The organism is Pseudomonas sp. JUb52 (assembly GCF_004341115.1).
In the GTDB taxonomy this organism is placed as follows: Bacteria; Pseudomonadota; Gammaproteobacteria; order Pseudomonadales; family Pseudomonadaceae; genus Chryseomonas; species Chryseomonas oryzihabitans.
The window spans coordinates 451102-507159 of the sequence record NZ_SLYS01000001.1 but is presented as its reverse complement, the minus strand read 5'-3'; the positions used below and the strand labels follow the sequence as shown (position 1 = coordinate 507159).

55 protein-coding genes, 1 tRNA gene and 1 pseudogene (1 of these 57 only partly in view) are annotated in these 56058 nt (G+C 64.8%); 9 read left to right on the top strand and 48 right to left on the bottom strand.

Going from position 1 to position 56058, the window contains the following annotated elements:
* Positions 1-21 precede the first annotated feature (21 nt).
* The 11 genes from EC839_RS02510 to flhA form a co-directional block, all read right to left on the bottom strand.
* On the bottom strand, positions 22-810 hold the full coding sequence (locus EC839_RS02510) for a ParA family protein (RefSeq protein WP_059315534.1): 789 nt from the start codon (positions 808-810) through the stop codon (positions 22-24).
* A 35-nt stretch (positions 811-845) separates the two neighbouring features.
* Positions 846-1709: a flagellar motor protein MotD gene (gene motD, locus EC839_RS02505; RefSeq protein ID WP_132832074.1), complete on the bottom strand. Its 864-nt coding sequence runs from the start codon at positions 1707-1709 to the stop codon at positions 846-848.
* Between the two features lie 11 nt (positions 1710-1720).
* Positions 1721-2461: a flagellar motor protein gene (locus EC839_RS02500; RefSeq protein ID WP_132832073.1), complete on the bottom strand. Its 741-nt coding sequence runs from the start codon at positions 2459-2461 to the stop codon at positions 1721-1723.
* A gap of 34 nt (positions 2462-2495) precedes the next feature.
* Positions 2496-3614: a chemotaxis response regulator protein-glutamate methylesterase gene (locus EC839_RS02495; protein WP_132832072.1), complete on the bottom strand. Its 1119-nt coding sequence runs from the start codon at positions 3612-3614 to the stop codon at positions 2496-2498.
* Positions 3615-3696: 82 nt separating this feature from the next.
* Positions 3697-5940: a chemotaxis protein CheA gene (locus EC839_RS02490; protein WP_132832071.1), complete on the bottom strand. Its 2244-nt coding sequence runs from the start codon at positions 5938-5940 to the stop codon at positions 3697-3699.
* Positions 5941-5966: 26 nt separating this feature from the next.
* Complete coding sequence (locus tag EC839_RS02485; RefSeq protein WP_007160364.1) at positions 5967-6755, bottom strand: protein phosphatase CheZ; 789 nt, start codon at positions 6753-6755, stop codon at positions 5967-5969.
* A gap of 19 nt (positions 6756-6774) precedes the next feature.
* A complete protein-coding gene (locus EC839_RS02480) occupies positions 6775-7149 on the bottom strand; it encodes a chemotaxis response regulator CheY (protein ID WP_169853335.1) in 375 nt (124 codons plus the stop codon).
* 87 nt (positions 7150-7236) lie between these two features.
* A complete protein-coding gene (gene fliA / locus EC839_RS02475) occupies positions 7237-7977 on the bottom strand; it encodes an RNA polymerase sigma factor FliA (protein WP_132832070.1) in 741 nt (246 codons plus the stop codon).
* Positions 7974-8804, bottom strand: a complete 831-nt coding sequence (fleN, locus tag EC839_RS02470) for a flagellar synthesis regulator FleN (protein WP_132832069.1) — start codon at positions 8802-8804, stop codon at positions 7974-7976. The genes fliA and fleN overlap by 4 nt, the downstream gene beginning before the upstream one ends.
* 92 nt (positions 8805-8896) lie before the next feature.
* Positions 8897-10225 (bottom strand): flagellar biosynthesis protein FlhF, encoded by a 1329-nt coding sequence (flhF, locus tag EC839_RS02465; protein WP_132832068.1) that lies wholly within the window; start codon positions 10223-10225, stop codon positions 8897-8899.
* 10 nt (positions 10226-10235) lie between these two features.
* Positions 10236-12362, bottom strand: a complete 2127-nt coding sequence (gene flhA, locus EC839_RS02460) for a flagellar biosynthesis protein FlhA (protein ID WP_132832067.1) — start codon at positions 12360-12362, stop codon at positions 10236-10238.
* Between the two features lie 225 nt (positions 12363-12587).
* On the opposite strand from flhA, the gene sodC reads away from it, so the two are divergent.
* Positions 12588-13115 (top strand): superoxide dismutase family protein, encoded by a 528-nt coding sequence (gene sodC / locus EC839_RS02455; protein ID WP_132832066.1) that lies wholly within the window; start codon positions 12588-12590, stop codon positions 13113-13115.
* Here sodC and flhB read toward each other — a convergent pair.
* The 24 genes from flhB to EC839_RS02335 form a co-directional block, all read right to left on the bottom strand.
* The gene (flhB, locus tag EC839_RS02450; protein ID WP_132832065.1) at positions 13108-14256 is read right to left on the bottom strand and encodes a flagellar biosynthesis protein FlhB; all 1149 of its coding nucleotides are present in this window, start codon (positions 14254-14256) and stop codon (positions 13108-13110) included. The two genes, sodC and flhB, sit on opposite strands and share 8 nt — an antisense overlap.
* A 168-nt stretch (positions 14257-14424) precedes the next feature.
* The gene (gene fliR, locus EC839_RS02445) at positions 14425-15201 is read right to left on the bottom strand and encodes a flagellar biosynthetic protein FliR (RefSeq protein ID WP_132832064.1); all 777 of its coding nucleotides are present in this window, start codon (positions 15199-15201) and stop codon (positions 14425-14427) included.
* A 3-nt stretch (positions 15202-15204) separates the two neighbouring features.
* Positions 15205-15474 carry a flagellar biosynthesis protein FliQ gene (gene fliQ, locus EC839_RS02440; RefSeq protein ID WP_027597972.1) on the bottom strand — a complete coding sequence of 90 codons (270 nt, stop codon included), beginning with the start codon at positions 15472-15474 and terminating at the stop codon, positions 15205-15207.
* Between the two features lie 28 nt (positions 15475-15502).
* Positions 15503-16300 (bottom strand): flagellar type III secretion system pore protein FliP, encoded by a 798-nt coding sequence (gene fliP / locus EC839_RS02435; RefSeq protein WP_132832063.1) that lies wholly within the window; start codon positions 16298-16300, stop codon positions 15503-15505.
* The gene (fliO, locus tag EC839_RS02430; protein ID WP_027597974.1) at positions 16297-16710 is read right to left on the bottom strand and encodes a flagellar biosynthetic protein FliO; all 414 of its coding nucleotides are present in this window, start codon (positions 16708-16710) and stop codon (positions 16297-16299) included. The genes fliP and fliO overlap by 4 nt, the downstream gene beginning before the upstream one ends.
* A 3-nt stretch (positions 16711-16713) precedes the next feature.
* Entirely contained in the window at positions 16714-17169 is a 456-nt protein-coding gene (fliN, locus tag EC839_RS02425; protein ID WP_132832062.1) for a flagellar motor switch protein FliN, read from the bottom strand.
* A 56-nt stretch (positions 17170-17225) separates the two neighbouring features.
* Positions 17226-18197, bottom strand: a complete 972-nt coding sequence (gene fliM, locus EC839_RS02420) for a flagellar motor switch protein FliM (RefSeq protein WP_007160377.1) — start codon at positions 18195-18197, stop codon at positions 17226-17228.
* Between the two features lie 8 nt (positions 18198-18205).
* The gene (fliL, locus tag EC839_RS02415) at positions 18206-18727 is read right to left on the bottom strand and encodes a flagellar basal body-associated protein FliL (protein WP_132832061.1); all 522 of its coding nucleotides are present in this window, start codon (positions 18725-18727) and stop codon (positions 18206-18208) included.
* 119 nt (positions 18728-18846) lie between these two features.
* Complete coding sequence (locus tag EC839_RS02410) at positions 18847-20247, bottom strand: flagellar hook-length control protein FliK (protein WP_132832060.1); 1401 nt, start codon at positions 20245-20247, stop codon at positions 18847-18849.
* Positions 20248-20323: 76 nt separating this feature from the next.
* A complete protein-coding gene (locus EC839_RS02405) occupies positions 20324-20680 on the bottom strand; it encodes an Hpt domain-containing protein (RefSeq protein ID WP_132832059.1) in 357 nt (118 codons plus the stop codon).
* A gap of 46 nt (positions 20681-20726) precedes the next feature.
* A complete protein-coding gene (fliJ, locus tag EC839_RS02400; RefSeq protein WP_017642073.1) occupies positions 20727-21170 on the bottom strand; it encodes a flagellar export protein FliJ in 444 nt (147 codons plus the stop codon).
* Between the two features lie 6 nt (positions 21171-21176).
* On the bottom strand, positions 21177-22523 hold the full coding sequence (gene fliI, locus EC839_RS02395) for a flagellar protein export ATPase FliI (RefSeq protein WP_132832058.1): 1347 nt from the start codon (positions 22521-22523) through the stop codon (positions 21177-21179).
* Entirely contained in the window at positions 22513-23319 is an 807-nt protein-coding gene (gene fliH, locus EC839_RS02390; protein WP_132832057.1) for a flagellar assembly protein FliH, read from the bottom strand. Before fliH ends, fliI begins: the two co-directional genes overlap by 11 nt.
* Before the next feature lie 67 nt (positions 23320-23386).
* Entirely contained in the window at positions 23387-24397 is a 1011-nt protein-coding gene (gene fliG, locus EC839_RS02385; RefSeq protein WP_132832056.1) for a flagellar motor switch protein FliG, read from the bottom strand.
* Positions 24384-26192 (bottom strand): flagellar basal-body MS-ring/collar protein FliF, encoded by a 1809-nt coding sequence (gene fliF / locus EC839_RS02380; RefSeq protein ID WP_132832055.1) that lies wholly within the window; start codon positions 26190-26192, stop codon positions 24384-24386. Before fliF ends, fliG begins: the two co-directional genes overlap by 14 nt.
* Before the next feature lie 14 nt (positions 26193-26206).
* Complete coding sequence (fliE, locus tag EC839_RS02375; protein WP_132832054.1) at positions 26207-26548, bottom strand: flagellar hook-basal body complex protein FliE; 342 nt, start codon at positions 26546-26548, stop codon at positions 26207-26209.
* 144 nt (positions 26549-26692) lie between these two features.
* A complete protein-coding gene (locus tag EC839_RS02370) occupies positions 26693-26995 on the bottom strand; it encodes a ComEA family DNA-binding protein (RefSeq protein WP_132832053.1) in 303 nt (100 codons plus the stop codon).
* A gap of 59 nt (positions 26996-27054) precedes the next feature.
* On the bottom strand, positions 27055-27969 hold the full coding sequence (rfbD, locus tag EC839_RS02365) for a dTDP-4-dehydrorhamnose reductase (RefSeq protein ID WP_132832052.1): 915 nt from the start codon (positions 27967-27969) through the stop codon (positions 27055-27057).
* Positions 27966-28502: a dTDP-4-dehydrorhamnose 3,5-epimerase gene (gene rfbC / locus EC839_RS02360; protein WP_007160389.1), complete on the bottom strand. Its 537-nt coding sequence runs from the start codon at positions 28500-28502 to the stop codon at positions 27966-27968. The genes rfbD and rfbC overlap by 4 nt, the downstream gene beginning before the upstream one ends.
* Positions 28502-29383, bottom strand: a complete 882-nt coding sequence (gene rfbA / locus EC839_RS02355) for a glucose-1-phosphate thymidylyltransferase RfbA (RefSeq protein WP_007160390.1) — start codon at positions 29381-29383, stop codon at positions 28502-28504. The genes rfbC and rfbA overlap by 1 nt, the downstream gene beginning before the upstream one ends.
* A gap of 72 nt (positions 29384-29455) precedes the next feature.
* On the bottom strand, positions 29456-30520 hold the full coding sequence (gene rfbB, locus EC839_RS02350; protein WP_027597984.1) for a dTDP-glucose 4,6-dehydratase: 1065 nt from the start codon (positions 30518-30520) through the stop codon (positions 29456-29458).
* Positions 30521-30741: 221 nt separating this feature from the next.
* Positions 30742-32724, bottom strand: coding sequence for a nucleoside-diphosphate sugar epimerase/dehydratase (locus EC839_RS02345; RefSeq protein WP_132832051.1), 1983 nt, complete (start codon positions 32722-32724; stop codon positions 30742-30744).
* 10 nt (positions 32725-32734) lie between these two features.
* On the bottom strand, positions 32735-33781 hold the full coding sequence (locus EC839_RS02340; RefSeq protein ID WP_165904648.1) for a glycosyltransferase family 4 protein: 1047 nt from the start codon (positions 33779-33781) through the stop codon (positions 32735-32737).
* Positions 33781-34755: an NAD-dependent epimerase/dehydratase family protein gene (locus EC839_RS02335; RefSeq protein WP_132832049.1), complete on the bottom strand. Its 975-nt coding sequence runs from the start codon at positions 34753-34755 to the stop codon at positions 33781-33783. The genes EC839_RS02340 and EC839_RS02335 overlap by 1 nt, the downstream gene beginning before the upstream one ends.
* On the opposite strand from EC839_RS02335, the gene EC839_RS24310 reads away from it, so the two are divergent.
* The gene (locus EC839_RS24310; protein WP_177416654.1) at positions 34745-35380 is read left to right on the top strand and encodes a hypothetical protein; all 636 of its coding nucleotides are present in this window, start codon (positions 34745-34747) and stop codon (positions 35378-35380) included. The genes EC839_RS02335 and EC839_RS24310 overlap by 11 nt on opposite strands.
* Here the strand turns inward: EC839_RS24310 and ihfB are convergent.
* The 8 genes and pseudogenes from ihfB to uvrB all read right to left on the bottom strand — a co-directional run bounded on the left by ihfB (position 35361) and on the right by uvrB (position 44903).
* A complete protein-coding gene (ihfB, locus tag EC839_RS02325; RefSeq protein WP_007160396.1) occupies positions 35361-35648 on the bottom strand; it encodes an integration host factor subunit beta in 288 nt (95 codons plus the stop codon). The two genes, EC839_RS24310 and ihfB, sit on opposite strands and share 20 nt — an antisense overlap.
* A 188-nt stretch (positions 35649-35836) precedes the next feature.
* The gene (gene rpsA, locus EC839_RS02320; protein WP_132832047.1) at positions 35837-37516 is read right to left on the bottom strand and encodes a 30S ribosomal protein S1; all 1680 of its coding nucleotides are present in this window, start codon (positions 37514-37516) and stop codon (positions 35837-35839) included.
* Between the two features lie 140 nt (positions 37517-37656).
* Positions 37657-38343, bottom strand: a complete 687-nt coding sequence (cmk, locus tag EC839_RS02315; protein ID WP_007160398.1) for a (d)CMP kinase — start codon at positions 38341-38343, stop codon at positions 37657-37659.
* Between the two features lie 20 nt (positions 38344-38363).
* A pseudogene (locus EC839_RS02310) lies at positions 38364-39287 on the bottom strand (prephenate dehydrogenase/arogenate dehydrogenase family protein); the annotation flags it as partial.
* Positions 39280-40392, bottom strand: a complete 1113-nt coding sequence (gene hisC / locus EC839_RS02305; RefSeq protein WP_132832045.1) for a histidinol-phosphate transaminase — start codon at positions 40390-40392, stop codon at positions 39280-39282. The gene hisC and the pseudogene EC839_RS02310, both read right to left, overlap by 8 nt.
* A 113-nt stretch (positions 40393-40505) precedes the next feature.
* Positions 40506-41117 carry a YitT family protein gene (locus EC839_RS02300; RefSeq protein ID WP_132832044.1) on the bottom strand — a complete coding sequence of 204 codons (612 nt, stop codon included), beginning with the start codon at positions 41115-41117 and terminating at the stop codon, positions 40506-40508.
* A 58-nt stretch (positions 41118-41175) separates the two neighbouring features.
* Positions 41176-42657 carry a glutamate--tRNA ligase gene (gene gltX / locus EC839_RS02295; protein WP_132832043.1) on the bottom strand — a complete coding sequence of 494 codons (1482 nt, stop codon included), beginning with the start codon at positions 42655-42657 and terminating at the stop codon, positions 41176-41178.
* Positions 42658-42893: 236 nt separating this feature from the next.
* On the bottom strand, positions 42894-44903 hold the full coding sequence (uvrB, locus tag EC839_RS02290) for an excinuclease ABC subunit UvrB (RefSeq protein WP_132832042.1): 2010 nt from the start codon (positions 44901-44903) through the stop codon (positions 42894-42896).
* Between the two features lie 247 nt (positions 44904-45150).
* Between uvrB and EC839_RS02285 the strand changes: the two genes are divergently transcribed.
* On the top strand, positions 45151-46353 hold the full coding sequence (locus tag EC839_RS02285) for an amino acid aminotransferase (RefSeq protein ID WP_132832041.1): 1203 nt from the start codon (positions 45151-45153) through the stop codon (positions 46351-46353).
* 82 nt (positions 46354-46435) lie between these two features.
* A tRNA-Asn gene (locus EC839_RS02280) sits at positions 46436-46511 on the top strand.
* Between the two features lie 83 nt (positions 46512-46594).
* Here EC839_RS02280 and EC839_RS02275 read toward each other — a convergent pair.
* The gene (locus tag EC839_RS02275) at positions 46595-46969 is read right to left on the bottom strand and encodes a response regulator (RefSeq protein ID WP_132832040.1); all 375 of its coding nucleotides are present in this window, start codon (positions 46967-46969) and stop codon (positions 46595-46597) included.
* Positions 46970-47233: 264 nt separating this feature from the next.
* On the opposite strand from EC839_RS02275, the gene EC839_RS02270 reads away from it, so the two are divergent.
* From EC839_RS02270 to EC839_RS02260, 3 genes are all read left to right on the top strand, one after another.
* Complete coding sequence (locus EC839_RS02270; protein ID WP_165904646.1) at positions 47234-48247, top strand: sensor histidine kinase; 1014 nt, start codon at positions 47234-47236, stop codon at positions 48245-48247.
* Between the two features lie 77 nt (positions 48248-48324).
* Entirely contained in the window at positions 48325-48663 is a 339-nt protein-coding gene (locus EC839_RS02265; RefSeq protein ID WP_132832039.1) for a zinc ribbon domain-containing protein YjdM, read from the top strand.
* Positions 48664-48738: 75 nt separating this feature from the next.
* Complete coding sequence (locus EC839_RS02260) at positions 48739-49281, top strand: invasion associated locus B family protein (protein WP_007160408.1); 543 nt, start codon at positions 48739-48741, stop codon at positions 49279-49281.
* A 15-nt stretch (positions 49282-49296) separates the two neighbouring features.
* Here the strand turns inward: EC839_RS02260 and EC839_RS02255 are convergent, their stop codons facing one another.
* From EC839_RS02255 to EC839_RS02240, 4 genes are all read right to left on the bottom strand, one after another.
* Positions 49297-50346: a Gfo/Idh/MocA family protein gene (locus EC839_RS02255; protein ID WP_132832038.1), complete on the bottom strand. Its 1050-nt coding sequence runs from the start codon at positions 50344-50346 to the stop codon at positions 49297-49299.
* Positions 50347-50408: 62 nt separating this feature from the next.
* On the bottom strand, positions 50409-51146 hold the full coding sequence (locus EC839_RS02250) for a hypothetical protein (RefSeq protein ID WP_132832037.1): 738 nt from the start codon (positions 51144-51146) through the stop codon (positions 50409-50411).
* Between the two features lie 90 nt (positions 51147-51236).
* Positions 51237-52730, bottom strand: a complete 1494-nt coding sequence (locus tag EC839_RS02245) for a CoA-acylating methylmalonate-semialdehyde dehydrogenase (protein ID WP_132832036.1) — start codon at positions 52728-52730, stop codon at positions 51237-51239.
* A 59-nt stretch (positions 52731-52789) separates the two neighbouring features.
* The gene (locus EC839_RS02240) at positions 52790-54136 is read right to left on the bottom strand and encodes an aspartate aminotransferase family protein (RefSeq protein ID WP_132832035.1); all 1347 of its coding nucleotides are present in this window, start codon (positions 54134-54136) and stop codon (positions 52790-52792) included.
* Positions 54137-54615: 479 nt separating this feature from the next.
* Here EC839_RS02240 and EC839_RS02235 point away from each other — a divergent pair, with 479 nt between their 5' ends.
* Together EC839_RS02235 and EC839_RS02230 are read left to right on the top strand one after the other, a co-directional pair.
* Positions 54616-55614, top strand: coding sequence for an acyltransferase (locus tag EC839_RS02235; protein WP_132832034.1), 999 nt, complete (start codon positions 54616-54618; stop codon positions 55612-55614).
* A gap of 62 nt (positions 55615-55676) precedes the next feature.
* On the top strand, positions 55677-56058 hold the 5' end (the start) of the coding sequence (locus tag EC839_RS02230) for a LysR family transcriptional regulator (protein WP_132832033.1). The gene runs 539 nt beyond the window's last position; the window shows 382 of its 921 coding nt (coding positions 1-382); the start codon lies at positions 55677-55679; the stop codon falls past the right edge of the window.

Here is a 56058-nt window from a genome sequence, read left to right as displayed (position 1 = left end):
CGGCGAGGTGGAAAACTTGAATCAGGCGACCTGGCTGCTGGGCGCACCTTCGAGCAGATGCCGCAGCAACGCCCGGTAGGCGATGACGCCGCGGCTGTTCAGCTCGTAGCGCGACGGCACCTGACCGGAGCGGCTGGCATCGCGCAGCCGGGTATCGATGGGGATGAAGGCTTGCCACAGCTGGGCCGGATAGGTGTTGCGCAGGACCTTGAGCGTGCCGATGGAGGCCTGGGTGCGGCGGTCGAACAGGGTCGGCACTATGGTGTAGGGCAGCGCCTGCTTGCGCGAGCGGTTGATCATGGTCAGGGTGTTGACCATGCGTTCGAGCCCCTTGAGCGCGAGGAATTCGGTCTGGGTGGGAATCACCAGATGCTGGCTGGCCGCCAGGGCATTGACCATGAGTACGCCGAGCAGCGGCGGACTGTCGATCAGCACGTGATCGAAGTCGTTCCACAGCTGCGCCAGGCTCTTGGAGATCACCAGCCCCAGGCCGCTCTGGCCCGGCGACTGCCGCTCCAGGGTGGCCAGGGCCGTGCTGGACGGCAGCATGGACAGCTGCGGATGGCTGGTGGGCAGCAGCAGCCGCTTCGGCAGCCCTTCCGGAACCTGACCCCCGTGCTGGAACAGGTCGAACACGCTGTGTTCGAGGCTGTCCGGATCCTGACCGAAATAGCTGGTCAGGGAACCGTGGGGATCGAGATCCACCAGCAGGACGCGCTTGCCCTCATCGCCGAGCAACCCGGCGAGGGCAACGGTGGTGGTGGTCTTGCCCACCCCACCCTTCTGATTGGCGACAGCCCAGACTCTCATGTGCAGACTTCCTCCCGACGACACGACCAGCCGGGTCAAGGTGCCGGCGTAGCGGCCGGCGACGAAGATTTGACAGGCGCCGCGTTGGGCGCCGGTTCTCCAGGCGATGCTGCAGATTGTGTGCCAGTCGACGGATTTTGCAAGGTGCTCTGCGGCCGGAACAGGTCGAGATTGCGTGAGATCAGCAGCACCACCCGCCGATTGCGGGCGCGGTTGACGTCACTGGTGTTGTCGACCACCGGCTGATAGGCGCCATAGCCCACCACGGCCAGGCGCTGGGGCGCGATGCCATTGCCGATCAACAGGCGCACGATACTGGCGGCCCGGGCTGCCGACAGCTCCCAGTTGGTGGGATACAGCGCCGTGCTGATCGGCCGGTCGTCCGTGTAGCCCTGGACCTGAATCGGATTCTTGAAGGGTGCCAGAATCTTGGCCACCTTCTCCATGAGGCCGAAGGCGGGATTGCTCGGCAGGGAATCGCCACTGGCGAACAGCAGGTTGGAGCTGAGCTCGATTTCCAGCCACATCTCGCTGGCCTTGATGTTCAGCTGATCGCCCGCGATGAGATCGCCGAAGGTGGCCCGCACACTGTCGGCGATCTGCTGCAGCGGATCGCTGGGGGTGCCCTTGGCCGGCTGGGCGGCGCTGGCGTCCATCACCGTCGGCGTCACGCCAGCGGGACGCTGATCGCCGAGGGGGATGGGTTTGAGCGAACGCTCCGGCTGACTGAAGATGCCCGACAGGCTGTCCGAGAGCACCTTGTACTTGCTTTCGTTCAGCGAGGAGATGGAATACATGACCACGAAAAAGGCGAACAGCAGGGTGATGAAGTCCGCGTAGGAGACCAGCCAGCGTTCGTGGTTCTCGTGCTCTTCGGGACGGCGGCGGCGACGAGGCATGCGGCGTCCTCCTAATCTAGAAAACCTTGCAGCTTCATTTCGATGGAGCGGGGATTCTCGCCCTCGCCGATGGACATCAGCCCTTCCAGCAGCATTTCCCGGTAGCGGGACTGTTGCTGAGTCAGCGCCTTGAGCTTGTTGCCAACGGGCAGCAACAGCAGGTTGGCGAAGCCGACCCCATAGATGGTGGCGACAAAGGCCACGGCGATGCCGCTGCCCAGTTGCGAGGGATCGGCGAGATTCTGCATGACGTGGATCAGGCCCATCACCGCGCCGATGATACCCACCGTGGGCGCATAGCCGCCCATGGCCTCATAGACCTTGGCGGCGGCGATGTCGCGGTCTTCCTGGCCGTAGAGGTCCACCTCGAGGATGCTGCGCAGGGCTTCGGGCTCGGTGCCGTCCACCAGCAACTGCAGGCCCTTGGCGGCATAGGGATCAGCTTCACGGGCGACCAGGGGTTCGAGCCCCAGCAGGCCTTCCTTGCGTGCCACGTTGCTCCAGTTGACCACCTTGCGGATGCCGCCGGTGAGGTCCAGCCGCGGCGGTATGAACACCCAGGCCAGCATGGTCAGGGCACGACGCAACACCGGCAGACGGGTCTGCAGCAGGACGGCACCCAGGGTGCCGCCCACCACGATCAGCGCTGCAGGGCCATTGGCCAGGGCGGTGAAGGAGCCGCCCTCCAGCAGGTTGCCACCCATGATGGCGGTAAAGGCCAGCAGGATGCCGATGAGACTGAGCACGTCCACGTTCAATGCCCTTCTGGCCGGAGAACGCCTGCCGTCACGAACAGGCCTCGGTCAGGTGCCGGCCGATGTCGTCCAGGCCATAGATGGCGTCGGCCAGATTGGCCTTGGCGATGGCCATGGGCATGCCGTAGATGACGCAACTGGCCTCGTCCTGGGCCCACACCTGGCTACCGGACTGCTTGAGCATCCGGGCGCCTTCGCGGCCGTCGGCCCCCATGCCGGTCAGGACCACCGCCAGCACCTTGTCGGCATAGGCCTTGGCCGCGGAGCCAAAGGTCACGTCGACGCAGGGCTTGTAGTTGAGGCGTTCGTCACCGGGCAGGATCTTCACCATGCCGCGGCCATCCACCATCATCTGCTTGCCACCCGGTGCCAGCAGGGCCAGGCCCGGACGCAACTGGTCACCGTCCTCGGCTTCCTTGACGCTGATGCGGCAGAGCTTGTCCAGGCGCTCGGCGAAGGCCTTGGTAAAGGCGGCAGGCATGTGCTGGATCAGCACCAGAGGCGCCGGGAAATTGGCTGGCAGCTGGGTGAGCACCCGCTGCAGAGCCACCGGCCCGCCAGTGGAGGTGCCGATGGCCACCAGGCGATAGTGCTTGCGCTTGGGCGGCGTCGATGCTGGCGCGGCGGGCGCATGACCGGCTGCGGTACTGCTGGGCGCCGCTGGACGCGCCGCGGGGCGAGCGGTAGCCGGCGCGGCCGAGACACCTGCGGGCGCTGCCGGCGCGACGCTGGGCGCCACGGCGAAGCGCCGGTTGGACCGGGCGATATGATGGATCTTCTCGCACAGCAGCTTTTGCACGCTGGCCGGATTGCGCGAGATGTCCTCGAAATTCTTGGGCAGGTAGTCGACCGCGCCGGCATCCAGGGCGTCCAGGGTGACCCGGGCGCCTTCGTGGGTGAGCGAGGAGAACATCAGCACCGGGGTCGGGCACTTCTGCATGATGTGGCGGACCGCGGTAATGCCGTCCATCATCGGCATCTCGTAGTCCATGGTGATGACATCGGGTCGCAGTGCCAGAGCCTGGTCGACCCCTTCGCGCCCGTTGCTGGCCGTGCCCACCACCGAGATGTTGGGATCGGCCGCCAGGATCTCCTTGAGCCGACGCCGGAAGAAGCCGGAATCGTCCACCACCAGTACTTTTACCGGCATACGTTGAAACTCCTAACCTTGGGCGGCGCAGGCCACCCGATGGCGCCGGGCACGGGCCCGACGCCGCTCGTACCCGACCGACTCAGAGCCCGCGACGGGCGTAGCGCTTGAGCATGCTGGGCACATCGAGGATGAGCGCGATGCGGCCGTCGCCGGTGATGGTCGCCCCGGACATGCCGGGCGTTCCCTGCAGCATCTTGCCCAATGGCTTGATGACCACCTCTTCCTGGCCCACCAGTTGATCGACCACGAAGCCGATGCGCTGGGTGCCGACCGAGAGGATCACCACATGCCCTTCCCCCTGCTCCACATGGGCCGCATCGGGCACCAGCCAGCGCTTGAGGTAGAACAGTGGCAGCGCCTTGTCGCGCACCACCACCACTTCCTGGCCGTCCACCACGTTGGTGCGGGACAGGTCGAGGTGGAAGATCTCGTTGACGTTGACCAGCGGGAAGGCGAAGGCCTGGTTGCCCAGCATCACCATCAGCGTCGGCATGATCGCCAGGGTCAGGGGGACCTTGATGACGATCTTGGAGCCCTGGCCCTTGGTCGAGAAGACGTTCAGCGTGCCGTTGAGCTGGCTGATCTTGGTCTTGACCACGTCCATGCCCACACCGCGACCGGAGATGTCGGAGATCTCGGCCTTGGTGGAGAAACCCGGGGCGAAGATCAGGTTGAAGCACTCGGTCTCGGTCAGGCGATCGGCCGCGTCGCGGTCGAGCAGCCCTTTTTCCACGGCCTTGTTGCGCAGCAGATCCGCGTCCATGCCCTTGCCGTCATCGGAGATCGACAGGAGGATATGATCGCCTTCCTGCTCGGCGGAGAGCACTACGCGCCCCGCGCGGGACTTGCCGTTCTCTTCACGCTCGGCCGGTCCTTCGATGCCGTGGTCGACCGCGTTGCGCACCAGGTGCACCAGCGGATCGGCTAGGGCCTCGACCAGGTTCTTGTCCAGGTCGGTTTCTTCGCCGACCAGTTCCAGGTTGATCTCTTTCTTCAGGCTGCGCGCCAGATCGCGGACCAGGCGCGGGAAGCGACCAAAGACCTTCTTGATCGGCTGCATCCGGGTCTTCATGACCGAGGTCTGCAGATCGGCGGTGACCACGTCGAGGTTGGACACGGCCTTGGCCATGGCTTCGTCGCCGCTGTTCAGACCCAGGCGTACCAGGCGGTTACGCACCAGCACCAGCTCGCCGACCATGTTCATGATCTCGTCCAGCCGCGCGGTGTCGACCCGCACGGTGGTCTCCGCCTCGCTGGTGGGACGCTCGGCAGGCGCGGCGGCTGCCGGCTTGGGCACTGCGGCCTCGGCCACCGGCGCCGGTTTCGGCGCAGGTGCGGGAGCCGCCGGCTGAGGTGCGGCCACTGGTGCCGGCACAGCGGCCACCGGGGCGGCTACCGCTTCCGCGGCTGCCGCGGGACCACTGAACTTGCCCTTGCCATGCAATTCGTCGAGCAGGGATTCGAATTCATCGTCGGTGATCTCGTCACCGCTCGCTGCGGCTGCCGGAGCCGCTGCGGCCGGGGCTGCAGCAACGGGTGCCGCGGCTTCGCTCGCGACAAACTTGCCCTTGCCGTGCAATTCGTCGAGCAGGGCTTCGAATTCATCGTCGGTGATCTCGTCGCCACCCGCCGCCGGCGCAGCAGGCGCTGCCGCAGCTACCGGCGCCGCGGGCGGCGCTTCGCTGAACTTGCCCTTGCCATGCAGCTGATCGAGCAGGGCTTCGAATTCGTCATCGGTGATGTCGTCGCCACCGGCGGCCGCCGGCGTTTCCGCTGCCGCGCTCGGCTCGCTGCCCAGGGCGTCGAGCAGATTCTGGAAATCGGCATCGCTCAATTCCGGCTCGGCCGCCGCAGCGGCGACCGGAGCGGGTTCTGCCGCCACGACCGGGACGGCAGCCACGGGCGCAGCCGGGGCCGGTGCCGGCTCGCTGCCAGCGGGTTCAGCCAGGCGGGCCAGGGCCGCCAGCAATTCGGGCGAGGCCGGCGTCGGCTCTTCGCGCTCACGGACCTGACCGAACATCTCGTTGACGGAATCCAGTGCCTGCAGCACCACATCCATCAGCTCGGCATCCACGCGGCGTTCGCCCTTGCGCAGGATGTCGAAAACGTTTTCCGCGATATGGCAGCACTCGACCAGGGTATGGAGCTGCAGGAAACCGGCGCCGCCCTTTACGGTATGGAAGCCACGGAAAATGGCGTTCAGCAGATCCATGTCATCCGGGCGGCTTTCCAGCTCGACCAATTGTTCGGACAACTGTTCGAGAATCTCGCCGGCCTCTACCAGGAAATCCTGGAGGATCTCTTCATCGGCGTCGAAGCTCATTCCTGCACTCCCCAAGAGGGTCTGGGTCAAAAGCCCAGACTGGATAGAAGATCGTCGACGTCGACCTGAGCGGCCACGACGTCTTCACGCTTATCGGCATGAATCTGCGGACCTTCACCCTTCATCGTCTTTTCTTTTCGATTCTGTTCGATCAGCGCGGTGTGATCGTGACTGAAGCCGGTATAGCGATCGACCTGGCTGGCCATCATCACCAGCTTGACGAGGTCTTTCTCGATCTGCCCGACGAGATTGACCACGCGCTTGATCACCTGACCGGTAAGGTCCTGGTAGTCCTGCGCCAAGAGGATGTCGTTGAGCTTGGCCGACAGTTGCTCGGCGCTGCTCTCGCTGTGACTGAGGAAGGCATCGACGCGCTTGGCCAGCTCGCGGAATTCGTCCGCGCCCATTTCCCGGCGCATGAACTTCTTCCAGTCGGCATGCACGGCCCGGGCTTCGTCACCGAAGTTGCCTACCAGCGGGGCGCTCTCCTCCACCAGATCCATGGTCCGGTTGGCGGCGTTCTCGGTCATCTTCACCACGTAGGAGAGACGATCGGTGGCATCGCTGATCTGGGAGACTTCCTCGCCGGCCATGCCGCGCGGATCGATCTCGAAGTTGACGATGGCGTTGTGCAACTCGCGGGTCAGCTTGCCGACTTCCTGGTAGAGACCCCGGTCGCGCAACTGGTTGAGTTCATTGATGACGTGCACGGCCTGAGTGAAATCGCCGCTTTCCAGGCATTTCACCAGCTCTTGGGCGTGCTGTTTGAGATTCGACTCGAAGTCGCTGAAGCTGTTGGAGCCAAGCTGATCCATAACGTCCCCGCGGCTTTCTTCAGCCGTTCACCCGCTCGAAGATCTTGTCGATCTTTTCTTTCAGCACCTGGGCGGTGAAAGGCTTGACCACATAGCCGTTCACACCGGCCTGAGCGGCTTCGATGATCTGCTCGCGCTTGGCTTCGGCGGTCACCATCAGCACTGGCAGGGTCTTGAGGCGCGCATCGGCGCGCACCTGGCGCAGCAGGTCGATGCCGGTCATGCCGGGCATGTTCCAGTCGGTGACGAGAAAATCGAAGTTGCCGCTCTGCAACATCGGCAGCGCGGTGTTGCCGTCGTCCGCTTCGGCGGTATTGGTGAATCCCAGATCGCGCAGCAAATTCTTGATGATGCGTCTCATCGTGGAAAAATCGTCCACGATGAGGATTTTCATGTTCTTGTCCAAGTCGACCTCCGTCCTAATCCGCACACACGCCATGAGGCGCGTCTAAGCAATCGTAGTAGCCTGAGTATCAGCCGGTTAACGCGAACGCCATTCCGCCAGCCGCGCCCGCAGGCGTGCCGCGCATTGACTGTGAAGTTGGCAGACGCGTGACTCGCTCACGCCCAACACCTCGCCGATTTCCTTGAGGTTGAGTTCCTCGTCGTAATACAGCGAGAGCACCAGACGTTCACGCTCCGGAAGATTGGCGATGGCGTCGGCCAGGGCCTTGCGGAAGCGCTCGTCCTCCAGACCGCGACCGGGTTCGAGTTCATGCGAACCGCTCTCCTCGAGCCCATGCTCACCACCCTCCATGAGGTCGTCGAAACTGAACAGGCGACTCCCCATGGTGTCGCCAAGGATGCCGTAGTACTCATCCAGACTCAATTTAAGTTCGGCCGCGACTTCGGAATCTTTAGCGTCGCGACCGGTGCGCGCTTCCACCGCGCGAATGGCGTCGGTGACCATGCGCGTGTTGCGGTGCACCGAGCGCGGCGCCCAGTCGCCCTTGCGGACCTCGTCGAACATGGCGCCACGGATGCGGATGCCGGCGTAGGTCTCGAAGCTGGCGCCCTTGCCGGCGTCATATTTGCGCGAGGCCTCCAGCAGGCCGATCATGCCGGCCTGCATCAGGTCCTCGACCTGCACGCTGGCCGGCAAGCGCGCCAGGAGGTGGTAGGCGATGCGTTTCACCAACGGCGCATAGCGGTTGATGAGTTGCTCCTGCTGGGTACGTTCCGAGGTTTTGCTGTACATGCGAAGCCCGCTGGATGCTGTCATGCGTGGGTACCGATGGCTGGTTGCACAAGGCGCTCGACAAAGAACTCGAGATGGCCGCGCGGATTGGCGGGCAACGGCCAGCCATCGACTTTCTGGGCCACCGCACGAAAGGCCAGCGAGGCCTTGGCACGCGGAAAGGCTTCAAACACGGGGCGCTGTTTCTGCACGGCTTTGCGCACCGCCTCGTCGAACGGAATGGCGCCCACGTATTGCAGGGCGACATCCAGGAATCTGTCGGTCACCTTGGTCAGCTTAGCAAAGAGATTGCGACCTTCCTGGGGCGTCAGCGCCATGTTCGCCAGCACCCGGAAACGGGTGACGCCATGGTCGCGATTGAGCAGCTTGATCAGGGCGTAGGCATCGGTGATGGAGGTGGGTTCGTCGCACACCACCACCAGGACTTCCTGGGCGGCGCGAACGAAGCTGACCACCTGGTCGCCAATGCCGGCAGCGGTATCGACGATGAGCACGTCGAGGTTATCGCTGATGTCGCTGAAGGCCTGGATCAGACCGGCGTGCTGGGCCGGCGTCAGATTGACCATCGCCTGGGTACCCGAGGCCGCCGGGACGATGCGGATGCCGCCCGGGCCGTGCAGCAGCACGTCGCGCAGCTCGCACTCGCCGGCGATGACATCGGCCAGGGTGCGCTTGGGCGACAGGCCGAGCAGAACGTCGATGTTGGCAAGGCCCAGGTCGGCGTCGAGCAGCATGACGCGCCGCCCGATATCGGCCAGGGCCAAGGCCAGGTTGACCGACACGTTGGTCTTGCCGACACCGCCTTTACCGCCCGTGACCGCTATGACTTGGACGGGATGCATGCTACCCATTGCCTGATACCTTTGATTGAAATCCGTCACACTTTAGACCAAGTGCATTTGGCGTGCCCAGGCATGCGATGCACCACGACCGTTCGTCTGCGCTAACCGGCGCGGCGGGCATTGCTCTGATACAGGCCGGCAAGCATGCCCGCCATGGTTTCTTCGCTCGGCTCCTCGGGTGCCTGCAGGCTCACCGCGCGGCTCACCAGCTGGTGGCTACGGGCCGGATGCAGATCGTCCGGGATGCGCGGGCCGTCGGCGATGTAGGCCACCGGCAGGCGCTGGCTGATGGCCAGGCCCAGGGCTTCGCCGAGACTGGCGGCTTCGTCCAGCTTGGTCAGCACGCAGCCGCTCAGGCCGCAGCGGCGATAGCTGTGGTAGGCCGCCTTGAGCACCTGGCTCTGGCTGGTGACACCCAGTACCAGATAATTGCGGATCTTCAGCTGGCGGTTGGCCAAGGCTTCGAGCTGCACCTTGAGCGCCGGATCATTGGCGGGCATGCCGGCGGTGTCGATCAGCACCAGGCGCTTGCGCGCCAGGGGTGCCAGTGCCTGGGCCAGGGACTGGCCCGGATCCACCAGGGTGACCGGCACGTCGAGGATGCGGCCGAGGGTCTTGATCTGCTCCTGGGCACCGATGCGGAAGCTGTCCATGCTGACCAGCGCCAGACTCTGGGGACCGTACTTGAGCACGTAGCTGGCAGCGAGCTTGGCCAGGGTGGTGGTCTTGCCCATGCCGGCCGGACCGACGAAGGCGACGACACCGCCCTCCTCCAGGATCTTGGCATCGGTGGTCTTGGCCAGCTGGGCGAAATTGGCCAGCAGCATGCGCCAGGCATGGCGCGGGTCCTGGATCTTGGCAACGCTGTCGAGCAGGTGGCGGGCCAGATCGGCCGGCAGGCCCATGCGCTGCAGACGACGCCAGAGGCCGGCCTGCTGCGGACGGGTGGACTGCACCTGGGTCCACGCCATGGAGCCGAGCTGGACTTCCAGCAGTTCACGCAGGCCGCTGAGTTCGCTGCGCATGGCTTCCAGGGCGCGACGGTCTTCCGGCGCGGCGCTGGCGGCAGGGGCCGCGGCGGCCGACTGGGGCGCACGCGGCGGGGCGATCACCGGCTCGCGACGGCTGTCGGCGGCGCTGATGGCGCCGAGCAGCTGCTTGTCCTTGGGTGCGGCCGAGGGCACGCCCGGCGCGCGGATGCTGAGGTCGGCATGAGCCTGGGCGATCTTCGCATGGGTCTTGCGCAACTCCGCCTGCAGCTCCGCGTTGGGCGCGGCCGGTGCCGGAGCCTGGTAGTCCAGCGCCGCGGTCAGCTCGACCCCGCCGGCGACCCGGCGGTTGCTGAGGATGGCGGCATCCGGGCCCAGCTCGTCGCGTACCAGCTTCATGGCTTGACGCATATCGGCGGCGAAGAAACGTTTGACTTGCATGATCTAGACCTCAGCCATTCTGGCCAACGGTAGCGACGATGGTGACCTGCTTGTTGTCCGGAATTTCCTGGTAGGCCAGTACACTCATGTTCGGTGCCGCCATCCGCGCGAAGCGGGACATCATCCCGCGGATCGCACCGGCCACCAGCAACACCACTGGCTTACCCATCATTTCCTGACGCTGCGCTGCCTCGATGAGGGAACGCTGCAGTTTTTCAGCCATGCCAGGCTCGAGGAACATGCCGTCCTCGGCGCCTTGACCGGCCTTCTGCATACTACTTAGCAACATCTGTTCCAACCTTGGCTCAAGGGTGATGACAGGCAGCTCAGGCTCCATTCCAACGATGTTCTGGACGATTGCGCGGGACAGCGCGACCCGTACGGCACCGGCGATGGCGGCGGGATCTTGACTCCGCGGACCGACGTTGGCGATGGCTTCGGCGATGGTACGGATGTCGCGGACCGGGACCTGCTCCTGCAGCAGTTGCTGGAGGATCTTGAGCAGGGTCGACAGGGAGACGATGCCGGGCACCAGCTCCTCGGCCAGCTTGGGCGAACTCTTGGCCAGCACCTGCAGCAATTGCTGGACTTCCTCGTGGCCGATCAGCTCGTGGGCATGCTTGAACAGGACCTGGTTGAGGTGGGTGGCGACCACGGTGCTGGCGTCGACCACGGTGTAGCCGAGGGACTGGGCCTGGTCGCGCTGGGTGACGTCGATCCAGACGGCCTCCAGACCGAATGCCGGATCCTTGGCGGCGACGCCGTTGAGGGAGCCATAGACCTGACCGGGGTTGATGGCCAGTTCGCGATCGGGATAGATCTCGGCCTCGGCCACGCTCACACCCATCAGAGTCAGACGATAGGCGTTGGGCAGCAGGTCCAGGTTGTCGCGGATGTGTACCGACGGCATGAGGAAACCGAGGTCCTGGGACAGCTTCTTGCGCACCCCCTTGATCCGCGCCAGCAGTTGGCCACCCTGATTGCGATCGACCATGGGGATCAGCCGGTAGCCGACTTCCAGACCGACCATGTCCACCGGGGTGACGTCGTCCCAACCCAGCTCTTTGGCCTCGGCCGGACGCTGCACGGGGGCCAGATCCTGCTGCTTCTTGGCTTCGACCTCGGCGGTCTGCTTGGCCTGGCGCTGACGCTTGTAGATCAGCCAGGCACCGGCGGCGGCGCCGCCACCCAGACCAAGGAATGGCAGGTGCGGCATGCCCGGCACCAGGCCCATGGCGATGATGATGAAGGCCGAGACCGCCAGCGCCTTGGGCGAGGCGAACATCTGACGATTGACCTGCTGGCCCATGTCTTCGGCGGAAGACACTCGGGTGACCATGATGGCCGCGGCGACCGACAGCAGCAGCGAGGGAACCTGGGCGACCAGGCCGTCACCGATGGTCAGCAGGGCGTAGATGCGCGCGGCGTCGCCGAACGACAGGCTGTGCTGGGCCATGCCGATGGCCATGCCGCCGATGAGGTTGATGAAGAGGATCAGCAGGCCGGCAACGGCGTCACCGCGGACGAATTTGCTGGCACCGTCCATGGAGCCGTAGAAGTCGGCTTCCTGGCCCACTTCGGTCCGGCGCTTCTTGGCTTCGGCCTGGTCGATGATGCCGGCGTTCAGGTCGGCGTCGATGGCCATCTGCTTGCCGGGCATCGCGTCCAGGGTGAAGCGCGCCGACACCTCGGAGATGCGGCCGGCGCCCTTGGTCACCACCACGAAGTTGATGATCATGAGGATGGCGAACACCACCGCACCGACTACGTAGTTGCCGCCGACCACCACTTCGCCGAAGGCCTGGATGACCTTGCCCGCGGCGTCGTGACCGTCCTGGCCGTGCAGCAGCACGACGCGGCTCGAGGCCACGTTCAGCGCTAGGCGCAGCAGGGTCGACACCAGCAGGATGGTCGGGAAAACCGCGAAATCCAGCGGCCGCAGGGCGTAGACGCTGACTAGCAGGACCACGATCGACAAGGCGATGTTGAAGGTGAACAGCACGTCCAGCAGGAACGGCGGCATCGGCAGGGTCATCATGGCGAGCATCGCCAGGACGGCCAGCGGCACGCCCAGATTGCCGCGAGCCAGACCGCGCATGTTGCCCATCATCATGGATTTGTCGACTTTCACACCCATTCCTCGCTTGCCGGTGCCGTCGTCACGGAAAGTTGACGCAGCGCACTGTTCGCAGGGGCTTGAGCAAGCTCCGGGCCAACTGCTCAAGACCTTGAATCAGCGAGGTTTTCCCAGGGGCGGTACAGGACTGGTTATGGATCGCCGGAGCCGTCGGCTGAACCGTGGGTGGAGGCCGCGAGTCTGTCTAGGGACCCGCGCTAGCGCGCCTATCCGAGGAACATCATCATGAAAATCTGGACCGCGACGCTGTTGGCCACCTGCCTGGTCGGAACCGCCCAGGCAGCCGAATCCCTGACGATCCCGCTGAACAAGGTCACGACGGACGGCGTGGGCGAAAGCGTCGGCAGCGTGCAGGTGACCCGCTCCAAGTACGGTCTGGTCTTCACGCCCGAGCTCAAGGGCCTGGAGCCCGGCATCCATGGCTTCCACGTCCACACCAAGCCCAACTGCGGCGCGGCCGAGGTGAATGGCACCCTGACCGCCGGGGGCGCGGCGGGCGGCCATCTGGATCCGCGCAACACCGGCAAGCACAGCGCGCCCTGGTCGGACGACGGCCACCTGGGCGAATTGCCGGCGCTCTATGTCACCGCCGACGGCCAGGCCACCCAGCCGGTGCTGGCGCCCCGCCTGAAGCGCCTGGAAGAGCTCAAGGGCCATGCGCTGATGGTGCATGCGGGTGGCGACAACTACTCCGACCAGCCCAAGCCGCTGGGCGGTGGCGGCGCACGTGTCGCCTGCGGCGTCATCAAGTAGGCGCCTTCCCCTCCTCATCCCGCCGCAGATCCGGCGGGATGGGCAGATCGGACAGCTTGGGCTTGCGCCCACGTCCGGCCCGAAATTGCCTGAGCTGATAGACATAGGCCAGGACCTGGGCCACGGCCACATAGAGCCCGGCCGGAATTTCCTGATCCACCTCGGTGGAGAAATACACCGCCCGCGCCAGCCCTGGCGACTCCAGCAGCGAGACCTGGTGCTCCTGGGCGATCTCGCGGATCTTCAGCGCGGTGAAATCGCTGCCCTTGGCCACCAGCACCGGCGCCCCGCCCTTGGCAGCGTCGTACTTGAGTGCCACGGCGAAGTGGGTCGGGTTGGTGATGACCACATCGGCATTGGGCACCTCGGCCATCATCCTTCGCTGCGCCATCTGCCGCTGCATCTGGCGGATCTTGCCCTTGACCTCGGGCTTGCCTTCGGCGTCCTTGTATTCGTCCTTGATCTCCTGCTTGGTCATCATCAGCTTCTTGCGGTTGCTGAAGATCTGGAAGGGCACGTCCACCGCGGCGATGATCAAGAGTCCCAGGGCCAGCAGCAGGGTGGCATGACCCACCACCTGCATGCTGTGCAGCAGTGCCTGCTCGGTCGGTAGCTTGGCGATCTGCAGCAGCGCCGTACGCTCGCTCATCAGCACCAGCACCGACACGCCGAGGATGATGAAGAACTTGCCCAGGGCCTTGAGCAATTCCACCAGGGAGTTCTTGGAAAACATCCGGGCGATGCCGGACATGGGATTCATCCGGCTCGGCTTGGGCGCCAGCATCTTGCCGGAGAACAGGAAGCCGCCCAGGGCGATATGGCCAATGATGGCGGCGATCACCACCAGGGCGATCATCGGCAGCATCCCGATCATCGCCGCCTTGCCCGAGGCCAGCAGGAAGGTGCCCATGAAGCGTTCGTCCATGACCTCTTCGCGCCGCAGGGAGAAGTTGCTGCGCATCACCTCCAGCAACTTGCCGCCCAGGAAGGCGCCGTACATCAGCAGGCCGCCGACCCCCGAGAGCATGACCGCCACCGTGCCGAGTTCGCGTGATCGCGGGAGCTGTCCCTCCTCCCGGGAGTCACGCTTGCGTTTCTCTGTGGGGTCTTCTGTGCGGTCTTCGCCATCGGATTCAGCCATGCGATAGCCCTCCTAGGTTCTGTACGAAAAGTCGCCGAGCGAAGGTCAGGCGAGGCCTAGGCGGCCCCGCGAAAAAAGCTGAGGAAGCGGAGTTCACGAACGGTAAATGAGCATTCCGAAGCCTTTTTCAACGAAGCATCACCGAGCGCAGGCATTTTCGTACAGAACCTAGCGGGCTCGGGCGAGTTCGCGCAGCCACTGCAGCGCCTCGCTGGCGAGACTTTCATAATGGGAGAGGATGTCGGCGGTGCCGAGCCAGACGATGACCATGCCCAGCACCACGATCAGCGGCATGCCGACGGAAAAGATGTTCAGCTGCGGCGCGGCGCGGGTCATGATGCCAAAGGCGATGTTGACCACCAGCAGCGCGGTGATGGCTGGCAGTACCAGCAGGATGCCGGCGCCCATGACCCAGCCCAGCCGTCCGGCGACCTGCCGGAAGTGTTCGACGCTCAGGGTATCGCCCACCGGCAGGGTGACGAAGCTTTCCGCAAGGATCTCGAACACCACCAGGTGACCGTTCATGGCCAGGAACAACAGCGTCACCAGCATGGTGAAGAACTGGCCCATGACCGGGGCCGAGGCGCCGTTGACCGGGTCGATCATGGACGCGAAGCTCAGGCCCGCCTGGGTCGAGATGATCTGCCCCGCCACCACGAAGACATGGAAGAACAGCTGCAGGCTGAAACCCATCACCGCGCCGATGAGGATCTGTTCGACGATCAGCGGCAGCGCCTGGGCGCTGATGGCATCCACCTGCGGCATCGGCGGCAGGGTTGGCACCAGCACCAGGCTCAAGGCCAGGGCCAGGTACATCCGCACCCGCACCGGGACGAGGGTGGTGCCGATGATCGGCATGGTCATGAGCAGCGCGGCGATGCGGAACAGCGGAAACAGGAAGCTGCCGACCCAGCCGCCGATCTGGGCGTCGCTGAGGGCGAGCATGGGTTAGCCGATCAGCCGCGGGATGTTGGCGACCGAGGTCTGGATGAATTCCATCAACTGCCGGACCATCCAGGGGCCCAGCACGATCAGCGTCAACAGGGTGACGATCAGCCGCGGCAGGAAGCTCAGGGTCTGTTCGTTTATCTGGGTCGCCGCCTGGAAGACCGCTACGATCAGGCCGACGATCAGACTCGGCACCACCAGCACCGCCACCAGCAGCGCGGTAAGCCAGAGACCCTGGCGGAACAGATCGACGGCGACTTCAGGGGTCATTTCGCTTCTCCACGCGAAGGGGGCACCGCTAGACGGTGCCGAAGCTGCTGGCCAGGGTACCCATGATCAATGCCCAGCCATCCACCAGCACGAACAGCATCAGCTTGAACGGCAGGGAGATGATCATCGGCGACAGCATCATCATGCCCATGGCCATCAGCACGCTGGCGATCACCAGGTCGATGACCAGGAAGGGAATGAAGATCATGAAGCCGATCTGGAAGGCGGTCTTGAGCTCGGAGGTGACGAAGGCCGGCACCAGGATCGACAACGGCGCCTGGTCGGCGCTGGGGATGTCGGTGCGCTTGGACAGCCGCATGAACAGGTCCAGGTCCGATTGCCGGGTCTGCCCCAGCATGAAGTCCTTCATCGGCACCTGCGCCCGGGCGATGGCGTCCTGGGCATTGAGTTGCTCGTTCAGGTAGGGCTGCACGGCAGTGGTGTTGATGCGATCGAACACCGGCGCCATGATGAACAGCGAAAGAAACAGCGCCATGCCCACCAGCACCTGGTTGGACGGCGTGGTCTGCAGGCCCAGCGCCTGGCGCAGGATGGCGAAGACGATGACGATGCGGGTAAAGCTGGTCATCAGCATGACGAACGCCGGAATGAAGCTCAGCGCCGTCATGATCAGCAGGATCTGCAGGCTGACCGAATACTCCTGCTGACCCTGGCCATTGGTGCTCAGGGTGATGGCCGGGATCGACAGGGGATTGGCCTGCCCGGCCTGCTGCGCCAGCGCCAGGGGCGCGAACAGCAGCACGGCCAGGCCCAGCAGCCAGCCCAGGGTACGCCCGAGGTTGGCCGGGAGACGCGAAGAGATCATGGTTTCGCCTTGGGATCGCGGCTGATGAGTTCCAGCAGGCGCTGGGCGAATTCCGGCGCCGGCGCCTCGGTCTCGCCCGGTCGCACCGGCTCGCGCAGGCTGTGCAGCGGCGTGATCCGTCCGCCGGCGACGCCGATCAGCAACTGCTCCTGGCCGACCTGAACCAGCACCAGCCGCTCGCGCGGACCCAGGTGCTGGGTGGAGATGACCTTGATCACCTGCTGGCCCCGCGGACCCTGTTGCTGCACCCGGCGCACCAGCCAGGCCAGACCGAGGATCAGCGCGATCACCAGCAACAGGCCGAGCAGCAACTGGCCGACCTGCGCCCCCACATCCAACCCCGGCGAGGTGGCTTCGGCGGCACGCGCGGTCAGGGGCAGCAGACCCAGCGGCAGGAGCAGACTCTTCATGGATCACCGCAGTTTCTTGATACGTTCCGTGGGGCTGATGACGTCGGTCAGGCGGATCCCGAACTTCTCGTTCACCACCACCACTTCACCATGGGCGATCAGCGTACCATTCACCAGCACGTCCAGCGGCTCGCCAGCCAGACGGTCGAGCTCGATGACCGAGCCCTGATTGAGTTGCAACAGGTTGCGAATGGAGATGTCGGTGTGGCCGACCTCCATCGAGATGGTCACCGGGATGTCCAGGATCACATCCAGGTTGGGCCCTTCCATGCCGCTCACTGCCAACCCCCCATTGCTCTGACCAAATTCTTCCACTGGCGCCTTGGGCGGCTTGGGGGCTTCGACCTGGGTACCCTGGGCCATCAGGGCGTCGATGTCGTCCTGACTGGCGTCACCGGCTTCGGCCAGGGCCGCGGCCCACTCGTCCGCCAGGGCTTGTTCTTCGGGGTTGTCTGCCATCGTCTGGGTCTCGTGCTACGCCGGGCCCGAGCCCGGACGGAAAAAACGGTTGTCGCTCAGCGGCCGCGGCTGACCGGTTCGAGAATCTGCAGGGCGAGGTTGCCCTTGCGCGCGCCCATCTTGACCTTGAAGGTGGGCATGCCATTGGCGCGCATGAGCATCTCTTCGGGCATTTCCACCGGAATCACGTCGCCGGGCTGCATGTTGAGGATATCGCGGAGTTTGAGTTGGCGCCGGACAACCGTCGCCTCCAGGGGCACGCGCACATCGAGCAGGTCCTCGCGCAGCGCCTTGACCCAGCGCTCGTCCTGGTCGTCCACGTCCGACTGGAAACCGGCATCTAGCATCTCGCGGATCGGCTCGATCATCGAATAGGGCATGGTCACGTGCAATTCGCCGCCACCGCCATCCAGTTCGATGTTGAAGGTGCTCACCACCACCACTTCGCTGGGGCTGACGATGTTGGCCAGGGCCGGGTTGACCTCGGAGTTCATGTACTCGAACTGGCAGTCGAGCATGGCGCCCCAGGCCTCCTTGAGATCGATGAAGCACTGGTCGAGCACCATGCGCACCACGCGCAACTCGGTGGGGGTGAATTCGCGGCCTTCGATCTTGGCGTGACGACCGTCGCCGCCAAAGAAGTTGTCCACCAGCTTGAACACCAGGCGGGCGTCGAGGATGAACAGCGCGGTACCGCGCAGGGGTTTCATCTTGACCATGTTGAGGCTGGTGGGTACGTACAGCGAGTGGATGTACTCGCCGAACTTGGTGACCTGTACCCCACCCACGGAGACGTCCGCGGAGCGGCGCAGCAGGTTGAACATGCTGACCCGGGTATAGCGGGCGAAGCGTTCGTTGATCATTTCCAGGGTCGGCATGCGTCCGCGAACGATGCGATCCTGGCTGGTGAGGTCATAGCCCTTGATGGTGCCCGGCTCGGCATCGGTCTCGGTCTCGACGATGCCATCGTCGACCCCGTGCAGCAGGGCATCGATTTCATCCTGAGAGAGCAGATCTTGCACGGCCATGGCGTTACCTATTGCAGGACGAGATTGGTGAACAATACCTGTTCGATGGCAGTCTGGCCGGTCAGTTTCTTCGCCAGCTCCTGAACCTTGCTGGTGGCCTGCTGGCGCAGCATCTCCTTGCCCACCGGCGTCAGCAGGCTATTGAAGTCCTGCCCGGAAAACAGCATCACCAGTTGGTTGCGGACCTGCGGCAGTTGCGCCTTGAGCGCATCCATCTGCGCCTGGTCGCGCCCCATCAGGGTCACCGTGACCTGCATGTAGCGCTGGCGACCGTCGGCGTTGTAGTTGACCACGAAGGCCGGCACCAGCGGCTGGTAGACCGCGGCGAGATGTACCGGTGCCGCCGGAGCGGCCGGCGCGGCGTGCTCGGGCTCGGCGCTCTTCTTGCCGAGCAGGAACCAGGTCGCCCCCACCGAGGCGCCGATGACCAGCAGCAGGGCCACGACGATGATGATGATGAGTTTGAGCTTGCCCTTGCCCTTGCCTTCCGCGGCTGCGCCCTCTGCCGCGGGCGCCTGCTTCTTCGCCATAAGTGCTCGACCGAATCCTGTGCTGCCCGTCACCCCTGTTGGGTGACGCAGCTAACCTATTGATACGAAGGGGATATAGCAGGTGCGGCCGAGGCTGTCACCTGGGAGCCGTTGGCCCGTCACGCGTAGTAGTCGACCAGACTGCGCGCGGCGAGGGTCGCCGAGCCACGGGTTTCGGCGACGTTCGCCACCGCTTCGTCCTCGCCCCCGCCCGCGCCACGGCCACCGCGACGCGAATTATCGCTCTGGCTACCCTGCTGCGACTGTTGCCAGGCCTGACCGGACGACTGATCGGAAACATTGACGTTGGCCAGGTTCATGCCCTGCTGGGCGAAGAGTTCGCGCAAGCGCTGGCTGCCATTGTCCAGCGCCTCGCGCACGTCGGCGTGGGGACTGGCGAAGGTGACCTGGGTCTGGTCCTGGGTCATGTCGATGCGCACCTCCAGCTTGCCCAGTTGCGCCGGCTCCATCTGGATGTCGGCGGTCTTGAGATTCTGGCTGGACATCCACATGACCTTGTCGACCACCGCCTCGCTGAAGTTGCCGGCCTGGGGATTGAGCGGCTGGCCCGGCACGGTAGCGGTGACCGGCCGAGCGGTCTGCGCCGGACTGCTGAGCGCCTGCGACAGGGCGGTGAGCTTGTCGGCGAAGGCATCGGTCTTGCTCGGTGCCGCTGCGTCCTGACCGTCGGCCTTGTCCAGGGTCGCGGCCAGCGCCGCACTGGCTGCCTGATCCGCTGCCTGAGCGGGCGTGCCATCCGCCGGCAACAGCCCTTGCAGCTGGGTGGCCGCCAGGTTGTTGGCATTGGTAGTCGCCTTGGCGGCGTCACCCTGGGCCTGGGGCACCTGGCCCAGCAGCTGAGCCAGACCATCGTCGGTCGCCTGCTGCTCGCCGGCTTTAGCCGGGGTGGCCGTGGCGCCCGCGCCGACACCCGTGGTGGTCGCCTGGGCTACGGTTGCCACGGCAGCGCCCAGCAGCGCTGCCGGATCCAGGGCCTGGGCAGTGGCCGTGGCTGCGGCGTCCGCGGCCGTCCCGGTCGGCAGCTGGGGCGTTGCCACAGGCGTGGCTACCGGCTGCGGGAACTGGCCGGTCATGCCGAACATGAACAGCGGATCCAGGACCGCATCCACCGGCGCCTTGGCGTCTTCGCCTTGGGCCACCGGCAAGGTCTTGCCGCTGCCGTCGGCAGTGGTTGCCGACGGCGCGTCGCTCTTGGCGATGCTGTCGGCCTCGGGCTTGGCGTCCGCCGTGCGGTCGTCATCGCCAGCGCGTTTCACGCGGTCATCCCCATCACGGGCACGCCCGGATTCGCTCTTGCGCGCCTGGCTGGGAGCCTTGCTGTCGCTGGTATCACGCGGCTTTTCGCTGCGCACCGGCTCACGCGGCTGCTCCTGGGCGAAGACATCGGCGAAGCGCTCCTGCGCGGCCGGGCGATCCTGGGAAGGGGTCTTGGCCGCCGTCCGGCCGATGCTGGCTGGCGAGGCGGCGGTATTCAGAAGGAAATCGGGCACGACGGCCATGGAGGACTCCGAAGGACGGGTTTTCGGATCACTAGCAAGTTGCGCGCCAGCCACAAACGCCAGCGCTTTGACGAGGTCAGCCCGCGTAGCGTTGCCGCTCGACCTTGAACAGGATGCGGACGATGGCGAATTCGCGTTCCATGGCGGAAACGCCCATGGCCAGCTCGGCGGTGGTCGCCCGGCGCCGCGCGCCCTCCTCCACGGCCCGACACAGCTCCGCCAGCGGCGCGGCACCCATGTTGCCGGCACTGCCCTTGAAGCTGTGCGCCAGCTGGCGGACCTGTTCGGCATCGCCACCGATCACGCTGCGCTTGAGTTCGGCGATGCGCTCTTCGCAATCCAGCAGAAAGGTTTCGATGAGGTCGACGTACTCCTCCTCCATGCAGTCGCGCAGGGCGGCGAGCGTTTCCGGATCGAGATGGGAGGAAAACATCGGCGTTCTCACTAGCTAAGACGAGGGACGAGGGGCGGGGCCCGGCCTAGATATAGGTCGAGCGCGCCCGCTGGGCGTATTCGTCCATCTGTTTCTGTTCGCGCTTGTCCTCGACCAGACGCTGCTCCTGGCGATAACGCTCGACCAGCTTGCGCAGGCCTTCGAGGCGAGCATAGCGCTCCTGCCACTGGGTGCGTGCCTTGGCCACCACGTCGCGGTGCCACTGGGCGTTGCGCTCCTGCTGGCCGATCGCCTCTTCCAGCTGGCTGAGAAAGCGCTGATAGCCGATCAGCCACTGGCCGGTGACGCCACGGCTGCCATTGACCACCAGGCGCTGCTGGTAATCCTCGCGATAGCGCTGCAATTCGCCCAGCTTGAACTCGGCCTGGGCCAGTTGCTGCTGACATTGCCCCAGGCGTTGGGCCGCGTCACGCTCGTCGCGCTCGCTCATCTCCACCACGGGGCCCAGACGTTCGGCTCTGCCTTTCATGATCTATCAGCCTCCCAACACAGCTTGGAGATTGGTGGCGCTCTGCTCCAGCGATTCGCTCTCGCGCAGCCCCTGGCGCAGGAACTGCTGCATGGGGGCGTAGCGGGCGATCGCCAGATCGGTTTCGGCATTCCCGCCAGGCACATAGGCACCGACGCTGAGCAGGTCCTTGGCCTGCTGATAGAGCGACCAGAGCTGCTTGACGCGCTGGGCGTTGCGCAGGTGCTCCGGGCTGACCACCTGGGGCATGACCCGACTGATGGACGCCTCGATGTCGATCGCCGGATAGTGGCCTTCCTCGGCCAGGCGCCGCGACAACACGAAGTGACCATCCAGCACACCCCGCGCCGAGTCGGCGATGGGGTCCTGCTGATCGTCGCCTTCCGAGAGCACAGTATAAAACGCCGTGATCGAACCCCCACCTTTTTCTGCATTGCCGGCCCGCTCCACCAGCCGCGGCAGCTTGGCGAACACCGACGGCGGATAGCCCTTGGTCGCCGGCGGCTCGCCGATGGCCAGGGCGATCTCCCGCTGCGCCTGGGCATAGCGGGTCAGGGAATCCATCAGCAGGAGCACGTTCTTGCCCTTGTCGCGGAAGTATTCGGCGATGCGGGTGCAGTACATGGCCGCGCGCAGGCGCAGCAGGGGCGCATCGTCCGCCGGCGAGGCCACGACCACCGCCCGCTTGATGCCCTCCTCGCCCAGGATGTGCTCGATGAATTCCTTCACCTCGCGACCCCGTTCGCCGATGAGCCCGACCACGATGATCTCGGCCTTGGTCAGCCGGGTCATCATGCCGAGCAGCACGCTCTTGCCCACGCCGGTACCGGCGAACAGGCCGAGACGCTGCCCGCGGCCCACCGTCAACAAACCGTTGATGCTGCGGATGCCGACGTCCAGCGGCTCGCTGATGGGCTCGCGCTTGAGCGGGTTGATGGTGGGGCCGTCCATCGGCACCCAGTCTTCGGCGCGCATGCGGCCCTTGCCGTCCAGGGCATTGCCCAGGCCATCCAGCACGCGACCGAGCATGGACATGCCCATGGGCAGGCGACCGGTATCCGGCACCGGCACCACCCGAGCGCCGGGCGCGATACCGGCCAGGCTGCCCACTGGCATGAGAAAGGTCTTGTTGCCGTTGAAGCCCATCACCTCGGCCTCGACCTCCACCGGCTGGTAGCCACCGCCATTGATCAGCCGGCAGCGGCTGCCGACGGCGGCACGCAGGCCTTCGGCTTCCAGGGTCAGGCCGACCATGCGCAACAGGCGGCCTTCGATCACCGGCTGCTGTTCGACCCGGATGGCTTCATCGTAACCGCTGAGGCGGCGTTCGAAACTCAGACGCTCAAGACGCATGGGAGGCATCCTCGATGTCGATGTGCAGATCGGCTTCCTGGGGCTGGGTCGCCTGGTGACGCTGCTGTTCGGCCAGCTGCGTCAGCGCCTGGGTCAGACGGGTCTCGATGCTGGCATCGATGACGCTGCTCTCGGTCTCGATCCGGCAGCCGCCAGGCATCAGGGTCTCGTCCTCGAGGATGCGCCATTTCTCCTCGTGGCGGTCACGCAGGGCCTTCATCAGCTCGAAGTCCTGGGGGCTGACCTGAATGCGGATGTTCTCGGCCCCCATGGGCAGCAGTTTCAGCGCCGTGCGCACCACCTGACCCAGTTGACTGGAGTCTAGCGTGAGTTCGCGCTGGATGACCTCGCGGGTGATGTGCCGGACCAGCTGCACCATCCCGGCTTCCAGGGCCTGGTCCTGTTCGCCGATCGGATCGAGCAGATGGCTCATCAGGGTTTCCAGGCTGGCCAACCGGGCGGTCAGCGCCGCCTCGGCTTCCTGGCGCGCCTTGAGCTGACCCGCGTGGTAGCCGTCACGCTCGCCGGTGACGAAGCCTTCGTTGTAGGCCTCCTGGCGGATCGCCTCCAGCTCTTCGAGGGTGATCGGCTGGACCTCTTCGACCGGCACCTCTTCGATCTGGGGTTCCGGCTGGGGCTCGGGCTCGGCGGCGGCGGCGGCGGCGGCGGCGGCGGCGGCGGCGGGCGCAGGGAGGTCCTCGGGCTCGTCGAAACTGTCGAAGGCCGGCAGTCGCCAGACATCGAAGGCTTCCAGATCCCGCGCCCTGATCAGTTCGCTCGCCGCTTCTTTGCTCATTACCTGTCCGTCAGAAAACCGCTACTGACCAGACATTAGCAAAGCGCAGGCCAACCCCGGCAAGCCGTCAGACCATTTCCTCGCCACCCTTGCCGCCCAGCACGATCTCGCCGGCATCGGCCATGCGACGGGCCACGGCGAGGACCTCCTTCTGCGCGCCCTCCACCTCGGACAGCCGCACCGGGCCCTTGGCCTCCAGGTCGTCGCGCAGCAGCTCGGCCGCGCGCTTGGACATGTTGCGGAAGAACTTCTCCTTGATGCCGTCGTCGGCGCCCTTGAGCGCCAGCACCAGCACATCGGAAGACACCTCCCGCAGGAGTGCCTGGATGCCACGGTCGTCGACGTCGGCCAGGTTGTCGAAGACGAACATCAGGTCTTCGATCTGTCCCGACAGATCCTGGTCCGCGTCGCGGATCGCATCCATCAGCGGGCCTTCGACCGAGCTGTCCAGGTAGTTCATGATGTCGGCGGCGCGCTTCACGCCACCCAGGGCGGTACGGGTGGTGCTGGCGCTGCCGGAGAACTGCTTCTCCAGGATCAGGTTCAGCTCCTTGAGCGCCGCGGGTTGCACGGTGTTCAGCGAGGAGACGCGCAGGACGATGTCCAGGCGCACCTTGTGGTCGAAGTGACCAAGTACCTCGGCCGCCTGGTCCGGGTCCAGATAGGCCACCACGATGGCCTGGATCTGCGGGTGCTCGTAGCGGATCACGTCCGCCACCGCCCGCGGCTCCATCCACTTCAGGCTATCCAGGCCACTGGTGTTGCCGCCCAGCAGGATGCGGTCGATCAGGCCGCTGGCCTTGTCCTCGCCGAGGGCCTGGGTGAGCATCTTGCGGATGTAGCCGTCGGCGCCCACGCCCAGGCTGGTCTGGTCGCCCACCACCTCGATGAAGTCGCCCAGCACCCGCTCGACCTGCTCGCGGTTGACGTTGCGCATCTGGGCCATGGCGGTACCGACCTTCTGCACCTCCTTGGGTCCCATGTGGCGCAGGATCTGCGCGGCATCGGCCTCGCCCAGCGACAGGAGGAAGATCGCGGCCTTCTCGACCTTGGAAAGTTGCGCTTCATTCGTCGCCATTGATCCAATCCTTCACTACCTGGGCGACACGGCCCGGATCATCGTTGACCAGCTGCTTGATGGCGGTCAGTTGAGCGTCATAACCCTCGCTCGGGCTGGGCAGCAACAGCGGCGCCGGACCGGCCAGGCTCACCTTGTCGTCGGCCAGATCGTCCGACAGCCCATCCAGACCACCGGCACCCAGGGCACCGGCACCACCGGCAGCGGCCAGGGCCGCGGCGTCCTTGGCATTGCCGCCGGACAGGTTCTTCAGCACCGGACGCAGCACCCCAAAGACTAGCACCAGGATGAAGAGGACGCCGAGGGCCTGCTTGACCACACCCCAGAACCAGGGCTGCTGATAGAAGGGAATGCTCTCGATCTCTTCCTGCTGCACCGGGGCGAAGGGCGCATTGATCACGCTCACGCTGTCGCCGCGGCTGGCGTCGAAGCCCACGGCATCCTGTACCAGACGGGTGAAGCGAGCCAGGTCCTCGGTGGTCCAGGGCTGGTGGCTGACCTTGCCGGCGGCATCGACCTTGACCTGGTCGTCCAGTACCACGGCGACGGAAAGCCGACGCAGACGACCCTGTTGCTGACGGGTGTAGCTGATACTGCGGTCCAGCTCGTAGTTGCGGGTGTTCTGCTCACGCTTGTCGGTCGGGTACGGCAGGGTCGCCGGCAGGCTGGTCTTGCTGTCGTAGATGAACTGGTCATTGGCGTCGCGCAGCGGCTGGCCGGGAGCGATGTAGTTCGCGCCGCCACCCTGGGCACCGGCCTTCTCCGGGGTCGAGGACGGACCGGGTGGCTGGTTGGACAGGGCACCCGGCACGCCTTGGGCACCGCCGCCGGAAGTCTGACGCTGCTCGCTGTTCTGCTGCTCGCTGCGCAGCGCCGGCTGATCCGGGTTGAACTGCTCGGAGGTCGACTCCACGGCATTGAAGTCCACGTCGGCAGCCACTTCGGCCTTGAAGCGGCCATTGCCCACCACCGGCTGCATGATGTTCTGCACGCGCTGGGTCAGGGAGCCTTCCATCTTGCGGGTGTAGTCCAGTTGCTTGCCGGCGATCGACAGCTCGGAAAGATTCTGCTGGTCGGACAGCAGCTGGCCCTTCTGGTCGACGATGGTGACCTGGGACTTGTCCAGTTCCGGCACGCTGGTGGCGACCAGGTTGATGATGGCCATGACCTGGCCGGCGTCCAGGGTACGGCCGGGGTACATCTCGACCAGTACCGAGGCACTCGGCTTGCGCTCGTCACGAACGAACACCGAACTCTTCGGGATCGCCAGGTGTACCCGGGCGCCCTTGATGTTGTTGAGGCTGGAGATGGTCCGGGCCAACTCGCCTTCCAGGCTGCGACGGTAGTTGGCCGCCTCCATGAATTGGCTGGTGCCCAGCGGCTGCTCCTTGTCCAGCAGCTCGAAGCCGACGTTGCCATCGGAGGCGGTGATGCCGGCTGCGGCCATCTTCATGCGCGCCCGGCCAAGGTCATCGGACTTGACCAGCAGGGCGCCGGAATTCGGATCGACCTTGTAGCCGATGTCGGCCGCGCCCAGAGCCTGCAGCACCTGGTTGGCGTCGAGACCGTTCATGCTGGTGTACAGCGGCCGATAATCCGGCTGCTGGGTCCAGAGCACCACGGCGAAACCCAGGGCGACGCTGGCGGCCAGGCCGATCAGCAGCCCCATCTGCCGCAGCAGCGGCATGTCGGACAGGTTGTCGAGAAAGCTCAGGCCCAGCAGCGACTTCTTGGGCTTGTCTTCAGCCGCAGGCTGGGTCGTCGGGACGGGGGCGTTGGTAAGAGCGTCAGCCATTTTCTAGACCGTCCTCAAATCGACATTTGCATGATGTCTTGGTACGCCTGCACGAACTTGTTGCGTACCTGGGTCAAGGCCTGCACGGAGACGCTGGCCTTCTGCGAAGCGATCATGACTTGAGTGAGGTCGACGCCACCCTGACCCAGCTCGAAGGCCTTGGCCATCTCGCCAGCGGTCTGCTGGGTCTCGTTGACGGAGCCCACGGCCTTGCTGAGCATGTCGGCGAAGCTCGGACCCTGGACCTGTTCCGCGCCAGCAGCCGGAGCTACGACGGCTTTCGACCGGGCCATGGCTTCGGTCTGCATGGAACGCATTTCCAGCATCAACCGATTGAACTCGACACCTTGAACCATTTGCTCTGCTCCTCTGGCACGGGAAATTGACGCCGTACCCACTCGTGTCAGAGATAGAGCAATGCCTGTGCCAGATCCTAAAAATCCAGCGAAAACAATGGTTTGGTAAAAAGGTGCCGAGAGCCGACTAAAGTTTGCCGAAAATCAGTCGACGCTGAGGCGGTCGCGGTTGCGCTGCAGGAGGGCCTTGCCAATACCCTTGACCTCGAGCAGTTCGTCCACCGAGGCAAAGGCGCCATGGGCTTGGCGATGGTCGACGATGGCCTGGGCCTTGACGGCCCCGATCCCCCGCAGCCCTTGCAGCGCGGTGACATCGGCGACGTTGATGTTCAAGGGCGCCAGGTTGGCCGTCGAGGCAGGCTTGGTTGCAGTCCCTGTGCCGGACTCACAGGCATTGGCCCAGGGACTGAACAGGGCCAGCAACGTCACTATCCAGATGAATCTCATAGAGGAACCTCCTTGTTCCGCTGTTTGATTCGGAAAGGTTAACGCAACGGGTCAGGCGGTCAACTCACCAGCGATCCCGCCTGGGCACGCTCGGTTCGCAGCGCCAGCAGGGTCTGGCGAACGCCCTGGCGCCAGTCGCTGGGCGGGATGCCGAAGCGCTGCTCCAGCGCGCTGGAATCCAGCATGGAATAGGCCGGACGCTTGGCCAGGGTGGGAAATTCGGAGGTGGCGATGCCGGTAATGAGCGGCGCCCGCTCAAGCATGCCCAGCTCCTGGCCGGCGTCGATGATGTAGCGCGCGAAGTCGCACCAGCTCAAACCGCTGTCACCGCCGAAGTGATAGAGGCCGTAGGCCGTCTGCTCAGGCTGAGCATGAGCCTGGACGGCGATCTGCAGCAGCGCGTCGGCGATATGGCCGGCGTAGGTCGGGCAACCTACCTGATCACTCACCACCCGCAGTTCATCGCGATCGGCGGCGAGCCGCAGCATGGTCTTGAGGAAGTTGTTGCAGTGTTCGCTGAAGACCCAGGCCGTTCTCAGCACCACCGAACGCGAGCAGGCGGAGAGCACGCGGTTCTCCCCTTCCAGCTTAGTCATGCCGTAGACCCCGGACGGGCTGACCGGATCCTCGACCTGATAGGGTTCGGTGGCGGTGCCGTCGAACACGTAGTCGGTGGACAGGTGCAGCAGGGCGATGCCGGCGGCGCCGCAGGCCTGGGCAAGCACCGCGGGGCCTTCAATATTGCCGCGGGCGGCGATCTCCGGCTCCTGCTCGGCCTTGTCGACCGCCGTATAGGCGGCCGCGTTGATCACGACGTCTGGAGCGAATCGCTCGAGATGGCTGGTTACCGAGCCTTCGTCAGCGATATCCAGAGTGGCACGTCCATGGGCCTCCCATGCCAGTTCTGAACGCTGAAGACGATCGGTCAGACAACGTCCGACCTGACCGTTCGCTCCGGTAACCAGTATCTTCATCTATACAGCTCCGCCAATCGAAGGCCTTGTGCATCTTTGGCGGACAGGATGGGATCCGTAACCCGCCAGTCGATATTCAGATCCGGATCATTCCAGATCAAAGACCCTTCATCAGAGGGATCGTAATAATCTGTGCACTTGTATTCAAAATCAGCGGTTTCCGACAACACCACGAAGCCGTGGGCCAGACCCGGCGGTATCCAGAGCTGACGCTTGTTGTCTTCCGAAAGGATCTCGGCGACCACGTTGCCGAAGGTGGGCGAACCGCGACGGATGTCGACGGCCACGTCCAGTACCTCGCCGCGCACCACGCGCACCAGCTTGCCTTGCGGCTTGCTGCGCTGGAAGTGCAGGCCGCGCAGCACGTTGCGGGCGGAACGCGAGTGGTTGTCCTGCACGAACGCCAGGGTGATCCCCGCCTGCTCGGCATAGCGCTCGGCCTGGAAGGATTCCAGGAAGAAGCCGCGGTCGTCACCGAAGACCTTGGGTTCGATCAGCTTGACGTCCGGGATCGCGGTTTCGAAGACCTGCATCAGTCCTGCTCCTTGCACAGACGCGCCAGATACTGGCCATAACCGGTCTTGCTCAGGGCTTCGGCCTGCAGTGCCATCTGCTCGCAGGTGATCCAGCCTTTCTGGAAGGCGATCTCTTCGAGGCAGGCGACCTTCAGCCCCTGGCGCTTCTCGATGGTCTGGACGAAGTGGCCGGCTTCCAGCAGGGCGTCGTGGGTACCGGTATCCAGCCAGGCGAAACCACGGCCCAGCAGGGAGACGTTCAGCGAGCCGCGACGCAGATACTCGTTGTTAACGTCGGTGATTTCCAGCTCGCCGCGGGGCGACGGCTTGATGTTGGCGGCGATATCCAGCACGTCGTTATCGTAGAAATACAGACCGGTGACGGCGTAGTTGGACTTCGGCTTCTTGGGCTTCTCTTCGATGCTCAGGGCCTTGCCCTGCTCGTCGAACTCGACCACACCGAAGCGCTCGGGATCGGCGACGTAGTAGCCGAAGACGGTGGCGCCCTTCTCCACGCTCGCGGCCTTGAGCAGCGTCTCGCTGAAGCGCTGGCCGTAGAAGATGTTGTCGCCGAGGACCAGGCAGACGTTGTCATCGCCGACGAATTCGCGACCGATGATGAAGGCCTGGGCCAGGCCATCGGGGCTGGGCTGCTCGGCATAGCTCAGCTGCATGCCGAAGTGACTGCCGTCACCGAGCATGCGCTGGAAGCCGGGCAGGTCGGCGGGCGTCGAGATGATCAGCACTTCCTGGATACCGGCCAGCATCAGCACGGATAGCGGATAGTAGATCATGGGTTTGTCGTAGATCGGCAGCGACTGCTTGGACACGCCCAGGGTAATGGGGTGCAAACGGGTACCGGAGCCACCGGCCAGCAGAATTCCCTTGTATTTGCTCATGGCAATCGTCCTCTGAAAATTGACTGTTGCTGTCGGTCGGACACGCCCGCGGGCGTGTCCGCGATAGGATCGTTAAACGGCTTCGCCGAGACGCTCGAGGCGGTAGGCGCCGGACAGCACCCGCTGCCACCACTCACGATTGTTCAGGTACCAGGTGACGGTCTTGCGCATGCCGGTCTCGAAGGTCTCTGCCGGCGTCCAGCCCAGCTCGCGGCCGATCTTGCTGGCATCGATGGCGTATCTCATGTCGTGACCGGGACGATCCTTGACGAAGGTGATCAGGTCGCGATAGCGCTCGACGCCCTCGGGCTTCTGCGGCGCCAGCTCTTCGAGCAGGTCGCAGATGGTCTCGACGACCTGCAGGTTGCGCTTCTCGTTGTGGCCACCGATGTTGTAGGTCTCACCGACCTCGCCCTGGGTCACCACGGTGTAGAGCGCGCGGGCATGGTCCTCGACGAACAGCCAGTCACGCACCTGGGAGCCGTCGCCATAGATCGGCAGCGGCTTGCCATGGATGGCATTGAGAATGACGTGGGGGATCAGCTTCTCGGGGAAGTGATAGGGGCCGTAGTTGTTCGAGCAGTTGGTCACCAGAACCGGCAGGCCGTAGGTCCGGCCCCAGGCACGCACCAGATGGTCGCTGCCGGCCTTGCTGGCCGAATAGGGCGAGCTCGGGGAATAGGGCGTGGTCTCGGTGAAGAGGTCGTCGGTGCCGTGCAGGTCGCCGTATACCTCGTCGGTGGAGATGTGGTGGAAACGGAAGGCCGCCTTGGCTTCCGGCGCCAGCTCGTTCCAGTAGGCACGGGTCACCTCCAGGATGACGCCGGTGCCGACCACGTTGGTCTGGATGAAGGCGGCAGGGCCCTCGATGGAGCGGTCCACGTGGGACTCGGCAGCCAGGTGCATGACCACGTCGGGCTGGAAGGACGTGAAGACCTGCTGCAGCGCGGCGAAATCGCAGATGTCCACCTGGTGGAATTCGTAGCGGTCGGAGTCGGCGACTTCGGCCAGGGAGTCCACGTTACCGGCGTACGTCAGCTTGTCGACGTTGGCAACCTTGCATTGGGTTTCGTTGATAAGAAAACGTACTACGGCGGAACCAATGAAACCCGCGCCACCTGTTACCAGTACCTTCATCCTGAATCCTGCCTATATCGATTTGTACATCATTGCGCCCGGCGCTGCGGGCGAGACATCGGAGGACGGCGCAGCCATCCCTGGCTCGGGTCACAGCCACAGCCATGCACCCAAAGACCTGAGTTAAACAGTGGCAGGAAAAGAAAGTTCAGCCTAGCGGGGGGAGGCTGCCGCTTCTGTGCTCGGCTTCAAATCCAGGCAGGAAGAAAGCGTGGACGGGATCACTCGATGGATCGCTTGACGTGCAGCCAGTCGACGATATCGCCTTCGGGAGAATAGCCAGCGACAGTGTCCCGCAGCAGTTGCCGGACGCGGAGGTAATCCCCCGCATCGATCGCGCGACTGAGCTCGACGAGGGCGGCGCGAAAGGCATCCCAGGCCAGGAAGTCTTCACTCGCGCGCATGATCTTGGGATGGGACGTCGGACTCACGTCGTCACCGATGAGCAACTCTTCATAGAGCTTTTCGCCGGGGCGCAGCCCGGTGAACTCGATGGCGACATCGCCATGGGGATTGGCCGGCGAGCGCACGCTCAGACCCGACAGCTTGATCATCTGCTCGGCCAGTTCGACGATGCGCACCGGCTCGCCCATGTCCAGCACGAAGACGTCTCCGCCCTCGCCCATGGCGCCCGCCTGAATGACCAGCTGGGCGGCTTCGGTGATGGTCATGAAGAAGCGGGTGATCTTGGGATGCGTGACCGTGACCGGCCCACCCTTGCGGATCTGCGTCCGGAACAGCGGGATGACCGAACCGGACGAACCCAGCACGTTGCCGAATCTCACCATGGTGAAGCGGGTGCGATTGACCTGGTGGATACCGTCGGCCTGACCGTGCAGCACGGGCGCCGCCTCGCGGCTGAGCGCCTGCAGGATCATTTCGGCCAGGCGCTTGGTGCTGCCCATGATATTGGTGGGCCGTACCGCCTTGTCGGTGGAGATCAGCACGAAACTGGTCACGCCAGCCTGGATGGCCGCCTGGGCGGCATTCAGGGTACCCAGGACGTTGTTGCCGAAACCCTCGGCGATGTTGTGCTCGACCATGGGCACGTGCTTGTAGGCCGCCGCATGATAGAGGGTGGCCACCTTCCAGTGCCGCATCACCTGCAGGAGCAGCGGCGCATTGCGAATGGAGCCCAGCACCGGCACCAGGGTGACCGGCAGGGCTTCGCGCTGGATATAGGTATCCAGCTCACGGTGGATGCTGTAGAGGTTGAATTCGGCGTGGTCGAGCAGGATCAGGGTGCGCGGCTTCTGGCCGATGATCTGCCGACACAGCTCGGAGCCGATGGACCCCCCTGCCCCGGTCACCATCACCACCTGACCGGTGATGCAGCGCGCGAACAGCTCGGGCCGGGGCGTGACTGGATCTCGTCCCAGCAGGTCGGCGATGTCGACCTCCTGGAGATCGTCCACCTGTACCTTGCCGCAGGCCAGGTCGCTGATCCGCGGCACGGTCCTGACATGCAGCGGATAGGGCTCCAGCAAGCCGAGCACCTCACGCCGCCGTGCGCGAGTGGCGGACGGGATCGCCAGGAGGATCTCCTCGGCGCCCGTTTCGTCGATCATCTGCTGGATGTGCTTGGGGGTGTAGACCTTGAGCCCGGCGATGATGCGATTGGCGATGCTCTTGTCGTCGTCGATGAAGGCCACCGGGCGCATGGCGCGGCCCATGCGCAGCGCCGCGACCAGCTGGTTGCCCGCCGAGCCGGCGCCATAGATGGCGACCCGCGGCAGCTCGTCCGGCTGCTTGATGAAAGGCACCGTGATGGCGCGATACCAGTCGCCCAGGAAGTATTGGCGCAGCGCGAGGCGCAGGCCGCCGATCAGGATCAGGCTGACGATCCAGTAGTTGAAGATCATCGAGCGCGGGACGATCTCCGGCAGATCGCGATACCAGTAGATGACCACCGACAGCAGCAGCGTCGACAGCGTCACCGCCTTGGCGATGGCGATCAGAGCATCGTTGCCCAGGTAGCGCATGACCGCACGGTACATGCCGAAGCGGATGAACAGGGGAATGGCGATGGCCGGCGCGGTGATGAACAACCAGGCATGCCCGCTGAAGGGCTCGATCATCTGCACGGAGCCCAGGCGCAGATAGAAGGCCAACCAGAGCGAGAGCCAGATCAGCAGCAGGTCAACCGCGACCTGGATGACTCTCTTGGTACGCCGGTTCAGCTTGACCAGATGGTCACGCAACATGTCAGTGTCCCTAATCCCTGAGTCCGGTGGACTGCGTAGCTGTGGCTACCTCATCGGTCCCAGCATGGTATCGGAGGGCCAGGCAAAGCAAGGGCCCATAGGCAAGCAAGAGCCCCAGTATGGCACTTAAAAGCCCCAGCCCCACCAGCAAAGCGATAGGCAGCAACCAGAACAGGTTGATGGCCAGCACCGCCAGGGTCACCGGGCGATGGGCGCCATGCCGCCGCGACGCCCACTGGTAGGCGTGGGTGCGATGGGCCTCGTAGGGCTTCTTGCCCCGGCTCAGCCGCCGCAACAGGGTCCAGGTCGCATCGACCACGAAGACGCCGAGCAGGATCAACCAGGCCCAGAACAGCGACAGCTCGACCAGTGCCGCCTGCAAGGACAGCATGCCGAGGATCAGGCCGAGAAAGCCACTGCCCACATCGCCCATGAAGATACGTGCCGGCGGGAAGTTCCAGCACAGGAACCCACCCACGGCCGCGGCCAGCAGCAAAGGCGCGCCGAGCAAGGCGCCATGGCCGGTCACGGCATAGATCAGCGCCATGCCCAGACAGACGACGAGCGCTTCGCCGCCAGCGATGCCGTCGATGCCATCCATGAAGTTGTAGAGATTCAGCAGCCAGACCAGATAGAGGACGCCCAGGGTCATCACCAGCCACTCGGGTAGTCCCAGAACCGCGGACAGCTGCGCCGGCAAGGCGCCATAGCCGCCCAGCCACAGCAGCGCAGCGATCGCGGCCAGGAAATGGCCGAGCAGGCGCCAGCCGGCGCCCACGTGCCGATGATCGTCGACGAAGCCGAGCACGGCCACCAGCAGCCCCGCCCCTATCAGGACGCTGCTGGAAGCCGGATCAAGCTGCCCCAGCAGACGCAGTACCATGCAACCGAGCACGAACACCACGACGATCGCCAGACCACCGCCACGGGGCGTCGCCACCTGGTGCGAGCTGCGGGCGTTGGGTTCGTCGAGCAGGCCGCCGGACAGGGCGTAGCGGCGGAGCGCCGCGGTGCCCAGCCAGCTGCAGCCACCGGCCAGGATCAAGAGGAGCAGCATCATCTGCGCCCCTCCGCACCGGCTCGCTGCGCCCCTAGCGCACGCAAGGCGGCTCGCGCCGACACGGGGGGCTGCCAGCCCAGCAGGGTCTTGGTCGCCCGGATGTCGACCTGCAGCGAACCACAGAGGCGTTGCGCTACCTCGCCTCGACCCAGCAGTCGGGCACCCCATTCGAGCCAGGCGGGCGGAACGGCGATCAGCCGGGGCTTGCGACCCAGGCCTTCAGCCAGCAATTCGAGCAATTCGGCGGTGGAAATATCCTCATCGTCGCTGACCAGCAGGATGACGCCAGCGGCCTCCGGCGCCGTGATGCACAGGAGCAACAGATCGAGCAGATTCTCCAGTGCGAGCAGGCTGCGCCTGTTGTGCCGAACGCCACCCAGGGGCAGCGGCACGCCCCGCGCCAGGGTGTCCAGCAGACGCGCCACATTGGCCTTTACCCCAGGCCCGTAGATCAGCGGGGGGCGAACGATGACCACCTCCAGCCCGGTCTCGGCCATCAGCGCCAGCAACTGCTGTTCGGCCGCCGCCTTGGAGCGGGCGTAGGCATCGGTGGGCGCCGGCTGATCGTCAGCGCGAAAGGGCCTGCCGGGAAGGGTCCAGTCACCATTGACTTTGATGCTGCTGACAAAGATGAAGCGACGGACGCCGGCAGTCTGGGCATCCCGGGCCAGCTTGAGGGTCGCGGCCCGATTCACCTCGTCGTAGCGCGCCTCGCTGGCGGCCCCTGGCTGTTCGCCCAGCTGGTGGACGTGGGCAGCGAGGTGGATGACGGTGTCCACTCCTGCCAGAGGCGCGGACCAGTCGGTAGCGGCGGACAGGTCGCGGATCACCGGAATGACCCCGCCATCGACCGCGGCGGCTGTCGGCCGGCGCTGCGCGGCGACCACCGGATAACCCCGGGTCTGCAGCTGCCGAACCAGGGCCGCGCCGACGAAGCCCCCTGCCCCTGTCACCAGAATCTTGCGTTCCATCAATGCGTTGCGCCGTGCCAGTCAGCCAGGAAAGGGCGCTTATGGTAAGACATTGCCCATCAAGGGCCTAGCGACGCAAAACGCAGGCATAAAAAAGCCCGCCGAACCTGAGCTCGGCGGGCCGAAAAACTTGAGAACCTTAGAAGGTCTTGGCGGAAGCCTGAACTTCAACGGCCTGGAAACGAGCGGCCGGCTGGGCGACGTAGTGGCGCGAGAAGCTCTCGACGCGCTGAGCAGGCTGCAGGAACAGGGCGACCATCCAGCTACCGGCCAGAGCGGCTACAGCCAGGAAAGGGTGACCGAGGTGCATGCTGGTGAAGCAGGCGGCGATACCGATCCAGATGAAAAGATAGTGGCGCATGACAACTTCCTCACTCGGCGTGGACTACGAGGTCACCCAAGACCTTATGTGAAGGAAGTCTCATACAAAAATCGGAACCCGTCTACAAAAATATCAAAAAGGCTTGACTTTTTTTGTAAACGTCAAAATTCCGATATAAAACAAATCGATAACGCTTTTTTGACGACCACGAGAAAAACAATAAAGGCATCAGAATCAATGACTTGCGATGAGACAGCGGACAGACTGGAAAGCGGCGACGGCTTTATGGCTCCAGCTCGTTGACCCTGTCTCTCAATTCCTTGCCGGGCTTGAAGTGCGGGACGAACTTTCCATCCAGCAACACCGATTCGCCGGTCTTGGGATTACGCCCGGTACGGGGAGCCCGATAGTGCAGCGAGAAGCTGCCAAAGCCCCGAATCTCGATACGGTCTCCGGTGGAGAGCGCCTGGGCCATCTGCTCCAGCATGGTCTTGATCGCCAACTCGACATCCCTGGACGACAGCTGCCCCTGATAGGAAACGATGCGCTCGATCAACTCCGACTTGGTCATGGATTTTTTCCTTCGTTATCAAGCGGCTAGATCACCTTCAAGGACTTTTAGCACGCTGGCCGATTTTTGAAAAGTCAAGCCGGCGGCTTTGGCCTCCGCGACTTTTTACGGGCCGTGACCACCCTGACCACTTTCTTCCGACCAAAAAAAAGCGACCCCGAAGGGTCGCCTTTCATTCAAGCTCGAACTTAGTTCTGGCTTTCCATCTGCGCCTTGATCAGGTCGCCGATGGTGGTGGGGCCAGCAGCAGGCTCTTGCTTGCTACGCAGGGAGCTCATGGCTTCCTTCTCGTCGTCGACGTCCTTGGACTTGACGGAGAGGCTGATCACGCGGCTCTTGCGATCGATGCTGATGATCTTGGCTTCGACTTCGTCGCCTTCCTTCAGCACGTTACGGGCGTCTTCGACGCGGTCACGGCTGATTTCGGACGCCTTCAGAACGCCTTCGATCTCGTTGCCCAGGCTGATGACGGCACCCTTGGCATCGACTTCCTTGACGGTACCGCGCACGATGGTGCCTTTCTCGTTCAGGGAGGCGTAGTTGGAGAACGGATCGTCTTCCAGCTGCTTGATGCCCAGGGAGATGCGCTCGCGCTCCGGGTCGACCGACAGGATCACGGTGTCCAGCTCGTCACCCTTCTTGAAACGACGCACGGCTTCTTCGCCGGTTTCGTTCCAGGAGATGTCGGACAGGTGAACCAGACCGTCGATGCCGCCTTCCAGACCGATGAAGATACCGAAATCGGTGATCGACTTGATGGTGCCGGAGATGCGGTCGCCCTTGTTGAACTGACCCGAGAACTCTTCCCACGGGTTGGCGCGGCACTGCTTGATGCCCAGGGAGATACGACGACGCTCTTCGTCGATATCCAGGACCATGACTTCCACTTCGTCGCCGACCTGAACGACCTTGGACGGGTGGATGTTCTTGTTGGTCCAATCCATTTCGGACACGTGCACCAGGCCTTCCACGCCCTCTTCCAGCTCGGCGAAGCAGCCGTAGTCGGTGAGGTTGGTGACGCGCGCCTGAACGCGGGTGCCTTCCGGGTAGCGAGCCTTGATGGCGACCCACGGATCTTCGCCCAGCTGCTTCAGACCAAGGGAGACGCGGTTGCGCTCGCGGTCGAACTTCAGCACCTTGACGTCGATCTCGTCGCCGACGTTGACGATTTCCGACGGATGCTTGATGCGCTTCCAGGCCATGTCGGTGATGTGCAGCAGGCCGTCTACGCCGCCCAGGTCGACGAACGCACCGTAGTCGGTGAGGTTCTTGACGATACCCTTGACTTGCTGGCCTTCCTGCAGGGATTCCAGCAGAGCTTCACGCTCGGCGCTGTTCTCGGCTTCCAGGACGCTACGACGGGAAACGACAACGTTGTTGCGCTTCTGGTCCAGCTTGATGACCTTGAACTCGAGTTCCTTGCCTTCCAGGTGAGTGGTGTCACGCACCGGACGGACATCGACCAGGGAGCCCGGCAGGAACGCGCGGATACCGCTGACGTCGACGGTGAAACCGCCCTTGACCTTGCCGTTGATGACACCCTTGACCACTTCGTCGGCGCTGAACGCGGCTTCCAGGACCAGCCAGGACTCGGCGCGCTTGGCCTTTTCGCGAGACACTTTGGTTTCGCCGAAACCGTCTTCGACGGCATCCAGGGCTACGTGGACTTCGTCACCCACGTTGATGGTCAGCTCGCCTTGTTCGTTGTAGAACTGCTCGAGCGGAACCAGGCCTTCGGATTTCAGGCCGGTATCGACCACAACCCAGTCGCCATCGATCGACACCACGGTGCCGACGATGATGGCGCCCGGCTGCATGTCGAGGGATTTCAGACTTTCTTCAAAGAGTTCTGCGAAGCTTTCGCTCATGTTCATACCTGTTGTATGGATACCCGATGTATCCGGCTACCGCATGACCAGCCCATGCGGGGTGAGTGGTTACCATCCGGCTGCCGGGATGCGACTGGTTCCCGGCAGCTTTCACCGACGACTCGGATGAGTCTCGGCCTTCATCCCGCCAGGTCGCGCTCGGCGGCCAGGGTCAGGATGCGTTCCAATACCTGTTGTATGGAGAGATGCGTGGAATCCAGCTCGACGGCATCGTCGGCCGGCTTGAGCGGAGCAACGCTACGCTGACTATCGCGGGCGTCCCGCTCACGGATCTCTTCCAGGAGGGCAGGCAAGCTAACATTTTCGCCCTTCTGCTTCAACTGAAGATAACGCCTCTGTGCCCGTTCCTCGGCACCGGCGGTCAGAAAGATCTTCAGCTCGGCGTCCGGGAATACCACGGTGCCCATGTCTCGACCGTCGGCGACCAGGCCGGGGGCTTCGCGGAAGGCCTGCTGGCGCTGCAGCAGGGCATCGCGCACGGCCGGCAGGGTGGCGACCTGGGAGGCACCGGCACCGACTTCCTCGGTCCGGATGACGTCGGTGACGTCCTCCCCTTCGAGGATGATGCGCTGGCCGTGCTCATGCCCGGCGAGGAACTGGACGTCCAGATGAGCCGCCAGCAGCTTGAGCGATTCCTCGTTGGTGTAGTCCACGCCATGGTTGCGGGCAGCGAAGGCCAGCAGGCGGTAGAGCGCGCCGGAATCCAGCAGATTCCAGCCCAGCTGCCGGGCGACCAGCGCCGCAAGGGTGCCCTTCCCCGAACCGCCGGGACCATCGAGGGTGATGACGGGTGCGGTACTGCTCATGAGTGCCCCTCCGTAAGAGAATGATGGGCGGCGACCTGAGCGCCGGCCTGGGTACGACTGGCGAGGATGCGCCCGAAATATTCGCGCGCGCCGCGCGCATGGGTCAGCACCTCCATGAGGAACTGACCATCGCCGGCCTGGATGGCGCCACGCAGCTCGTCGAGATCGGCGCGATAGGTGTCCAGGGCCTGCAGCACGGCTTCGCGATTGGCGATGAAGATGTCGTGCCACATGGTCGGATCGCTGCCGGCGATGCGGGTGAAGTCGCGGAAGCCGCCGGCGGCGTAGTGGAAGATCTCGCGGTTCTCGCTGCGCTTGGCCAGGGAGTCCACCAGATTGAAGGCCAGCAGATGCGGCAAATGGCTGGTGGCGGCAAGGACCTGGTCATGGTGCTCGACGGTCATGTGCTCGACATCGGCCCCGATGGCGCGCCAGAGCCGATCGACCTTGTCGAGATCGGCCGGCAGGGTCTCTTCCAGCGGCGTGAGAATGACCTTGTGGCGATTGAACAGCGCCGCGTTGGCCGCCGTCACGCCACTGCGCTCGGAACCGGCGATGGGATGGCCCGGCACGAAGCGCAGCGACTGGCCGGCGAAGGCCTGACGCGCGGCGCGTACCACGTTGCCCTTGGCGCTGCCGACGTCGGTGAGGATGGCGCCCTGCAGCGGCAAGGCCGCAAGCTCGGCCAGCACCCGTTCCATGGCCAGGATGGGCACGGCGAGCTGAATGACATCGGCACCCGGGCAGGCCTCGCCAAGGTCGGCGACGCAACGGTCGACCACGCCCAGCTCGACCGCCAACCGGCGGGTCTCGGGATCGCGATCGACCCCGACCACCTCACGGCAGAGGCCGCTGGCGCGGGCGCCCTTGGCGAAGGAGCCGCCGATCAGGCCCAGGCCGACAACGACGAGACGTTCGATCAGGGGGGTGGCCACTTCAGCCACGACCCAGGACCTTGCTCAGCGCCGCCAGGAAACGGGCATTTTCCGCTTCGGTGCCGATGGAGACACGCAGGAACGTCGGCATGCCATAGCCGGCGACGGGCCGCACGATGACGCCCTCCTGCAGCAGCCCCCGGTTGATCGGCGCGGCGTCGCGCCCCAGGTCCACGGCGATGAAATTGCCACGGGAGGGAATCCATTGCAGGTCGAGAGCGCGGAAACCGGCTTCCAGCTGGGCCATGCCGGCATCGTTGAGGGCCCGGCTGCGAGCCAGGTAGTCGCTGTCGGCCAGGGCCGCACAGGCCGCAGCCTGGGCCAGGCTGTTGACATTGAACGGCTGGCGCACCCGATTGAGGACATCGGCCACGGTCGGCGAGGAGAAGGCATAGCCGACGCGCAGGGCGGCCAGGCCATAGGCCTTGGAAAAGGTCCGCGAGACGATGAGGTTGGGGTACTGGGCCAGAAACGCCAGGCCGTCCGGCAGCTCGTCGTCTTCGGCGTATTCGATGTAGGCCTCGTCGAGCACCACCAGGACGTGCTCGGGCACGCGGGCGAGGAAGAGTGCCAGGGCCTCGCTGTCGAACCAGGTACCCGTGGGGTTGTTGGGGTTGGCGACAAAGACCACCCGGGTGTCGGTATCGATGGCGGCGAGCATGGCCTCGAGATCGTGACCGTAGTCCTTGGCCGGGACGCTGCGGCCTTCGGCACCGATGGCCAGGGTGACCAGCGGATAGACGGCGAAGGCGTGCTCGCTGAACACGGCGTTGTAGCCAGGCGCCAGGTAGGCACGGGCGACCAGTTCGAGGATGTCGTTGGAGCCATTACCCAGGGTGATGCCGTTGGCCGCCACGCCGAACCTCTGGCTCAGGGCCTGCTTGAGGTCGAAGCCGCCGCCATCGGGATAGCGGGTCAGCTCGGCCAGCTCGGCGCGGATGGCTTCGAGGGCCTTGGCACTGGGGCCTAGGGGATTCTCGTTGCTGGCGAGCTTGACGATGCTGGCGGGCGCCAGGCCCAGTTCGCGGGCCAGTTCATCGACGGGCTTGCCGGGCACGTAGGGCGAGAGTTTCTGTACGCCGGGAAGGGCTTGTGCCAGGAAATCGCAGCTCATGGAGACCTCTTCAACTTGCGATGACGACGGCCAGGCCGCCGAAAATGGGCGCCATCTTAAAGCCAAGGTGAGTCGCGGACCAATCGAAGTTGCGCCTGCGCGACGGAAAGCCCCTAGCTGATGGCGCTGTAACGCCCCGGCCGATGGTTGATCGCCAGGGTCAGATTGAGAATCACGGCCCCCAGGATCGAAACGAGGATGGCGCCGGGCTCGACGACCCATAGCGCCAGCAGGACGATCAGGCAATCGATGCCCATCTGCACCTTGCCCGCCCGCCAGCCATAGCGCTGCTGCAGATAGAGCACGGCGATGTTGATGCCGCCGAGGCTGGCCTGGTGACGGAAGAGGATCAGCAGCCCCACGCCCATCAGCACGCCGCCAATGACGGCGGCATAGAGGGGTTGCAGCGTACTGAAGGCAACGAAGTGCGGGGTCAACTCGGTGAGCAGCGACACCAGGGTCACCGCCGCCAGGGTCCGCAAGGTAAAGGCCCAGCCCATGCGCCGCACGGCCAGCCAGTAGAATGGCAGATTGATGAGAAAGAAGGCTTGACCGAAGGAGAGGCGCGTACCGTACTGGGCGAGAAAGGCCAGGCCCGCGGTGCCGCCGGTCAGCAATCCGGCCTGGCGGTAGAGGTTGACCGCCAGGGCGATCATCAGGGTCGCGCTGAGCAAGGCCAGCACGTCTTCGAGCAGATTGTGCCGCTGGAGAGTCACGGAGGTCATGGGGCCATCCTGGCGCGAGGGGAAGCCGACCCCGATGTCGGGGTCGGCCGGGAGGCGATCAGCCGAGTTCGGCCAACAACTTCTCCCACTCCTTGGTTTCCTTCTTGGAGGGCGCACCCAGCAGCTCGACCGCCTGGCGCAGGCGGAAGCGGGTGAGGTCCGGCCCGAGGATTTCCATGGCGTCGAGCACCGAGACCGAACTGGCCTGGCCGGTGATGGCGGCGAACAGCAGCGGCATGACATCACGCAGCTTGAGCTGCTGGTGCTCGGCGACCGCCTGGATCACCGCGGTGATGCGCTCCTTGTCCCACTGGCGCAGGGCTTCGAGCTTCCACAGCAGCAGCTGCATGACCAGGCGAACCTGGTCGGCGGACAGCTTCTTGTGCTGGAACAGCGCCGGATCCAGATTCAGGGCGCCGCTGAAGAAGAAACCGGCCAGCGGGGCGATCTGGCTGAAGGTCTCGACCCGCTGTTGCACCAGCGGGGCGATCTTGAGCAGGTACTCGGGATTGAGCGCCCACTGCTGGACCTCGGCGGCGAAGCGCTCGGGACTCAGTTCGCGCAGCCACTGGCCGTTGAGCCACGACAGCTTCTCGACGTCGAAGATGGGGCCGCCCAGGGAGACGCGCTGCAGGTCGAAATGCTCGACCATCTCGTCCAGGGTGAACTTCTCGCGCTCGTCGGGCATGGACCAACCCATGCGGCCGAGGTAGTTGAGCATGGCTTCGGGCAGGTAGCCCATGCGCTGATAGAAGGTCACCGAGGTGGGATTCTTGCGCTTGGAGAGCTTGCTCTTGTCCGGGTTGCGCAGCAGCGGCATGTAGCACAGCTGCGGCTGCTCCCAGCCGAAGTATTCGTAGAGCTTGATCAGCTTGGGCGCCGAGGGCAGCCACTCTTCGCCACGCAGGACGTGCGTGATGCCCATCAGGTGGTCGTCGACCACGTTGGCGAGGAAGTAGGTGGGCAGGCCGTCGGCCTTCATCAGCACCTGCATGTCCATGCGATCCCAGGGGATCTCGACATCGCCGCGCAGCAGGTCGGGGACGACGCAGACGCCCTCCTCCGGCACCTTCATGCGGATGACATAGGGCTGGCCGGCATCCAGGCGCTGCTGGACCTCTTCCTTCGACAGGCGCAGGCCGCGACCGTCGTAGCGCGGGGTCTCGCCGCGCGCCTGCTGTTCGGCACGCATCTGGTCGAGTTCTTCGGGCGTGGCGAAGCAGTAGAAGGCATGGCCCTTCTCCACCAGCTCCCGGGCGTACTTCCAGTAGATCTCGCCGCGTTCGCTCTGCCGATAGGGACCGTGGGGGCCACCGACGTCCGGACCCTCGTCCCATTCGATGCCCAGCCAGCGCAGGGCGTCGTAGATCTGCTGTTCGGATTCGCGAGTCGAACGGACCTGGTCGGTATCCTCGATGCGCAGGATGAACTGACCGCCGTGCTGACGGGCGAAGCAGAGGTTGAACAGGGCGATATAGGCAGTACCGACATGCGGGTCGCCGGTGGGCGACGGCGCGATGCGCGTGCGAACGGTGGTCATCGGCTTTCTCGAGAAACGCGAAGGGACAAAGGCGGAATGGTAGCAGCGCCAGCCCTGGCGCTGCCAGTTGGTGGAAAGCCCGAGCCCGTTCATGTTCTCGCGAGCCAGAGCCAAGCAAGGCGAAAACAGCTGAGGAGCCAGAGTTTACGAAGGGTAAACGAGCATTCCGACCGGGCTGGCGACCCAGGCTATTTCCAACGCAGCCTGGCCGACGCGCAGCAGAACAGGTACAGGCTCTAGACCTGGACCAGGCGCTCGCGCAAGGCCTGGATCTCGTCGCGCAGCTGGGCGGCGGACTCGAACTGCAGGTCGCGCGCCAGTTGCAGCATCTTCTCTTCGAGCTGACGGATACGCTTGCCGATCTCGCTGGGCGACCGCAGCTCGGCGGCGTATTCGCCCTTGTCCTCGGCGGCCTTGGCCGCGCGGCGCTTGCCCTTGGCACCGGGGGCCGCGGCGCCTTCCATGATGTCGCGGATATCCTTCTTGATACCCTGGGGCACGATGCCATGCTCTTCGTTGAAGGCCAGCTGCTTGTTGCGGCGGCGCTCGGTCTCGTCGATGGCGCGCTGCATGGAGCCGGTGATGCTGTCGGCGTAGAGGATGGCCTTGCCGTTGAGGTTGCGCGCTGCCCGGCCGATGGTCTGGATCAGCGAGCGCTCGGAGCGCAGGAAGCCCTCCTTGTCGGCGTCGAGTACCGCCACCAGGGAGACCTCGGGCATGTCCAGACCTTCGCGCAGCAGGTTGATGCCCACCAGGACGTCGAAGGTACCCAGGCGCAGGTCGCGGATGATCTCCACCCGCTCCACGGTATCGATGTCCGAGTGCAGGTAGCGCACCCGCACGTCGTGGTCGGCCAGGTAGTCGGTGAGGTCTTCGGCCATGCGCTTGGTCAGGGTGGTGCAGAGCACCCGCTCCTCCTGGGCCACCCGCAGGTGGATCTCGGAAAGCAGGTCGTCCACCTGGGTGGTGGCCGGGCGGATCTCGATCACCGGATCGACCAGGCCGGTGGGCCGCACCACCTGCTCGACCACGCGCCCGGCGTGTTCTTCCTCATAGGGTCCCGGGGTCGCCGAGACGAAGATGGTCTGGGGCGCGCCGGCTTCCCACTCCTCGAACTTCAGTGGCCGGTTGTCCAGCGCCGAGGGCAGGCGGAAGCCGTATTCCACCAGGGTTTCCTTGCGTGACCGGTCGCCCTTGAACATGGCGCCGATCTGCGGAACGGTGACGTGGGATTCGTCGATCACCAGCAGGGCGTTGCTCGGCAGGTAGTCGTAGAGGGTGGGTGGTGGCTCGCCCGGGCCACGCCCGGACAGGTAGCGGCTGTAGTTCTCGATGCCGTTGCAATAGCCCAGTTCGAGGATCATCTCCAGATCGAAGCGGGTGCGCTGCTCCAGGCGCTGGGCCTCGAGCAGGCGATTCTGGCTGCGCAGCCATTCCAGGCGATCGGCCAGTTCCAGCTTGATGTTCTCGATGGCGCCCAGCAGGGTCTCGCGCGGTGTGGCGTAGTGGGTCTTGGGATAGAAGGTGAAGCGCGGCAGCTTGCGGATCACCTCGCCGGTCAAGGGATCGAAGGCCGACAGGCTCTCCACCTCGTCGTCGAACAACTCGACGCGCACGGCTTCCAGGTCGGATTCCGCCGGGAAGATGTCGATGACGTCGCCGCGCACCCGGAAGGTGGCGCGGGCGAATTCCATGTCGTTGCGGCTGTATTGCAGCTCGGCCAGCCGGCGCAGGATGGTGCGCTGGTCGATGCGGTCACCGCGATCCAGGTGCAGGACCATCTTCAGGTAGGCCTCGGGACTGCCCAGGCCATAGATGGAGGACACCGAGGCGACGATGATGGCGTCCTTGCGCTCCAGCAGCGCCTTGGTGGCGGACAGGCGCATCTGCTCGATGTGGTCGTTGATGGACGAATCCTTCTCGATGAAGGTGTCCGACGAGGGCACATAGGCTTCCGGCTGGTAGTAGTCGTAGTAGGAGACGAAATACTCCACCGAGTTGTTCGGGAAGAAGGCCTTGAATTCGCCATAGAGCTGCGCGGCCAGGGTCTTGTTCGGCGCCAGCACCATGGTCGGGCGCTGCACCTGGGCGATGACGTTGGCGATGCTGAAGGTCTTGCCCGAGCCGGTCACGCCGAGCAGGGTCTGGTGCGACAGACCCGCCTCCAGGCCTTCCACCATCTGGCGAATGGCTTCGGGCTGGTCGCCGGCCGGGGTGTAGCGGGTGGAGAGCTGGAATGCGGACATGGCTGCCTCAATAGCGCGAAAATGCACGGACACCACCGCGCTGACGCAAGGTCAGGGCGGTGTGGACGAGGAAAAAGCTGGAAGCCCCTAGATGAGGTCGCATGCGCCCCTTTGCAATCCGTCTGCGGCGCCGCACGTCAGGAAATCTCCTACTGAGGTCGGGTCGCGATGGTGCCTGCAGGGGGCTATACTCCTGGTTCCTAAGCGTTCCGCACTTCCCTTCACCCCTCATTCGAGCCCCTGCCCCATGAGTTTGTTCTCCGCCGTCGAAATGGCACCCCGCGACCCCATCCTTGGCCTGAACGAGGCCTATAACGCCGACGCCCGTCCGCACAAGGTCAATCTGGGCGTGGGGGTCTACTACGACGAGCAGGGCCGCATCCCGCTGCTGCGCGCCGTGGCCGAGGCCGAGAAACAGCGCGTGGCCGCCCAGGCGCCGCGTGGCTACCTGCCCATCGAGGGCATCGCCACCTACGACCAGGCCGTGCAGCACCTGCTGTTCGGCGCCGAGTCGAGCCTGGTGCGCGAAGGTCGCGCCATCACCGTGCAGGCCGTCGGCGGTACCGGCGCGCTGAAGATCGGCGCCGACTTCCTCAAGCGGCTGCTGCCGGATGCCGTGGTCGCCATCAGCGATCCGAGCTGGGAAAACCACCGCGCGCTGTTCGAGAGCGCCGGCTTTCCCGTGCAGAACTATCGCTACTACGACGCCGCCAGCAACGGTCTGAATCGCGAAGGCTTCCTGGCCGATCTCCAGGCGTTGCCGGAGCGCTCGGTAGTGGTGCTGCACGCCTGCTGCCACAACCCCACCGGCGTGGATCTGCAACCGGCCGACTGGCAAGCGGTGCTGGACGTGGTCAAGGCGCGCAACCTGGTGCCCTTCCTCGACATCGCCTACCAGGGCTTCGGCGACGGCATCGAAGAAGACGCCCAGGCCGTACGCCTGTTCGCCGACTCCGGCCTGACCTTCCTGGTTTCCAGCTCCTTCTCCAAGTCCTTCTCGCTGTATGGCGAGCGGGTCGGCGCTCTGACCCTGGTCAGCGAGAGCCGCGAGGAAAGCGCCCGGGTGCTGTCCCAGGTCAAGCGCGTTATCCGCACCAACTACTCCAACCCGCCGACCCATGGCGCCACCATCGTCGCCACGGTGCTGAGCAATCCCGAGCTGCGCGCCCTGTGGGAAGCCGAGCTGGGCGAGATGCGCCAGCGCATCCGCACCATGCGCAACGCCCTGGTGGAAGGCCTGGCCGCCGCCGGTGCCACCCGCGACTTCGCCTTCGTCAATGCCCAGCGCGGCATGTTCTCCTACTCCGGCCTCACCGCCGAGCAGGTCGAGCGGCTGAAGAGCGAATTCGGCATCTATGCGGTCAGCACCGGACGCATCTGCGTGGCCGCGCTGAACGAGCGCAATCTGCCCCCGACCATCCAGGCCATCGCCGCGGTGTTGCAGGGCTAAGAAGGCCGCTTCGGCGGCGCTATTTTCCGGCGTCGTCGAGGCTTGACTTCCCGTTATCTATCAGTAAGATACGCTCCGTTGTTCCGCGATAGCTCAGTCGGTAGAGCAAATGACTGTTAATCATTGGGTCCCTGGTTCGAGTCCAGGTCGCGGAGCCAAAATCTGAAAAGCCCGTAGCGGGTAACCGCTACGGGCTTTTTCATGGGCGCGATTCATTCGACGCCACAGCGCGGACGACTGCCTAGATGTGGTTCATCCGGGCCCCAGGCGTGGGGCAACTGCGGTGCAACGCCTCCAGATCCCAGGGTTTGGGCAGAAAGGTCGCCCGCGCCGCGCGAGCGGGATTGTCGTCGCAATAGCCTGAGGTGATGACGATAGGCAGGTTGGCCTGGCGGCCTCGGGCCTGCAATGCCAGATCGACACCGCTCAGCACGCCAGGCATGCGTACATCGGTGAAGAGCAGATCCAGCTGCGGCTGCTCGTTCTGCAGAAAGGCACAGGCGGCGTCGGCGCTGCCGAAGGCATGCACCTGATAACCCCAACCCTCGAACAATTCCTGCAGCAAATCGAGCAGGACAGGCTCATCTTCGGCGACCAATACGCGCTGGCGATTCATGAGCGGATCCTGTGATGGTTAAAACGCAATCGTTCGACCATAGTGTTTCGTTGTCGTCCTGCCCTGTACGACCAAGGGACACCCTGTACAAGAAAATGCGCTGCGGAAGACTCTTTGCAGGCAATTCCAACCGAGCCGGTGCAAGCCTTGTACAGGAAGTCGCCGTCGGGCTGGGCAGAGCCACCTTTGGGCCCGTCGCAGCCCCAAGCGAGGCGGCTTTGCGTTAAGCTTGCGCCGCCGCCGTCTACCCCGCAGGTCAGAGCCTTGGATCCGTCGTCTCGTCGTCACTGGATCAGCGATCTCAGCAGCAGGATCCGCGCTCGCCCGGCACTGGCCTACAGCCTCGCGTTGCTGGCTTTCGGCCTAGCCCTGGCGGCACGCTTCGCCCTGGTGGACGTCCTGCTGCAGGGCTTCCCCTACCTGACCTTCTTTCCCGCCGTCATCCTGACCGCCTTCTTCTGCGGCAGCGGCGCCGGCACCCTGTGCGCCGTGCTGTCCGGCCTGGCCGCCTGGTATTTCTTCATTCCGCCGGGCTGGACCTTCAACGTCGGCCCTCAGGGCGCCCTGGCGCTGGCCTTCTATGTGGTCATCGTCAGCGTCGACATCGTACTGATCCACTACATGCACACGGCCAGTGCCCGGCTGCGCGCCGAGCAGCAGGTGATCCGCGACCTCTACAACGTCCAGACGACGATGTTCCAGGAGTTGCAGCACCGGGTCGCCAACAACATCCAGTTCATCGCCTCGCTGCTCATGCTGCAGCAACTCAAGTTGCCCGGCGACAGCCAGGCGTCCCAGGCTCTGGAAGAGGCTCGCTCGCGACTGGAGAGCATTTCGCGCATCCACCGGCGCCTGCACGATCCCGCCGATGCCGATCAGCCGGTGGCCCACCACCTGCAGCTGCTGACCAGCGATCTGCTGGCGGCCGCGGGACAGGCCAACGTCTCCTGCGCCATCACCGCCGAACCGCTCAATTTCGACCTGCCGCGCCTGACCACCCTGTCGATGCTGGTGGCCGAGGTGGTGACCAACTCCCTCAAGCACGCCTTCGATGCCAGCCAGCGCGGCCTGATCAGCATCAGCCTGCAGCGCGGCGACGATCAGCGACTGCTGTTGCGTATCGCCGACAACGGCCGCGGCATGCCGCAGCAGTTCAATCCGCGCACCAGCCAGCGCCTGGGCTTCAAGATCATCAACAGCCTGGCCGAACAGCTCGGGGGCGAGGCCTGCTACCGTAACGACAATGGCACCGTGGTCGAGGTACAGCTGGCGGCCTAGGGCCAAGGGTATCGAGTCCACCCGGGCGCGATTAAAACCCTATACAATGCGCGGCTTTTCCAGCCAGGTGCCCCGCCATGACCGCTTTGCCGCCCTGCCCCCTCTGCGCTTCCGAATACACCTACGCCGACGGCGACCAACTGATCTGCCCGGAATGCGCCCATGAATGGACGCCCGGTGACGCCGGTACCCCGGATGAAGCCAAGGTGATCCGCGATGCGGTCGGCAATACCCTGCAGGACGGCGATACCGTCAGCGTGATCAAGGACCTCAAGGTCAAAGGCTCTTCCCTGGTGGTCAAGGTTGGCACCAAGGTCAAGAACATCCGCCTGGTCGATGGCGATCACGACATCGACTGCAAGATCGACGGCATAGGTGCGATGAAGCTCAAATCCGAGTTCGTCAAAAAGGTCTGATCGTCGTGCCGGGGTGTTCCCTGGCGGAGCGATGCCCTACCCTTGAGGCTCTTTTTCTCCTGCCAAGGACTCTTCATGTCTCAGCGCTTTCTCCGCCCGGCCCTGTTCCTCGCGCCCCTGCTGCTCGCCGGCCAGGCCTTCGCCCAGTCCGCGCCCAACAACGCCCAGGAACCCCAGCCGTCGGTCACGGAGAAGTATGGCGACTGGCAGGTGATCTGCCGTATCGCCCGCAACGCGGACCGTTCCGTGCAGCTGTGCGCCATCACCCAGCAGAAGGACAGCGCCAAGGGCCAGCGCATGCTGGTCACCGAGTTGCGTCCCAATCGTGAAGGCGTGGACGGCATCCTGGTGCTGCCCTTCGGCGTGGCGGTGACCAAGCCGATCTCGCTGCAGATCGACAAGCGCAGCCTGGAGAATCGGCCCTTCCACACCTGCATCCCCCAGGGCTGCGTGGTGCCGGTGGAATTCGTCGGTGACGTCTTCAAGCAACTGCAGCGCGGCGGTCGCCTGACCGTGACCACCCCGGTCGCCAACGGCGAGACCGCCAGCGAAAGCCTGTCGCTCAAGGGCTTCTCCAAGGCTTACGACCGGGCCAAGGAACTGACCAAGCCGCTGTAAGGCCCGCTCGCCCGCTCAGGGCGCTGCCGGGCGCTGCGCCGTGCCGCTGGTGGCGGCGCGCTCCACGGCAGCCACCAGGGCCAGGGTACGAGCGGCATCCTCCGCACTGACCAGGGGTGCCTCCGCTCCTCGCGCGACCCGTACGAAATGCTCCAGCTGCAGCCGCAAGGCCTCTTCATGGCCTGGCCTGCGCACCTCGGACACCAGCGGCTGGTGCCAGCCGGCGCCCGGCTCGGCATAGCGCCAGAGGCGCAGCTGCGGCACGCTCAGGGCGCCTTCGGTGCCGGCGAAGAGGTAGCAGGACTGGTCCGACTGAGGGGGATAGACCGGATTCTCGCCACTGGTGAGCTCCCAGCTCCAGGGCGCGACGGCGCCGTCGCTGGCCGTCAGGCTGCCCAGGGCGCCGCTCTCGAATCGCAGGCTGATCGCGGCGCTGTCGGCATTGGCGTAACCACGCAGGGCATTGTCGGCGAAGGCCTGGACCTGGCGTACTTCACCGCAGAGATGGCGCAGCAGGTCGAGGTCGTGGATCAGGTTGGTGAGCAGCATCCCGGCCCCGGCTTCGCGACGCCAGGCATTTTCGAAATAGCTCTCCGGCTTCTGCAGTTGCCACAGCGCGGTGACGGTGACCAGGCGGCCGATGGCGCCCTGACGCAGCAGCTCGCGGGTCCGCGCGATCAGCGGATTGTGGCGGCGGTGATGCCCGACCAGCAGTGGCACGCGCTGGTCGCGCTGGACGTGCAGCAGCTGGGCCACCTCCTCTGACGTCGTCCCCACGGGCTTCTCCAGCAGCAGCGGAATGCCGAGCGCCAGGCAGTCCAGGGCGGTCGCGACGTGCAGGACATTGGGATTGGCAACGATCACCGCTTCCGGGCGCACGCTTTCCAGCAGCTGACGATGATCGCGGAAATGCGGCACGGCCCACTGCGCGGCCAGCTCGGCCGCCGCTGGATCGGGATCGGCCAGGGCGCACAGCCGGGCACTCGGCACGGACTGCAGGTGATGCAGGTGCTGGCGGCCCATGTTGCCAGCGCCGATGAGGGCGATGCGCAAGGCAGCGACCATGGGGAACCCCTTGTTGTGGTTGTCGAGGTCTCTCGACTCTAAGGGACGCCCTGTCGAAGGCGCTACTGCACCGGCAGGAAGTTGATGAACAGCAGACTCTGGGCGTAGTTGACGCCGATGCGCCGATAGCGCTCGTCCAGCAACTGGGCGAGCAGATCCAGCCGGGCGACGATCTTGCCGAATTCGGTGGCGAAGCTGAGGTTGCTGCCCTCCTCCGAGATCTCGTTGGCGAACAGCAGCGGGTCGCCCTCGGCGTTCTTGCGTTGGCCGAGCAGCCAGGTGGCCTTCTCGATGTTGCGCGCGGCGTTGTTGACGAAGCGCGCATTCACCACATCGGTGATGTAGAACTCGGTGCGATTGCCGTGGGCCGCGATGATCATGCTGCCGATGGCATAGATGAAGGCGCCGACGCGGTCGCCCCGGTAGTCATCACCCAGCACGTAGCTCAGGGCCGCCACGTCCTTGCGTCCGTCCAGCGCCGGCAGGCTGCGCCGCTGTTCGATGGCGGTGCGGATCTCGCGCTCGGCACTGGCCGCATCGGGTAGCCCGGTCTTCTTCCACTCGGCCGGATTGCGCAGATAGAGCTTGTTCATCAGCAGATAGAGGCTCCGCAGATTGGCCTGCATGGCCAGGGTGGCCATGCGGTCGGAGCTGGTCTGCAGGAATTCGCTGGGGCGGGTCTTGCCGAATTGCCGGGCGATGTCCTGGGCGGACTGACTGGTACAACCGGTCAGACTCGCGAGCAGCAGGCCAATCACACACCCGAGACGGGCGACGGCTGTGAAGGGAGTGGCAGACATGGGGACTTCGGCGGCTGGGGGCAGCCGAAGGGTAAAGCCTTCCCTGGCCGGCCTGCTGTGCGGCAGGCCAAGGAATGGGCTTTTCGATGGTCAGCCGTTGCTGGGGAAAGCGAACTGCGAGGCCTCCTGGGCCTCGCGCTGCGGCCAGCGCTGGGTGATGGTCTTGCGCCGGGTGTAGAAGCGCACGCCGTCCGGACCGTAGGCATGGAGATCGCCGAACAGCGACCTCTTCCAGCCGCCAAAGCTGTGGTAGGCCACCGGTACCGGCAGGGGCACGTTGATGCCTACCATGCCCACTTCGATCTGGTCGGCGAACAGTCGCGCCGCTTCACCGTCGCGAGTGAAGATGCAGGTGCCGTTGCCGTATTCGTGAGCGTTGATCAGGGCAATGCCCTCTGCCAGGCTCTTGACCCGCACCACGCAGAGCACCGGGCCGAAGATCTCTTCCTTGTAGATGCGCATCTCCGGGGTGACCTGATCGAACAGGCAGCCGCCGAGGAAGAAGCCTTCCTCATGGTCGGCCACCTTGAGGCTGCGGCCGTCCACCACCAGCTTCGCGCCCGCGGCGACGCCGTCGACGACATAGCCGGTGACCTTGTCCAGATGCGCGCCGGTGACCAGCGGACCCATGTCCAGGCCGCACTGGGTGCCCGGGCCGACCTTGAGCTTTTCGATCTCCGGCACCAGCCGGGCGATCAGGGCATCGGCGACCTGGTCACCCACGCAGACCGCCACCGAGATGGCCATGCAGCGTTCGCCGCAGGAGCCGTAGGCGGCGCCCATCAGGGCATTGACGGTATTGCCGAGGTCGGCGTCCGGCATGACCACCGCGTGGTTCTTGGCGCCGCCCAGTGCCTGGACGCGCTTGCCCTTGGCGGTGCCGCGGGCATAGATGTATTCGGCGATGGGGGTGGAGCCGACGAAGCTCAGCGCCTTGACCTCGGGCGCATCGATCAGGCCGTCCACGGCTTCCTTGTCGCCATGCACCACGTTGAGCACGCCCTTGGGCAGACCGGCTTCCTCGAACAGCTGGGCGATGGCCAGGGTGGAACTGGGATCGCGCTCGCTGGGCTTGAGTATGAAGGTGTTGCCGCAGGCGATGGCCAGCGGATACATCCACAGCGGCACCATGGCCGGGAAGTTGAAGGGGGTGATGCCGGCCACCACGCCCAGGGGCTGGAAGTCGGACCAGGTGTCGATGCTCGGACCGGCGTTGCGGTTGTATTCGCCCTTGAGCAATTCGGGCGCGGCGGTGGCGTATTCGACGTTCTCGATGCCACGGCGCAATTCGCCGGCGGCGTCTTCCAGGGTCTTGCCGTGCTCTTCGCTGATCAGCTGCACCAGGCGCTCTTCGTTGCTCTCCAGCAGCTGCTTGAAGCGGAACAGCACCTGGGCACGTTTGGCCGGTGGGGTGTTGCGCCAGGCCGGATAGGCGGCCTGGGCGGCATTGATGGCCTGCTGCAGCGTGGCCGCGTCGGCCAGGGGCACTTCGCGGATCACCGCGCCGGTGGAGGGGTTGTAGACCGGCGCGCGGCGGCTGCCACCGTCGACCAGCTGGCCGCCGATGAGATGCTTGAGGCTCATGAAGGGACTCCTTGTACAAGAGGCGGGCGCTCCGTGGAGGGAGCGCCGGAAAAGGGGGATCAGTCGAGGCGGTTGAGGACGTCGCCCACCGCGGCGAAGACGCGATCCAGGTCTTCGATCCTGGCGTTGAAGGTGGGCCCGAATTGCAGGGTGTCGCCGCCAAAGCGGACATAGAAGCCCGCCTTCCACAGGGCGATGCCGGCCTCGAAGGGGCGGATCACCGCATCGCCGTCGCGCGGGGCGAGTTGCAGGGCCCCGGCCAGGCCGCAGTTGCGGATGTCCACCACGTGCTTGGCGCCCTTGAGGCCATGCAGCGAGGCTTCGAACTTGGGCGCCAGCTCGGCTGCCTGTTGCACCAGGTTCTCCCGCTCCATCAGCTCCAGCGCGGCCAGGCCAGCGGCGCAGGCCACCGGATGAGCCGAGTAGGTGTAGCCATGGGGGAATTCCACCATGTGCTCGGGCGTGGCCTGGTTCATGAAGGTGTCGTAGATGGCGCTGCTGGCGATCACCGCGCCGAGGGGCACGGCGCCGTTGGTGACCTGCTTGGCCACGTTCATGAGGTCCGGCGTCACGCCGAAGAATTCGGCGCCGGTATGACGCCCCATGCGGCCAAAGGCGGTGATGACCTCGTCGAAGATCAGCAGGATGTCGTGCTGGGTGCAGATCTCGCGCAGGCGCTGCAGATAGCCCATCGGCGGCACGATCACCCCGGCCGAACCGGACATGGGCTCGACGATGACGGCCGCGATGTTGGAGGCATCGTGCAGCTCGATCAGCTTGAGCAGTTCATTGGCCAGCTCCACGCCACCGGTCTCGGCCATGCCCCTGGTGAAGGCCAGGCCGGGCTGCAGGGTGTGCGGCAGGTGGTCGACGTCCATGAAGGAGCCGTACATCTTCCGGTTGCCGCCGATGCCGCCCAGGCTGGTGCCGGCGATGTTGACGCCATGGTAGCCGCGGGCCCGGCCGATCAGCTTGGTCTTGGCCGGCTGACCCTTGATGCGCCAGTAGGCCCGCGCCAGCTTGACCGAGGTGTCGGCGCTCTCGGAACCCGAGCCGGTAAAGAAGACATGGTCGAGACCGGCCGGGGTCAGCTCGGCCATCTTTTCCGCCAGCTGGAAGGACAGCGGATGGCCGTACTGGAAGCCCGGCGAATAGTCGAGGGTACCCAGCTGCCGCGCCACGGCCTCCTGGATCTCCTTGCGCGAGTGACCGGCGCCACAGGTCCAGAGCCCGGAGAGGCTGTCATAGATGCGCCGACCCTGGTCGTCTGTCAGCCAGCTGCCCTCGGCGGCCACCACGATGCGCGGATCCTTCTGGAAGGCGCGGTTGGCGGTAAAGGGCATCCAGTGGGCACGCAGATTCAGCTGGGCGGCGACAGGAGGGGAAACGGTCAGCGGCTGGTTCATGACGGGTCTCGGGCGGTGACGTTGAGCCTGCAGAGTGCGCCCGGTTTTGCGTGAGTTAAAGGGTTTTTTTCTTACGCTTGGACATATAAAAACTCACCTTATTGGCGCTACCCGTTGGTTGATCGAGGTTGCCTAGCAAAAGAAAACGTCTCTCGACTGTCACACCTCGGATTGGACGGGACCCCCTTTCTAAAGGCAGTTATCCGTGCCAATTCCCAAGCTTGGAAACATCTTGAAACCAACAAGTTTGATTAGTAATCAGTAATCTGTCTGAAACACTTTAAGCTGGCCGCCTGCCACCGTAGTCCCGTGGCGCCGAGGTACCCTCGCCTCACCTCTTTTCCCGGCGCGTAGTCCTGCCGGGCGCGGTAGCCTGTCCGCCGTCTCTGCCGCGTACCCAACTTTCCGCTTTCGCTAACCCGTGCCCCTCCCCCGAGGCCGAGCGCGCGGTTTACCTATTCCTCAAGGAAACCTCTCCCATGCTGATTCAGCTCAACTGGATCCGCGGCCTGGCGGCCGTTCTCATCGTTTTCCACCACATGACCGTGGGCAGCTACCAGACCACCGAACACCAGCAGATCGCCCTGAATCTGCTGTCGCTGGAAACCACCTGCATCTTCGTCACCCTGTCCGGCTTCTTCTTTCGCTACAACCTCGGCAAATACAGCTACCAGGTCTACCTGGGCAAGAAGCTGCAGAACGTCATCCTCCCCTACCTGCTGATCTCGATCCCCGCCGTGCTGCTCTATGTCTCCGGGCTCAAGCAGGAACACGAGTGGATCGACATGAACGCCTTCCATGACTGGCCGCCCTTCGCCCAGACCGCCCTGCTGCTGGCCACCGGCGCCCACTTGGGTCCGCTGTGGTTCATCCCGGCGCTGACGCTGATCTTCCTGCTCGCGCCGGTCCTTGAGTGGATCGTCAAGCGCGGCCTGCTGCCGGCGGCGACCATGGTCGGCCTGCTGTATTTCCTGGTGTCCGATCGCCCGGCCAACGATGCCGATCCGCTGCTGGCGGCGCTGCATTTCCTGCCGATCTATCTCTGCGGCATGCTGGCTTGCGAACAGCGCGAGCGGCTGCAACGGCCCCAGGCGCGTTACTGGCTGCTGGCGGCCCTGGTGCTGCTGAGTGGCGCGGCGGTGCTCGACAGCGCCTTCTACGGCCTGCAGAAACTGGCGCTGTGCCTGCTGCTGTTCGCCGTCTTCAGTAAACAGATCAAGACGCCGGAACGTGCCGACAGCCGCCTGGCAAAGGGTATGGGTCTGCTCGGTGCCTACAGCTTCGCCATCTACTTCCTGCATGGCTATCTGGCTGGCGCCTACCGGGTGCTGGGTCGCCTGCTGGGTGAGCAGAATTTCGCCCAGTACCTGGGCACCCGCCTGTGCCTGACGCTGATCACCCTGCTCTGCTGCATCGCCGCGGTCTGGGTGGTCAAGCAGGTCAGCCAGCAGCGCAGCCGGGTGCTGATCGGCGCCTGAAGCCGGTCGCTGGCGCCGCTCCCGGCGGCGCCTTATGCTGTCCCGCATTTGCGGTGGCAGCCATGAAGACGACGCGCAAGGCCCTGCTCGCCCAGGTCGGCGATTTCGAGATCCGCCTGCTGCGACTGTTCAAGACCGTGGTGGAATGCGGCAGCTTCACCGCCGCCGAAGGCCGGCTGGGCATCACCCGATCGGCCATCAGCCTGCACATGAACGATCTGGAAAAGCGCCTGGGCATGCGCCTCTGCCAGCGCGGGCGCGCCGGTTTCTCCCTGACCGACGAAGGCCGCGAGGTGCTCAAGGCCAGCCAGTCGCTGTTCGCCGCCCTGGAAGGCTTTCGCAGCGAGGTCAACCAGCTGCACCAGCACCTGCGTGGCCAGCTGAACCTGGGCATCATCAACAACCTGGTGACCCAGCCGCGCATGCGCATCACCCATGCCCTGG

Bases quoted from the DNA above. Each gene is read 5' to 3' on its own strand.
- EC839_RS02510 (WP_059315534.1), bottom strand. From the start codon at position 810: ATGAGAGTCTGGGCTGTCGCCAATCAGAAGGGTGGGGTGGGCAAGACC.
- motD (WP_132832074.1), bottom strand. From the start codon at position 1,709: ATGCCTCGTCGCCGCCGCCGTCCCGAAGAGCACGAGAACCACGAACGC.
- EC839_RS02495 (WP_132832072.1), bottom strand. From the start codon at position 3,614: ATGCCGGTAAAAGTACTGGTGGTGGACGATTCCGGCTTCTTCCGGCGT.
- EC839_RS02490 (WP_132832071.1), bottom strand. From the start codon at position 5,940: ATGAGCTTCGACGCCGATGAAGAGATCCTCCAGGATTTCCTGGTAGAG.
- EC839_RS02485 (WP_007160364.1), bottom strand. From the start codon at position 6,755: ATGGATCAGCTTGGCTCCAACAGCTTCAGCGACTTCGAGTCGAATCTC.
- EC839_RS02480 (WP_169853335.1), bottom strand. From the start codon at position 7,149: ATGAAAATCCTCATCGTGGACGATTTTTCCACGATGAGACGCATCATC.
- fliA (WP_132832070.1), bottom strand. From the start codon at position 7,977: ATGACAGCATCCAGCGGGCTTCGCATGTACAGCAAAACCTCGGAACGT.
- fleN (WP_132832069.1), bottom strand. From the start codon at position 8,804: ATGGGTAGCATGCATCCCGTCCAAGTCATAGCGGTCACGGGCGGTAAA.
- flhF (WP_132832068.1), bottom strand. From the start codon at position 10,225: ATGCAAGTCAAACGTTTCTTCGCCGCCGATATGCGTCAAGCCATGAAG.
- flhA (WP_132832067.1), bottom strand. From the start codon at position 12,362: ATGGGTGTGAAAGTCGACAAATCCATGATGATGGGCAACATGCGCGGT.
- sodC (WP_132832066.1), top strand. From the start codon at position 12,588: ATGAAAATCTGGACCGCGACGCTGTTGGCCACCTGCCTGGTCGGAACC.
- flhB (WP_132832065.1), bottom strand. From the start codon at position 14,256: ATGGCTGAATCCGATGGCGAAGACCGCACAGAAGACCCCACAGAGAAA.
- fliR (WP_132832064.1), bottom strand. From the start codon at position 15,201: ATGCTCGCCCTCAGCGACGCCCAGATCGGCGGCTGGGTCGGCAGCTTC.
- fliQ (WP_027597972.1), bottom strand. From the start codon at position 15,474: ATGACCCCTGAAGTCGCCGTCGATCTGTTCCGCCAGGGTCTCTGGCTT.
- fliP (WP_132832063.1), bottom strand. From the start codon at position 16,300: ATGATCTCTTCGCGTCTCCCGGCCAACCTCGGGCGTACCCTGGGCTGG.
- fliO (WP_027597974.1), bottom strand. From the start codon at position 16,710: ATGAAGAGTCTGCTCCTGCCGCTGGGTCTGCTGCCCCTGACCGCGCGT.
- fliN (WP_132832062.1), bottom strand. From the start codon at position 17,169: ATGGCAGACAACCCCGAAGAACAAGCCCTGGCGGACGAGTGGGCCGCG.
- fliM (WP_007160377.1), bottom strand. From the start codon at position 18,197: ATGGCCGTGCAAGATCTGCTCTCTCAGGATGAAATCGATGCCCTGCTG.
- fliL (WP_132832061.1), bottom strand. From the start codon at position 18,727: ATGGCGAAGAAGCAGGCGCCCGCGGCAGAGGGCGCAGCCGCGGAAGGC.
- EC839_RS02410 (WP_132832060.1), bottom strand. From the start codon at position 20,247: ATGGCCGTCGTGCCCGATTTCCTTCTGAATACCGCCGCCTCGCCAGCC.
- EC839_RS02405 (WP_132832059.1), bottom strand. From the start codon at position 20,680: ATGTTTTCCTCCCATCTCGATCCGGAAACGCTCGCCGCCCTGCGCGAC.
- fliJ (WP_017642073.1), bottom strand. From the start codon at position 21,170: ATGAAAGGCAGAGCCGAACGTCTGGGCCCCGTGGTGGAGATGAGCGAG.
- fliI (WP_132832058.1), bottom strand. From the start codon at position 22,523: ATGCGTCTTGAGCGTCTGAGTTTCGAACGCCGCCTCAGCGGTTACGAT.
- fliH (WP_132832057.1), bottom strand. From the start codon at position 23,319: ATGAGCAAAGAAGCGGCGAGCGAACTGATCAGGGCGCGGGATCTGGAA.
- fliG (WP_132832056.1), bottom strand. From the start codon at position 24,397: ATGGCGACGAATGAAGCGCAACTTTCCAAGGTCGAGAAGGCCGCGATC.
- fliF (WP_132832055.1), bottom strand. From the start codon at position 26,192: ATGGCTGACGCTCTTACCAACGCCCCCGTCCCGACGACCCAGCCTGCG.
- fliE (WP_132832054.1), bottom strand. From the start codon at position 26,548: ATGGTTCAAGGTGTCGAGTTCAATCGGTTGATGCTGGAAATGCGTTCC.
- EC839_RS02370 (WP_132832053.1), bottom strand. From the start codon at position 26,995: ATGAGATTCATCTGGATAGTGACGTTGCTGGCCCTGTTCAGTCCCTGG.
- rfbD (WP_132832052.1), bottom strand. From the start codon at position 27,969: ATGAAGATACTGGTTACCGGAGCGAACGGTCAGGTCGGACGTTGTCTG.
- rfbC (WP_007160389.1), bottom strand. From the start codon at position 28,502: ATGCAGGTCTTCGAAACCGCGATCCCGGACGTCAAGCTGATCGAACCC.
- rfbA (WP_007160390.1), bottom strand. From the start codon at position 29,383: ATGAGCAAATACAAGGGAATTCTGCTGGCCGGTGGCTCCGGTACCCGT.
- rfbB (WP_027597984.1), bottom strand. From the start codon at position 30,520: ATGAAGGTACTGGTAACAGGTGGCGCGGGTTTCATTGGTTCCGCCGTA.
- EC839_RS02345 (WP_132832051.1), bottom strand. From the start codon at position 32,724: ATGTTGCGTGACCATCTGGTCAAGCTGAACCGGCGTACCAAGAGAGTC.
- EC839_RS02340 (WP_165904648.1), bottom strand. From the start codon at position 33,781: ATGCTGCTCCTCTTGATCCTGGCCGGTGGCTGCAGCTGGCTGGGCACC.
- EC839_RS02335 (WP_132832049.1), bottom strand. From the start codon at position 34,755: ATGGAACGCAAGATTCTGGTGACAGGGGCAGGGGGCTTCGTCGGCGCG.
- ihfB (WP_007160396.1), bottom strand. From the start codon at position 35,648: ATGACCAAGTCGGAGTTGATCGAGCGCATCGTTTCCTATCAGGGGCAG.
- rpsA (WP_132832047.1), bottom strand. From the start codon at position 37,516: ATGAGCGAAAGCTTCGCAGAACTCTTTGAAGAAAGTCTGAAATCCCTC.
- cmk (WP_007160398.1), bottom strand. From the start codon at position 38,343: ATGAGCAGTACCGCACCCGTCATCACCCTCGATGGTCCCGGCGGTTCG.
- hisC (WP_132832045.1), bottom strand. From the start codon at position 40,392: ATGAGCTGCGATTTCCTGGCACAAGCCCTTCCCGGCGTACAGAAACTC.
- EC839_RS02300 (WP_132832044.1), bottom strand. From the start codon at position 41,117: ATGACCTCCGTGACTCTCCAGCGGCACAATCTGCTCGAAGACGTGCTG.
- gltX (WP_132832043.1), bottom strand. From the start codon at position 42,657: ATGACCACCGTTCGCACGCGCATCGCGCCGTCGCCCACCGGCGACCCG.
- uvrB (WP_132832042.1), bottom strand. From the start codon at position 44,903: ATGTCCGCATTCCAGCTCTCCACCCGCTACACCCCGGCCGGCGACCAG.
- EC839_RS02285 (WP_132832041.1), top strand. From the start codon at position 45,151: ATGAGTTTGTTCTCCGCCGTCGAAATGGCACCCCGCGACCCCATCCTT.
- EC839_RS02275 (WP_132832040.1), bottom strand. From the start codon at position 46,969: ATGAATCGCCAGCGCGTATTGGTCGCCGAAGATGAGCCTGTCCTGCTC.
- EC839_RS02265 (WP_132832039.1), top strand. From the start codon at position 48,325: ATGACCGCTTTGCCGCCCTGCCCCCTCTGCGCTTCCGAATACACCTAC.
- EC839_RS02260 (WP_007160408.1), top strand. From the start codon at position 48,739: ATGTCTCAGCGCTTTCTCCGCCCGGCCCTGTTCCTCGCGCCCCTGCTG.
- EC839_RS02255 (WP_132832038.1), bottom strand. From the start codon at position 50,346: ATGGTCGCTGCCTTGCGCATCGCCCTCATCGGCGCTGGCAACATGGGC.
- EC839_RS02250 (WP_132832037.1), bottom strand. From the start codon at position 51,146: ATGTCTGCCACTCCCTTCACAGCCGTCGCCCGTCTCGGGTGTGTGATT.
- EC839_RS02245 (WP_132832036.1), bottom strand. From the start codon at position 52,730: ATGAGCCTCAAGCATCTCATCGGCGGCCAGCTGGTCGACGGTGGCAGC.
- EC839_RS02240 (WP_132832035.1), bottom strand. From the start codon at position 54,136: ATGAACCAGCCGCTGACCGTTTCCCCTCCTGTCGCCGCCCAGCTGAAT.
- EC839_RS02235 (WP_132832034.1), top strand. From the start codon at position 54,616: ATGCTGATTCAGCTCAACTGGATCCGCGGCCTGGCGGCCGTTCTCATC.